56 protein-coding genes, 1 tRNA gene and 3 pseudogenes are annotated in these 57,671 nt (G+C 48.0%); 36 read left to right on the top strand and 24 right to left on the bottom strand.

Annotated elements, in window-relative coordinates; all coding sequences use genetic code 11:
- Positions 1-266 precede the first annotated feature (266 nt).
- From dnaA to ABGT74_RS09490, 9 genes are all read left to right on the top strand, one after another.
- Positions 267-1,547 (top strand): chromosomal replication initiator protein DnaA, encoded by a 1,281-nt coding sequence (dnaA, locus tag ABGT74_RS09530; RefSeq protein ID WP_297283411.1) that lies wholly within the window; start codon positions 267-269, stop codon positions 1,545-1,547.
- 230 nt (positions 1,548-1,777) lie between these two features.
- Positions 1,778-2,887 carry a DNA polymerase III subunit beta gene (dnaN, locus tag ABGT74_RS09525; protein ID WP_346705355.1) on the top strand — a complete coding sequence of 370 codons (1,110 nt, stop codon included), beginning with the start codon at positions 1,778-1,780 and terminating at the stop codon, positions 2,885-2,887.
- The gene (locus tag ABGT74_RS09520) at positions 2,880-3,086 is read left to right on the top strand and encodes an RNA-binding S4 domain-containing protein (RefSeq protein WP_346705354.1); all 207 of its coding nucleotides are present in this window, start codon (positions 2,880-2,882) and stop codon (positions 3,084-3,086) included. Before dnaN ends, ABGT74_RS09520 begins: the two co-directional genes overlap by 8 nt.
- On the top strand, positions 3,083-4,183 hold the full coding sequence (gene recF, locus ABGT74_RS09515) for a DNA replication/repair protein RecF (RefSeq protein ID WP_346705353.1): 1,101 nt from the start codon (positions 3,083-3,085) through the stop codon (positions 4,181-4,183). The genes ABGT74_RS09520 and recF overlap by 4 nt, the downstream gene beginning before the upstream one ends.
- 175 nt (positions 4,184-4,358) lie before the next feature.
- The gene (locus ABGT74_RS09510; RefSeq protein WP_297283415.1) at positions 4,359-4,619 is read left to right on the top strand and encodes an extracellular matrix/biofilm biosynthesis regulator RemA family protein; all 261 of its coding nucleotides are present in this window, start codon (positions 4,359-4,361) and stop codon (positions 4,617-4,619) included.
- Positions 4,620-4,668: 49 nt separating this feature from the next.
- On the top strand, positions 4,669-6,609 hold the full coding sequence (gene gyrB, locus ABGT74_RS09505) for a DNA topoisomerase (ATP-hydrolyzing) subunit B (RefSeq protein WP_346705352.1): 1,941 nt from the start codon (positions 4,669-4,671) through the stop codon (positions 6,607-6,609).
- Between the two features lie 47 nt (positions 6,610-6,656).
- Positions 6,657-9,221, top strand: a complete 2,565-nt coding sequence (gene gyrA, locus ABGT74_RS09500) for a DNA gyrase subunit A (protein WP_346705351.1) — start codon at positions 6,657-6,659, stop codon at positions 9,219-9,221.
- 164 nt (positions 9,222-9,385) lie between these two features.
- Positions 9,386-9,769 carry a hypothetical protein gene (locus ABGT74_RS09495; RefSeq protein ID WP_346705350.1) on the top strand — a complete coding sequence of 128 codons (384 nt, stop codon included), beginning with the start codon at positions 9,386-9,388 and terminating at the stop codon, positions 9,767-9,769.
- 5 nt (positions 9,770-9,774) lie between these two features.
- A complete protein-coding gene (locus tag ABGT74_RS09490) occupies positions 9,775-9,975 on the top strand; it encodes a helix-turn-helix transcriptional regulator (RefSeq protein WP_346705349.1) in 201 nt (66 codons plus the stop codon).
- A gap of 63 nt (positions 9,976-10,038) precedes the next feature.
- Here ABGT74_RS09490 and rpsR read toward each other — a convergent pair whose 3' ends face one another.
- Genes rpsR through rpsF form a run of 3 tightly spaced genes read right to left on the bottom strand, consistent with a single transcriptional unit; the run spans position 10,039 to position 11,136 of the window.
- Positions 10,039-10,311, bottom strand: coding sequence for a 30S ribosomal protein S18 (gene rpsR / locus ABGT74_RS09485; protein ID WP_346705348.1), 273 nt, complete (start codon positions 10,309-10,311; stop codon positions 10,039-10,041).
- Between the two features lie 21 nt (positions 10,312-10,332).
- Positions 10,333-10,824, bottom strand: coding sequence for a single-stranded DNA-binding protein (gene ssb / locus ABGT74_RS09480; protein ID WP_346705347.1), 492 nt, complete (start codon positions 10,822-10,824; stop codon positions 10,333-10,335).
- A 15-nt stretch (positions 10,825-10,839) separates the two neighbouring features.
- The gene (gene rpsF, locus ABGT74_RS09475; protein WP_297283422.1) at positions 10,840-11,136 is read right to left on the bottom strand and encodes a 30S ribosomal protein S6; all 297 of its coding nucleotides are present in this window, start codon (positions 11,134-11,136) and stop codon (positions 10,840-10,842) included.
- Positions 11,137-11,317: 181 nt separating this feature from the next.
- Here rpsF and ABGT74_RS09470 point away from each other — a divergent pair.
- Positions 11,318-11,393 (top strand) — tRNA-Thr (locus tag ABGT74_RS09470).
- A 225-nt stretch (positions 11,394-11,618) separates the two neighbouring features.
- Here the strand turns inward: ABGT74_RS09470 and ABGT74_RS09465 are convergent.
- The gene (locus ABGT74_RS09465) at positions 11,619-13,025 is read right to left on the bottom strand and encodes a tyrosine-type recombinase/integrase (protein WP_346705346.1); all 1,407 of its coding nucleotides are present in this window, start codon (positions 13,023-13,025) and stop codon (positions 11,619-11,621) included.
- Positions 13,026-13,033: 8 nt separating this feature from the next.
- Positions 13,034-14,305, bottom strand: a complete 1,272-nt coding sequence (locus ABGT74_RS09460; protein WP_346705345.1) for a DUF6076 domain-containing protein — start codon at positions 14,303-14,305, stop codon at positions 13,034-13,036.
- Positions 14,306-14,504: 199 nt separating this feature from the next.
- On the opposite strand from ABGT74_RS09460, the gene ABGT74_RS09455 reads away from it, so the two are divergent.
- Both ABGT74_RS09455 and ABGT74_RS09450 read left to right on the top strand, forming a co-directional pair.
- Positions 14,505-14,717, top strand: coding sequence for a hypothetical protein (locus ABGT74_RS09455; RefSeq protein WP_346705344.1), 213 nt, complete (start codon positions 14,505-14,507; stop codon positions 14,715-14,717).
- 58 nt (positions 14,718-14,775) lie between these two features.
- Complete coding sequence (locus ABGT74_RS09450) at positions 14,776-15,078, top strand: hypothetical protein (protein ID WP_302665129.1); 303 nt, start codon at positions 14,776-14,778, stop codon at positions 15,076-15,078.
- A 134-nt stretch (positions 15,079-15,212) separates the two neighbouring features.
- Here ABGT74_RS09450 and ABGT74_RS09445 read toward each other — a convergent pair whose 3' ends face one another.
- The 3 genes from ABGT74_RS09445 to ABGT74_RS09435 form a co-directional block, all read right to left on the bottom strand.
- A complete protein-coding gene (locus ABGT74_RS09445; protein WP_346705363.1) occupies positions 15,213-15,941 on the bottom strand; it encodes a transposase in 729 nt (242 codons plus the stop codon).
- Complete coding sequence (locus ABGT74_RS09440; protein WP_346705343.1) at positions 15,869-16,321, bottom strand: hypothetical protein; 453 nt, start codon at positions 16,319-16,321, stop codon at positions 15,869-15,871. The genes ABGT74_RS09445 and ABGT74_RS09440 overlap by 73 nt, the downstream gene beginning before the upstream one ends.
- A gap of 434 nt (positions 16,322-16,755) precedes the next feature.
- Positions 16,756-16,995 carry a type II toxin-antitoxin system antitoxin, RelB/DinJ family gene (locus ABGT74_RS09435; protein ID WP_346705342.1) on the bottom strand — a complete coding sequence of 80 codons (240 nt, stop codon included), beginning with the start codon at positions 16,993-16,995 and terminating at the stop codon, positions 16,756-16,758.
- A gap of 47 nt (positions 16,996-17,042) precedes the next feature.
- On the opposite strand from ABGT74_RS09435, the gene ABGT74_RS09430 reads away from it, so the two are divergent.
- On the top strand, positions 17,043-17,243 hold the full coding sequence (locus ABGT74_RS09430; protein WP_346705341.1) for a hypothetical protein: 201 nt from the start codon (positions 17,043-17,045) through the stop codon (positions 17,241-17,243).
- A gap of 216 nt (positions 17,244-17,459) precedes the next feature.
- Here ABGT74_RS09430 and ABGT74_RS09425 read toward each other — a convergent pair whose 3' ends face one another.
- Positions 17,460-18,332 carry a LysR family transcriptional regulator gene (locus ABGT74_RS09425; protein ID WP_346705340.1) on the bottom strand — a complete coding sequence of 291 codons (873 nt, stop codon included), beginning with the start codon at positions 18,330-18,332 and terminating at the stop codon, positions 17,460-17,462.
- A gap of 172 nt (positions 18,333-18,504) precedes the next feature.
- Here ABGT74_RS09425 and ABGT74_RS09420 point away from each other — a divergent pair, with 172 nt between their 5' ends.
- Entirely contained in the window at positions 18,505-19,356 is an 852-nt protein-coding gene (locus tag ABGT74_RS09420; RefSeq protein ID WP_346705339.1) for an aldo/keto reductase, read from the top strand.
- A 278-nt stretch (positions 19,357-19,634) separates the two neighbouring features.
- Positions 19,635-20,141, top strand: coding sequence for a hypothetical protein (locus ABGT74_RS09415; protein WP_346705338.1), 507 nt, complete (start codon positions 19,635-19,637; stop codon positions 20,139-20,141).
- 193 nt (positions 20,142-20,334) lie between these two features.
- On the opposite strand, the gene ABGT74_RS09410 is transcribed toward ABGT74_RS09415, so the two are convergent.
- Complete coding sequence (locus tag ABGT74_RS09410; protein ID WP_346705337.1) at positions 20,335-21,006, bottom strand: M15 family metallopeptidase; 672 nt, start codon at positions 21,004-21,006, stop codon at positions 20,335-20,337.
- 262 nt (positions 21,007-21,268) lie between these two features.
- Here ABGT74_RS09410 and ABGT74_RS09405 point away from each other — a divergent pair.
- The 12 genes and pseudogenes from ABGT74_RS09405 to ABGT74_RS09350 form a co-directional block, all read left to right on the top strand.
- A pseudogene (locus ABGT74_RS09405) lies at positions 21,269-21,424 on the top strand (zinc ribbon domain-containing protein); the annotation flags it as partial.
- Positions 21,425-21,520: 96 nt separating this feature from the next.
- A complete protein-coding gene (locus tag ABGT74_RS09400; RefSeq protein ID WP_346705362.1) occupies positions 21,521-22,372 on the top strand; it encodes a YARHG domain-containing protein in 852 nt (283 codons plus the stop codon).
- On the top strand, positions 22,341-23,909 hold the full coding sequence (locus ABGT74_RS09395) for an N-acetylmuramoyl-L-alanine amidase (protein WP_346705336.1): 1,569 nt from the start codon (positions 22,341-22,343) through the stop codon (positions 23,907-23,909). Before ABGT74_RS09400 ends, ABGT74_RS09395 begins: the two co-directional genes overlap by 32 nt.
- Positions 23,910-23,965: 56 nt before the next feature.
- Positions 23,966-24,598 (top strand): zinc ribbon domain-containing protein, encoded by a 633-nt coding sequence (locus ABGT74_RS09390; RefSeq protein WP_346705335.1) that lies wholly within the window; start codon positions 23,966-23,968, stop codon positions 24,596-24,598.
- 39 nt (positions 24,599-24,637) lie between these two features.
- On the top strand, positions 24,638-25,291 hold the full coding sequence (locus ABGT74_RS09385) for a zinc-ribbon domain-containing protein (protein WP_346705334.1): 654 nt from the start codon (positions 24,638-24,640) through the stop codon (positions 25,289-25,291).
- A gap of 249 nt (positions 25,292-25,540) precedes the next feature.
- A complete protein-coding gene (locus ABGT74_RS09380) occupies positions 25,541-26,131 on the top strand; it encodes a Crp/Fnr family transcriptional regulator (protein ID WP_346705333.1) in 591 nt (196 codons plus the stop codon).
- Between the two features lie 32 nt (positions 26,132-26,163).
- A complete protein-coding gene (locus tag ABGT74_RS09375) occupies positions 26,164-27,138 on the top strand; it encodes a hypothetical protein (RefSeq protein WP_346705332.1) in 975 nt (324 codons plus the stop codon).
- A 67-nt stretch (positions 27,139-27,205) separates the two neighbouring features.
- Complete coding sequence (locus tag ABGT74_RS09370; RefSeq protein WP_346705331.1) at positions 27,206-27,856, top strand: zinc-ribbon domain-containing protein; 651 nt, start codon at positions 27,206-27,208, stop codon at positions 27,854-27,856.
- A 35-nt stretch (positions 27,857-27,891) separates the two neighbouring features.
- A complete protein-coding gene (locus ABGT74_RS09365) occupies positions 27,892-28,482 on the top strand; it encodes a zinc-ribbon domain-containing protein (protein ID WP_346705330.1) in 591 nt (196 codons plus the stop codon).
- A gap of 340 nt (positions 28,483-28,822) precedes the next feature.
- A complete protein-coding gene (locus ABGT74_RS09360) occupies positions 28,823-32,821 on the top strand; it encodes a S8 family serine peptidase (RefSeq protein ID WP_346705329.1) in 3,999 nt (1,332 codons plus the stop codon).
- Between the two features lie 90 nt (positions 32,822-32,911).
- Positions 32,912-35,452: an S-layer homology domain-containing protein gene (locus ABGT74_RS09355; RefSeq protein ID WP_346705328.1), complete on the top strand. Its 2,541-nt coding sequence runs from the start codon at positions 32,912-32,914 to the stop codon at positions 35,450-35,452.
- Between the two features lie 88 nt (positions 35,453-35,540).
- Positions 35,541-36,788, top strand: a complete 1,248-nt coding sequence (locus tag ABGT74_RS09350; RefSeq protein ID WP_346705327.1) for a hypothetical protein — start codon at positions 35,541-35,543, stop codon at positions 36,786-36,788.
- Between the two features lie 220 nt (positions 36,789-37,008).
- On the opposite strand, the pseudogene ABGT74_RS09345 reads toward ABGT74_RS09350, so the two are convergent.
- From ABGT74_RS09345 to ABGT74_RS09320, 6 genes and pseudogenes are all read right to left on the bottom strand, one after another.
- Positions 37,009-38,055: pseudogene (locus tag ABGT74_RS09345) on the bottom strand (TRAP transporter large permease).
- A gap of 121 nt (positions 38,056-38,176) precedes the next feature.
- Positions 38,177-38,293 (bottom strand): annotated as a pseudogene (locus tag ABGT74_RS09340) (hypothetical protein); the annotation flags it as partial.
- Positions 38,290-38,772, bottom strand: a complete 483-nt coding sequence (locus tag ABGT74_RS09335) for a TRAP transporter small permease (protein ID WP_346705326.1) — start codon at positions 38,770-38,772, stop codon at positions 38,290-38,292. The gene ABGT74_RS09335 and the pseudogene ABGT74_RS09340, both read right to left, overlap by 4 nt.
- A 20-nt stretch (positions 38,773-38,792) precedes the next feature.
- On the bottom strand, positions 38,793-39,827 hold the full coding sequence (locus ABGT74_RS09330) for a C4-dicarboxylate TRAP transporter substrate-binding protein (RefSeq protein WP_346705325.1): 1,035 nt from the start codon (positions 39,825-39,827) through the stop codon (positions 38,793-38,795).
- Positions 39,828-39,871: 44 nt separating this feature from the next.
- Positions 39,872-40,534, bottom strand: coding sequence for an RraA family protein (locus ABGT74_RS09325; RefSeq protein WP_346705324.1), 663 nt, complete (start codon positions 40,532-40,534; stop codon positions 39,872-39,874).
- Between the two features lies 1 nt (position 40,535).
- Entirely contained in the window at positions 40,536-41,606 is a 1,071-nt protein-coding gene (locus ABGT74_RS09320) for a mannonate dehydratase (protein WP_346705323.1), read from the bottom strand.
- Between the two features lie 105 nt (positions 41,607-41,711).
- Here ABGT74_RS09320 and ABGT74_RS09315 point away from each other — a divergent pair, with 105 nt between their 5' ends.
- Together ABGT74_RS09315 and moaC are read left to right on the top strand one after the other, a co-directional pair.
- Positions 41,712-42,584, top strand: coding sequence for an AraC family transcriptional regulator (locus tag ABGT74_RS09315; RefSeq protein WP_346705322.1), 873 nt, complete (start codon positions 41,712-41,714; stop codon positions 42,582-42,584).
- A 96-nt stretch (positions 42,585-42,680) separates the two neighbouring features.
- Entirely contained in the window at positions 42,681-43,310 is a 630-nt protein-coding gene (gene moaC, locus ABGT74_RS09310) for a cyclic pyranopterin monophosphate synthase MoaC (RefSeq protein ID WP_346705321.1), read from the top strand.
- A 29-nt stretch (positions 43,311-43,339) separates the two neighbouring features.
- On the opposite strand, the gene ABGT74_RS09305 is transcribed toward moaC, so the two are convergent.
- Together ABGT74_RS09305 and ABGT74_RS09300 are read right to left on the bottom strand one after the other, a co-directional pair.
- Positions 43,340-43,852, bottom strand: coding sequence for a cyclophilin-like fold protein (locus tag ABGT74_RS09305; RefSeq protein WP_346705320.1), 513 nt, complete (start codon positions 43,850-43,852; stop codon positions 43,340-43,342).
- A gap of 39 nt (positions 43,853-43,891) precedes the next feature.
- A complete protein-coding gene (locus ABGT74_RS09300; RefSeq protein ID WP_346705319.1) occupies positions 43,892-44,863 on the bottom strand; it encodes an alpha/beta hydrolase in 972 nt (323 codons plus the stop codon).
- A gap of 110 nt (positions 44,864-44,973) precedes the next feature.
- Between ABGT74_RS09300 and ABGT74_RS09295 the strand changes: the two genes are divergently transcribed.
- The 6 genes from ABGT74_RS09295 (at position 44,974) to ABGT74_RS09270 (ending at position 48,100) form a co-directional block, all read left to right on the top strand.
- Positions 44,974-45,423 (top strand): MerR family transcriptional regulator, encoded by a 450-nt coding sequence (locus ABGT74_RS09295; RefSeq protein ID WP_346705318.1) that lies wholly within the window; start codon positions 44,974-44,976, stop codon positions 45,421-45,423.
- Between the two features lie 107 nt (positions 45,424-45,530).
- The gene (locus tag ABGT74_RS09290; protein ID WP_346705317.1) at positions 45,531-45,971 is read left to right on the top strand and encodes a MarR family transcriptional regulator; all 441 of its coding nucleotides are present in this window, start codon (positions 45,531-45,533) and stop codon (positions 45,969-45,971) included.
- Positions 45,972-46,088: 117 nt separating this feature from the next.
- On the top strand, positions 46,089-46,406 hold the full coding sequence (locus ABGT74_RS09285) for a hypothetical protein (RefSeq protein ID WP_346705315.1): 318 nt from the start codon (positions 46,089-46,091) through the stop codon (positions 46,404-46,406).
- Complete coding sequence (locus ABGT74_RS09280) at positions 46,382-47,068, top strand: MATE family efflux transporter (RefSeq protein ID WP_346705314.1); 687 nt, start codon at positions 46,382-46,384, stop codon at positions 47,066-47,068. The genes ABGT74_RS09285 and ABGT74_RS09280 overlap by 25 nt, the downstream gene beginning before the upstream one ends.
- Positions 46,992-47,471, top strand: a complete 480-nt coding sequence (locus tag ABGT74_RS09275) for an MATE family efflux transporter (protein ID WP_346705361.1) — start codon at positions 46,992-46,994, stop codon at positions 47,469-47,471. The genes ABGT74_RS09280 and ABGT74_RS09275 overlap by 77 nt, the downstream gene beginning before the upstream one ends.
- Positions 47,472-47,521: 50 nt before the next feature.
- Positions 47,522-48,100, top strand: a complete 579-nt coding sequence (locus ABGT74_RS09270; RefSeq protein ID WP_346705313.1) for a cytidylate kinase-like family protein — start codon at positions 47,522-47,524, stop codon at positions 48,098-48,100.
- Here ABGT74_RS09270 and ABGT74_RS09265 read toward each other — a convergent pair.
- Positions 48,094-49,272, bottom strand: a complete 1,179-nt coding sequence (locus ABGT74_RS09265; protein WP_346705312.1) for an MFS transporter — start codon at positions 49,270-49,272, stop codon at positions 48,094-48,096. The genes ABGT74_RS09270 and ABGT74_RS09265 overlap by 7 nt on opposite strands.
- A 152-nt stretch (positions 49,273-49,424) precedes the next feature.
- Between ABGT74_RS09265 and ABGT74_RS09260 the strand changes: the two genes are divergently transcribed.
- Positions 49,425-49,859, top strand: coding sequence for a MarR family transcriptional regulator (locus tag ABGT74_RS09260; RefSeq protein WP_346705311.1), 435 nt, complete (start codon positions 49,425-49,427; stop codon positions 49,857-49,859).
- A 131-nt stretch (positions 49,860-49,990) separates the two neighbouring features.
- Here the strand turns inward: ABGT74_RS09260 and nifJ are convergent, their stop codons facing one another.
- The 5 genes from nifJ to ABGT74_RS09235 all read right to left on the bottom strand — a co-directional run bounded on the left by nifJ (position 49,991) and on the right by ABGT74_RS09235 (position 57,592).
- Positions 49,991-53,521 (bottom strand): pyruvate:ferredoxin (flavodoxin) oxidoreductase, encoded by a 3,531-nt coding sequence (gene nifJ / locus ABGT74_RS09255; RefSeq protein WP_346705310.1) that lies wholly within the window; start codon positions 53,519-53,521, stop codon positions 49,991-49,993.
- Between the two features lie 50 nt (positions 53,522-53,571).
- On the bottom strand, positions 53,572-54,732 hold the full coding sequence (locus ABGT74_RS09250; protein ID WP_346705309.1) for a UxaA family hydrolase: 1,161 nt from the start codon (positions 54,730-54,732) through the stop codon (positions 53,572-53,574).
- Positions 54,733-54,742: 10 nt separating this feature from the next.
- Positions 54,743-55,180 (bottom strand): UxaA family hydrolase, encoded by a 438-nt coding sequence (locus ABGT74_RS09245; protein WP_346705308.1) that lies wholly within the window; start codon positions 55,178-55,180, stop codon positions 54,743-54,745.
- A gap of 288 nt (positions 55,181-55,468) precedes the next feature.
- Positions 55,469-56,230, bottom strand: coding sequence for an IclR family transcriptional regulator (locus ABGT74_RS09240; RefSeq protein ID WP_297284138.1), 762 nt, complete (start codon positions 56,228-56,230; stop codon positions 55,469-55,471).
- 234 nt (positions 56,231-56,464) lie between these two features.
- Positions 56,465-57,592, bottom strand: coding sequence for a PTS transporter subunit EIIC (locus tag ABGT74_RS09235; RefSeq protein WP_297284139.1), 1,128 nt, complete (start codon positions 57,590-57,592; stop codon positions 56,465-56,467).
- Positions 57,593-57,671 lie beyond the last annotated feature (79 nt).

The raw sequence follows: 57,671 nt of genomic DNA, 5'->3' as shown, positions 1-57,671 counted from the left end.
GCGGGCATATGCCGCTGCCTGTCCGCAGAATATGAGACAATAAATATTATCCTATAGAAGCACCAAAATGTCAAGGATTTTTTGTGTTTTCAACATCTTGGGGAAAAGTTTCAAAATCACACTATACATTGGGCTGCCAAACGAAAAAATACGAAATTTTATACACAAATTTCCGCACAGCTGTGTAAAACCCTTGCTGTTGAATCCGCCCGAGACTTGTGCTATTATATTAATATCTATGTACTTATATCGACAGGAGGCGCCCCATGGCTAATAATATATTGGAAATGGCGCTCGAACGCCTTGAACGCGATTTCCCGCCGTCCAGCCTTTCCGCCTGGTTCGACGATGCAACGGTTGTTTCTTTTACGGACAACCGTTTGATTTTGCATTCTCCGGTCCAGTTCAAAAAAGAATTTATCGACCAGAAATTCATCGAGCCGCTTCAAAACGCACTGTATGAGCTGACGGGCGACCCGACAACCGTCGTGGTCGTCACCGGCGAGTACACCGCGCCGAGCACCAGCTCTTCTCCGTATGATGACTATACCTTTGAGCGGTTCATCGTCGGTTCGAGCAACAAGTTTGCACATGCGGCAGCGCTTGCGGTTGCGCAGCGTCCGGCAGCGGAAAATAACCCGCTGTTTATCTACGGTAACTCCGGACTGGGCAAAACCCACTTGATGTACGCGATTGCGAACGTTTTGCGCCGCACGCATCCGGAATTCCGCATCATCTACGTCAAGGGCGAGGACTTCACCAACGAGCTGATCACCGCGATTCAGGAAGGTAACGTGCAAACCTTCCGCAACAAATACCGCATGGTGGACCTGCTGCTGTTGGACGACGTGCAGTTCATCGCAGGTAAAGAGCGCACGCAGGAAGAATTTTTCCATACGTTCAATGCGCTGTACGAGGCAAAAAAGCAGATCGTACTGACCTCCGACCGGCCGCCCAAGGAAATCAATACCTTGGAAGACCGCATGAAAACCCGTTTTGAATGGGGCTTGCTGGCGGATATCCAACCGCCGGATTTCGAAACCCGTATCGCCATCATCCGCGATAAAGCGGTCAAGATGGGGGTCGATCTGCCTGATGACGTTTCTACTTACATCGCAGAGAATATTCAGGCGAACATCCGTCAGCTGGAAGGCGCAGTCAAGAAGATCAAAGCTATGCATGAACTGATGGGCGAACGCATCACAGTCTCGCTGGCGGAAAACGCGATCGATGCCCTGCGTATCGAAAATCCCGGCCTCAATCCCACGCCGGAACGCATCATGGAGGCCGTCGCCAACTATTTCTATATCCCTGTCGAGCAGATGATCTCGCAAAACCGTTCCAAGGACGTTGCCTATCCGCGCCAGATGGCCATGTATATGATCCGTCAGGAACTCGAATACTCCTTCCCCGATATTGCAAAGATTTTCAAGCGCGACCATACCACGGTCATGCATGCGTGCAACAAAATCGAGGAGGAGCGCAAAAACTCCCGAGAGACCGAAGAGGTCATCAAAAAGCTGCATAATAACATCCGCGGGGAATAAAAAATCTATCCACATATCCCTGTGGATTCCACAAGAGTTGTCCTGTGGATAAAAAAACGAACTGTGGAAGCTGTGGAGCGCATAAAATTCATCCACATCCTCCTGTGTACGACATTTCCCGCACCACGTCTGGCTTTTCACCGTTTTTCCCCAATTTCCCCAGCCCCTACTACTACGATAAAATCCTATCCTGTTTTTTCTTACGATTTCCAAAGAAAGAGGAACCACCGATGAAATTCTCCTGTGAAAAAGAAACACTGCTCAGCCTGATCGGTACTGCCTCCCGTGCCGTTACCGGCAAAAGCGCTATGCCGCTGCTCGAAGGCCTGCTCATCACCGCAGAAACCGATTCGCTGACTATGACCGGCTACGATCTTTCCATGGGCATTCGAACCACAGCTGAAGCCGATATTGTTGAACCCGGCAGCATTGTGCTCAATGCAAAGTTGTTTTACGACATTGTACGCAAGCTACCGCAGGATGTTGTCTACTTGGAAACCGATGACAAACTGCTGACCACCATCAAATGCGGCCGCGCCGTATTCAACTTGGTCGCTACCGAAGCCGACGAATACCCGGCTTTGGCCGAGGTTTCCGCCGATACCGGCTTTTCCCTGCCGCAGTCTATCCTCAAAAGCATGATCGCAAAAACGATTTTCTCAGTATCCGACAACGAATCCAAACCCATCCACACTGGCTGCTTGTTTGAGCTGGAAGCCAACCGCCTGAACGTGGTTGCAGTCGACGGCTATCGTCTGTCCGTGCGCCGTGAAACCGTGGAAGGTATTTCCGGGGACATGAAATTTGTCGTGCCCGGCCCGTCTTTACGCGAAATCGAACGCATTTTAACCGAAGAGGACGGCGATGTAGAGATTTTCCCCGATCGAAAGAACATTTTGTTCCGCATCGGCGGTACAACGCTCATTACCCGTCTGATCGACGGTGAATTTCTCAATTACCGCGCGGCAATTCCGTCGGAATTTGAATATGTCGTCAAGGCGGATCGCCACGAACTGATCACCTGCATCGAACGTGTGTCGCTGATCGTGTCGGAAAAGCTGAAAAATCCCGTTCGTTTCCATTTTGACGGCTCTTATGTGCAGATGTCGTGCATCACGGCCGTTGGCAAGAGCTACGACGAATGCGCGTTTGACGGCACGATCAACGATCTGGAAATCGGTTTTAACAATCGCTATATTCTGGATGCGCTGCGCGCAGCCGGCGATGACACAGTGAAATTGCAGCTCAAGGGTTCGCTCAATCCGATCGTGATTTCGCCGCTGGAAGGCGATAAATACACTTATCTGGTGCTGCCGGTGAGGTTAAAGGCCAATGACTGAGATCAAAATAGAAACAGAATTCATTAAATTGGATGCATTGTTAAAATTTGCTAATTTTGTGATGTCCGGCGGAGAAGCCAAAATCCGCATTGCCGAAGGTGAAGTGCTGGTAAATGGCGAAAGCTGCACCATGCGCGGCAAAAAACTGCGCCCGGGCGATACTGTGACACTCGACGGTGAAACCGTCAAAATCGTATGAATATCCGTTCTTTGGAGCTGGAACAGTTCCGAAATTATGAGCAGGCGCGGTTTGTATTTGATCCGGCGGTCAACCTGATCTGCGGCGAAAACGGACAGGGAAAAACCAATCTGCTCGAAGCCGCTGCCGCCTGCTCCACCATGCGTTTGTTCCGCACAGCACAGAAAAAAGAGGGGCTGCGCTTTGGAGAAAATCACGCGCGTATTTTAGCAGATTTTCAGGCACAAGAGCGCGATTTTGCGTTGGAACTGCGCCTTTCGCGCACAAAATCTATGGAAATTTATAAAAACGGCGTGCGGCAGAAGCGGCAGGCCGATGTGCAGGGGCTTTTGAAAACCGTTCTGTTCTGTCCGGAGGATCTCATGCTGGTGCGGCAGGGCGCGGGTGCAAGACGGCGATTTCTGGATACCGCGCTGTGCCAGCTGCGGCCATACTATGCGCGCTATCTGGAGGAATATAACCGCCTGCATGAACACAAGACACGTATCCTGCGCGACAGCGAGGAAAAGCCCTCACTGCTCTCGATGTGGGAGGATTTTTCGCTGCGCATGGCGCATATCGGCGCGCAAATTATCCGTTATCGCGCCTATTACTGCAAAAAACTGCTCCAAGCGGCAGCTACTGTCTATGCCGATATTGCACCGCAGGAGGTGCTCTCGGGCGAGTATCAAACCGTCTCCTCGGTGACCGATCCCTTTGCGTCGGCAAAGCAGATCGAACAGGAGCTGATCGACCACGTTCTGCGCCACAAACAGGCTGAAATCGCGGCGCGCAGCTGTCTTTCCGGCCCGCATAAGGACGATTTGGTGCTGCTGCTTGATGGGCGCAGCGCCGCGTCTTACGGCTCGCAGGGGCAGGTGCGCACCTGTACGCTGTCCTTAAAGCTTGCTGAGCGTGAGCTGTTTTTCGGGGAGGACGGCGAGTATCCGGTTTTGCTGCTCGATGACGTGCTTTCCGAGCTGGATCGCCGGCGGCAGGATTTTGTGTTAAACCGCATTTCGGCCGGTCAGGTCATGATTACCTGCTGCGAGGACGGTATTTCGGATAAGCTGCGCGCTGGCGCGGTTTTCCAAATACAAAATGGTAAAATCATTTAAGTTTTTCCGTCTGTTTGGTACACAAAACCTGAAAAAAGTGGTATAATCAGAATAGAATACAGCCCGAGGGACAGACCGGCGGACGAGCCTCCGCGCGGCGGCTGAAAAAACCCGCGCGCGGTCGTTTTGCGGTCTGTTATTTTGTCCATTTTGTGGGAAAACAGGAGGATATTCCATGTATCTGCATCTGGGACAGGATTATATTGTGCCGCTGCAAAGCGTGGTCGCCGTGTTTGATATGGACACCGCCACCGCCTCTAAGCGCACCGCCCGCCTGATCGAGCGATTACAGGACGAAGGGCGTATCATCGAGCTGTATGAGGATCTGCCGCGCGCCGGCGTTTTATGCGAAAATGCGCTGGGCGAAACGCTGTATTTGACCAGCCTTTCATCACAGGCATTGCAGCGTCGCGCGGAAAAGGCATACGCAATATAAGCGCATCAAACCATCGTTACCGCAATTTCTGGAAAGGAAATTAAATCATATGAGTGAAGAAATGGAAATCAAGGACGAAGTGCTCGACCTGAAGGTCACCGACACCTATGACGAAAGCCAGATTCAGGTGCTCGAAGGCCTGGAAGCTGTGCGCAAACGTCCGGGCATGTATATCGGCTCGACCTCGGCGCGAGGCCTGCACCATCTGGTGTATGAGATCGTCGATAACTCGATCGACGAAGCGCTGGCGGGCTACTGCACCCATATTGAGGTGACGATCGAAAAGGGCGATATCATCCGCGTGGCGGATAACGGCCGCGGCATTCCCTGCGGCATCCACCCGCAGATGGGCATTCCGACGCTTGAGGTCGTTTTGACTGTGCTGCACGCAGGCGGCAAGTTCGACGGTTCGGGCTATAAGGTGTCCGGCGGTTTGCACGGAGTTGGTTCGTCGGTTGTAAACGCCTTGTCTGACTGGCTGGAAGCCGAAGTGCGCGACGGCCACAACAAGCATTATATGCGATTTGAGCGTGGCGTGACGCAGATCAAAATGCGCGACACGCCCTGCGAGAGCGAGACCGGCACGACCATTCGCTTCCATGCTGACCCGGAGATCTTCGAGACGACGGTTTATGAGTTCGACGTGCTGGAAAAGCGGCTGCGTGAGCAGGCGTTTTTGAACGCAGGTCTTAAAATCACGCTCCGCGACGAGCGCGACGATGAGCCGGTTGAAGAGGTCATGCACTATGAGGGCGGTATCCGTCAGTTTGTACAGCACCTCAACCGCACCAAGAATCCGCTGCATGAGCAGGTCATCTACATGGAGGGCAGTCGCGATACCTCGATGGCCGAGGTTGCCATGCAGTATACCGACAGCTACAGCGAGCTGCTGCTGTCCTTTGCCAACAACATCAATACGACCGAGGGCGGCACGCATGAGACCGGCTTTAAGGCCGCACTCACCCGCGTGCTGAACGAATACGGCCGCAAATATAAGCTGCTGAAAGACGACGAGTCCTTCAAAGGCGAGGACTCGCGCGAGGGTCTGACCGCGATCATTTCCGTCAAGTTGCAGGAAGCGCAGTTCGAGGGACAGACCAAGACCAAACTGGGCAACAGCGAAATGCGCACGCTGGTCGATGCGATGGTTTCCGAAAAGCTGATGACCTTCTTTGAGGAAAATCCGCAGGTCGCCCGCACGATCATCGACAAGGCGCAGACCGCTGCCCGCGCCCGCGAAGCCGCGAAAAAGGCGCGCGAGATGACGCGTCGCAAGTCCGCGCTTGATTCGGCCTCCCTGCCCGGTAAGCTGGCTGACTGCATTGAAAAAGACCCGACCTATACCGAAATCTACATCGTCGAGGGTGATTCCGCAGGCGGTTCGGCCAAGGAAGGCCGCGACCGGAGGCATCAGGCGATCCTGCCGCTGTGGGGCAAGATGCTCAACGTGGAAAAGGCGCGCCTTGACCGTGTATATGGCAACGATAAGCTGACCCCGATGATTACCGCATTCGGCGCGGGCTTTGGCGACGATTTTGATTTGTCCAAGCTGCGTTACGGTAAGATTATCCTGATGGCCGATGCTGACGTTGACGGCAGCCATATCCGTACCCTGCTGCTGACATTCTTCTTCCGCTTCATGCGGCCGCTCATTGAGCATGGACATGTGTTTATCGCGCAGCCGCCGCTTTTCAAGAACGAAAAGGGCAAGAATGTACGCTATACCTATACCGACGAGCAGCAGCGCGAATGCATCGCCGAGATGGGCGAGGGCGTGCGTGTGCAGCGATACAAAGGTCTGGGCGAGATGGATCCACAGCAGCTGTGGGAGACCACCATGGACCCGGCAAACCGCACGCTGCTTCAGGTAACGATGGAGGATGCGGCAGCGGCTGACGAGACCTTTGCGCTGCTGATGGGTGAAAAGGTTGAGCCGCGGCGCGAATTCATTGAGAAAAATGCCAAGTATGTTATGAATCTGGACGTTTGATGCGCGGACGGTATGCATAATAACGCCAACAATTCCGGAGGCAAAGAATGAGTCAAGAATACGAACAGCAAAAAATATTGCAGGTCGATCTCGAAAAAGAGATGAAAAAGAGCTACATCGACTATGCGATGAGCGTTATTGTAGGCCGTGCGCTGCCCGATGTGCGCGACGGCTTAAAGCCGGTACACCGCCGCATCCTGTATGCGATGTACGAGGACGGCCTGACCTCGGATAAGCCCTACCGTAAGTCTGCAACGACCGTCGGTAATGTGCTCGGCCGCTATCATCCGCACGGCGACGCGTCGGTTTATGATGCTTTGGTGCGTCTGGCGCAGCCCTTTTCGCTGCACTATCCGCTGATCGACGGCCACGGCAACTTCGGTTCGGTCGACGGCGACCCCCCGGCAGCTTACCGTTATACCGAGGCCCGTATGGCCAAGCTGGCAAATTACATGCTGGCCGATATCAAGAAAAACACGGTCGACTTTGAGCCGAACTTTGACGAAGAGCGGCAGGAGCCGGTCGTGCTGCCGTCGCGTTTCCCGAACCTGCTGGTCAATGGCTCGTCGGGTATTGCGGTCGGTATGGCAACCAACATCCCGCCGCACAACCTGACTGAGGTCGTGGATGGCATCTGCTATGTGATCGACCACCCGGAAGCCGAGATGGACGAGATCTGTCAGTTCATCAAGGGGCCGGACTTCCCGACCGGCGGCGTCATCATGGGCCGCAGCGGCATCCGCGCGGCGTATGCGACCGGCCGCGGCAAAATCAAAGTGCGTGCCAAGACCGAGATTGTGGATTTGCCGAACGGCAAGAGCCAGATTCTCATTACCGAGATTCCTTACATGGTCAACAAGGCGCGTCTGGTTGAATCCATGGCGAACCTCGTCAAGGATAAGCGCGTCGATGGCATCACCAACATTCAGGACCATTCCTCGCGCGAGGGCATGCAGATCGTGGTCGATATCCGCCGCGATGCCAACGCGCAGGTCATTTTGAACCAGCTGTTCACCTATACGCAGCTGGAGGACACCATTTCGATGATCCATATTGCGCTGGTGCCGGGTGCATCGGGCAAGCTGCAGCCGCGCGTGCTCACGCTGCGGCAGATCATCGACCAGTATGTTGCTTTCCAGAAGGACGTCGTCGAGCGCCGCACGCGCTTTGACCTCAAGAAAGCGCAGGATCGCGCGCACATTCTGGAAGGTCTCAAGGTGGCCACCGATAATATTGACCGCATCATTGCCATCATCCGCGCATCCAAAAACGAAGCGGAAGCCAAGGTAAACCTGATGGCAGAGCCGTTCTGGATCGACCAGATTGCGTTGCTCGGCATCGTGGATGGCTCGGAGCACTTCGAGTTCCACCTCGACGAGCCGCAGGCACAGGCGATCGTGGATATGCGTCTGGGCCGTCTGTCCGGTCTGGAGCAGGAGAAGATCAACGACGAATACAAGGAACTCGAGGGCAAAATCGCGGGCTTTGAGGATATTTTGTCGTGCGACGCGAATATTCTCGCAGTCGTTAAGGCAGAATTGCAGGAGATCAAGCAGAAATACGGCGATGAACGTCATACCGAGATCGCCAATGTCGCGGATGAGATCGACATTGAGGATTTGATCGAGGAGCAGACCTGCGCTTATACGCTGACCCACTTCGGCTATATCAAGCGTCAGCCGACCTCGGTTTACCGCGCGCAGCGGCGCGGCGGCCGCGGCGTGTCCGCGATGAGCACGCGCGAAGAGGACTTTGCCAAGGATATCTTCACCGCCTCGACGCATGACACCATTTTGTTCTTCTCCGACCGCGGCAAGGTTTATAAGCTCAAGGGCTATCAGATTCCCGAAACCGGCCGCTCCGCGAAGGGCATGAATATCGTCAACCTTCTCGAGTTGGAAAGCGACGAGAAAATCACTGCGATGTTTGCCATCAAGGAGTTTGCAGACGACAAATTCCTGTTCTTTGTCACCCGGCAGGGCGTTGCCAAGCGCGTGGTGCTGTCCGATTTGCAGAATATCCGCCGCGCAGGTCTACGCGCGCTCAACCTCAATGAGGACGACGCACTCGTCGATGTGCGCCTGACGGACGGCGAGCAGAACATTCTGATTGCAACGCATGAGGGCCGTGCGGTTTGCTTCGACGAGAACGAAGTGCGCGCAATGGGCCGTACAGCGACCGGTGTGCGCGGTATTCGCCTGAGCGAAGGCGATTATGTTGTTGGCGCAGCGCGGGCGCGCAAGGGCGCTTATGTGCTGTCGATCACCGAGAACGGCTACGGCAAGCGCACGCCTGTCGAGGAGTTCACCATCCATCATCGCGGCGGCGGCGGCATGATGCTGCATAACCTGACCGCAAAGACCGGTCTGGTCGCCGGCATTGCAGTCGTGGACAGCGAAAATGACGTGATGATTATTACGGATGACGGCGTTATCATCCGCACGGGCTGTGAGGAGATTCGCGAATGCGGCAGAGGCTCGCAGGGCGTTATCGTCATGCGCACGAACGAGGACGTAAAGGTCATTTCAATTGCCCGCACGGACAAGCAGGAAGAGGACGAAACTGCTGAGGACGGCGAATCGACTGAATCCACCGAGGCTACAGAAGAATAAGAAAAAAGGACGCACTTTTGTGCGTCCTTTTTCTGTCTCCCCTGCCCGGTGCAAAAAATATCCACAATATTGTGGATAAAGAAATGTATCTTGACAGTATGTATAAGAAGTGATATATTTATCACACAAAGATACAAATATATCACATGTGGGAGGGATATATTATGACACTAACTCGTGCAAAGCTGCTCCATGCCAGCGCTTGGGGCGTGCTTATCATCTTGCTGCTGTTCGCCAAGCAATATGGCCCAATCGATGCACAGCCATGGAGAGGTATCCTGATTGCAGTGAGTGTGGCGCTTTTGATTGGCCTGATTCTGCTGGAAACCGGTGTTGGGGTGGAAAAAGCAGATGAACGCGCGCATGCTAATGCTTATAAAGCCAATTCCCTGCTGTTCAATGTGCTCAACTTTGCACTTTTGCTGTACATCGCCTTCGGAGATAAGGCTCCGCTGACCATTCCCTATGAGTATGCGCTGTTGCTGATGGCGGCAATCAACGTTTTTCAGGATGTGGCGTTTCTATATTATGAACGCCGCTCAGCATAACCGCCATGCTGAAAACACGCATCAAGGAGCTGCGCGCCGCGCGCAGTATGGATCAGGCGCAGCTGGCAGAACTGGTCGGTGTGCGCCGAGAAACCATCGGGAGACTGGAAAATGGGCAGTATAATCCGTCGCTCAAGCTAGCAATGGATATTGCGAAGGTGTTCGGTCTGACCGTTGAAGATGTTTTCACTTTTACCGAGGAATAGAAAAGAAAAGACCGTTTTCGGATGAAAACGGTCTTTTTGTATCCTTTATGAATGAAAAACGAATTACTCTGCGGTATAGGGAAGCAGAGCGATGTGACGGGCGCGCTTGATTGCCTCGGTCAGCTGGCGCTGATGACGCGCGCAGGTACCGGTCATACGGCGGGGCAGGATCTTGCCGCGCTCAGACATATACTTGCGAAGCTTGCCAGCATCCTTGTAATCAACGTGCTCGACTTTATCAACACAGAAAGCGCAAACCTTGCGGCGGCGACGGCCGCGCTGCGGGCGCTCTGCACGCTCCGGACGGGGCGTGAATTCCTTCTTGTTTTCTTCCATTGTCGCGTAACCTCCTTCAGTTTAGAATGGGACATCGCCGTCGTCATCGGCCAGCTCCTGAAAATCCGAATCGCCCGCGGGCAGATCGAATGCGGGAGTTACCTGAGACGCGGCAGGCTCGGGCCGCATCTGCGATCCGTTATCATAGCCGCCATAACCGCCGCCTGCGTAACCGGTGTTTGCTTCGCGGGACTTTTTGGTCTCGCCGAAGGAAACTTCGTCGCAGTTTACCTCAATGGCTGTGCGGTTATTGCCGTTCTGATCCTGCCACTGGCGGGACTGAACGCGGCCGACTACGATCGCCATGACGCCCTTTGCAAACCACTGTGAAACAAACTCCGCCTGACGGCCCCATGCGACGCAGTCGATGAAGTCGGTCTGGCGTTCGCCGTTCGGGCCTTTGCGGTCGCGGTCGATCGCAAGGCGGAACGAGCACACAGCCATGTTGGATTGCGTGTGGCGCAGCTCGGGATCGCGGGTCAAACGACCCATCAGAATAGCCTTATTGAGCATTGGTCGTTCACCGCCTTAGTCGTCCAGGCAGACGATCAAAGAACGCATGATGCCGTCCGTAATCTTGTAGATACGGTCCAGCTCGGCCGGGAACTCCGGCTTGGACTCAAAGCGGATCAGGGTGTAAACGCCTTCCGTCTGGTCCTCGATCGGGTACGCCAGACGGCGCTTGCCCCAATCCTCAACTTCTACGTTCGTGCCGTTCGCCTCGACGAGAGACTTGAACTTGTCCACAACAGCGGTAGCCGCTGCCTCTTCCAGCGTGGGGTTGACAATGAAGATCGTCTCGTACTTGCCAGAAATCTTTGCCATTTTCTTAGCACCTCCTTTTGGACTTTTGGCCCACATCCTTTGATGTGAGCAAGGATACTTTACTATTATATCGAATCGATAGAAAAAGTCAAGGAAAATTTGAAAAAAAGATTGACGAAAGGAAAAAAACATGATATACTATCAAGGCTGACATACAGAAACGCTGTCAGCTTAGATTGTTGCTTGCGTGGCTCAGTTGGTAGAGCAGCGCATTCGTAATGCGCAGGTCGCCGGTTCGAGTCCGGCCGCAAGCTCCAAAAAAACCCGTTATTTCGAAAGAAATAACGGGTTTTTTGTACTTTTTAGGGCATTACAATTTTTCCAACCGGCGAGTTGGTGTTTATTTGGTGTTTACGTTGGTGTTTATAACTGCTGATAACAGTGCATAACTTGCACTATAATGCCGATATTTGTTGCGGCATTTACAATGGATAAACTATTTTACAGCTAACTGATGATCTCATTGAAAGCATGTCACTCATCTATGACATATTCTTTTTTCCATGTGTGGCTGTTTTCGGACGAAGAATGTTATCCAGATATTGAGAAGCTGCCTCTTCAGATGATTGGATCGCATGGGCATAGATTTTACTGGTTGTGCTGGAATTGGCATGTCCAGCGCGGGCTGCTACTGTAGTAAGTGGAATGCCGCCGGCAATTTGCAGCGTGATATTGGTGTGACGCATGCTATGCAAGTGGATGTCAGGTAAGTCGGAATTTAAAATAAATGTATGAAACCAATTTGTTGCTGTACTTGGATGGATCGGAGCACCATTCCATTGCACAAGAATACGTCCTGAATTCTGCCACCGATCTCCCAGTTTCAAGCGTTGCTCTTTTTGTTGCAGTCTGTATTTTTTAAGCAGTTGGATAACATGATCCGGTACTTTAATTGGTCGTATGAAAGAAGTGTTTTTTGTTTCATCTGTAAATATCCCCTTTCCCGGAAGGTATAAAGAGGAACGGCTGACGTTGATAATCGCATGTTTGAAGTTGATATCCTTCCACTCCAAACCGCAAATCTCACCGCGTCTCATACCTGTATATAAGGCCAGAACAACAATGACCTGATGCTGCAATGTATCAGACTGTACAAGATCCAACAAATGACTGGCCTGCTTTTCATCCAGATAGAGTACATCTTTATGGCTCAGTTTTGGCGGTTGAACACGTTCACACGGATTATACGGAATCAGTTGCCATTTAACAGCAGTGGATAAAATAGAAGAAAGGACAGCATGATGCTTACGGATCGTGGAAGAATCCAATTTTTGCTTCACATTTGGGACGATAAATATCTCTGTGAGCGTTTCATCTAATGCATGACAGATTTTTTCTGCAGATTGTATGGAAACAGGTCGATTATTACAGGCTTCACAAAGAGTTCGGATCGATATATTTGAAGATTTTGCAAAGGATTCCATTGTAAAACCATTGGATCGAAGCATCTGCTTTAAGTCAATGTGTTTATTTTTTGAAAGAGATATTGCACGCTGTGCCACGCCCTCTTCCGAGAGACTTTGATATAAGGAAATAATATGCTTTGGACGGAGCTTATCTAAACGAATATGGCCGATTGACTGATTTAATCGATCAATAATTTGGCGATAACTTCGAATGGTAGTTGGGCGAAGCTGTACCTCAGCATAATCACGAAGCCACTGCTCACAAAAGTCACAAAAACGAATATTTCCGTCTAATATTTGTCCTAATTCGACTTGCTCTTCAAATAGTACGGCCTGCCGATTGACTTCTTTCTCAATCTGTTTTGCAGTCATACCGATGGGCGGTGTCCATGTCATGGTATGGCGGATTTGATGGCCGTTCATATCATAGCCGTCAGAAACACTGATGCGATAACTTTGCCCCCGTTTCTCGATTGTTGCCATTTGGATGATCATCTCGCTTTCCAAATATCCAACGCAGACATCATCTCAGATTCGGATAATTCTCCAGCCCGGTAAGAATGTTCAAGCTGTTTGGACTTTTGTTTGAATTCTTCAAACTGTTTTGCATATTCTGGTTGTTCCGGATAACGCTCTTTTTGATTTCTCAATCTGTTATATATTCTCTTCAGTTCGTTTTTCACCTTTTCATTTTTTATTTTATTTTGTGAATGTTGTTTGGGGCCAATATCTCGACAAGTTTGTTTGCCTTCACGAATACGAGAACAGTATTCAATATTATTGTTTCCGATTGGTACAAAATACCGGCCGCAAAGTTTACATTTTTTAATTGTATAGCCATTTTCAATGATCATTTCGAGCATGTCTGCTAGAAAAGTGCTGAAATGATAAGCAACAATTGTTTTTTGCTTCAAAGTAGGAATATTTCTTGTAAACTGTTGAAAAGCAGTATGGAATCTGTCACTATCCTTGTTGAAATAAAATTGACACAATAGTTTCCTCTCTGCCTCAGCATCCTTATTCATATTGCAAACCACAGGACGGCAATCAAAAATTTGATATCGTTGACGGAAAGAAGCAAAATAACCTGGTGCACCATATAATGAAGGCTGATTTATATAAGCCTTACAATATTCCTGGAGCAAAATATAATCAAACCAATTGTTTTCATACGTTTGAATTAAAAAGGAGCGTGCTTCTTCACACGAAAATTCTTTATATTCCTTAGTCTTTTCCAATTGCAAATGAGATTCGATTTGATCATCCAGCATCATCATTTGAGAAAAAGGAGCATATTTTCTCTCCAAAAGCTTTTTATCGACTATCTCGTTTGTTTGATATAGTTCGGATGTGTTAAGCAGATAATTAACAAATTCAGAAATAAATTTTTGAACATCTATGGCTAAAAAATCACAGAATAAAGTAAAAGGTGCCTGAAGAACAGGAGAAAATTTTGGTCGATAGCCCTTTTCATTTCGATCCAATGGAAAAATTTCGTATTCCACATCATCTGGAAGGGCGAAATTAATGCCATGAATAGGAAATGAATAGTCACTCATTAATGAATGAAATAGAGCTGAATCAAGAAAATGATCCGAAGAAGCCATATCGTACATCCAAAGATGCTCACAATAATCATTACTGATATATTGATCGGATAGTACAACAATACACTCACCTTGTGTTTTAGAGCTCTTTTCTATATTAACACGTGCAGTATAATAATATTTTGGACATTCGTCAGGTAGATTTTTATATTCCATATAATCAACTCCTACGCCTAATTATACACAAAAAAAGTTTGTTGTCAAATTTTAATTTAATAATAAAAAAAGATACAAACAATAAATGATAAAATATACAAATAAAAAATGTAAATAGGTGAATTTTGCGAATATAAAATCTGCTTTTTGTGTAGTACAATGAATTTACAAAATAAAAGAACAGAAAGGAGTGAACAGCATGAAATTGCGATATGCAGATGAAGCTGTAAAGGAAATAAAACAGATTGATCCATCAAGTGCTGTAACAGCCAGAATGATACGCAGCTTAATAAAAAAACAAGTCATTCCATCAATTCCTGTCGGTAATGGTTGTCGCAAATTAATTGATTTAGACGTATTGATGGATTATCTGTCCGACCCAACGAAATATGGTGATAAATATGCCACGTAGTCCATATAGAAGAAATAAGGTTCCGTTTCCGCCTTGGTTTACAAAGATAGAAACTGGTATGGAACGAAAGTACATACGAATTGGCGAAACAATGATCAAATCGGAAGCATGGAACACATTGCCGTCATCTACAACAAAATTACTACTTTGCATGATGTATGTGGCGAACGGAAAACAACACTTTCAATTTCCTTGTCATCTTGCAGTTCAGTGCGGTTTTTCACGTAGCAGTTTCTGGCGCTACCGTGACGAACTGATTGCTTATGGTTTTATCGAAGTCGTTGCAAATAATAAGCTGCAGCGCCGCAATAATGTGTATGGCTTTTGCTCAAAGTGGAAGGAATTTTCCGATAAAAATTAAAAAAAAGAGTGGATACCCCGCGGCACGTCTGCCACGGGGTATTTTGCGAGCAGAAAACAATCTTCGTGACGCCATTCACGAGGCTCGCGCGCGTGCGTATCACACCCAGACGTCCGAGGGCGATCAACACGATCTTACTCTAGATGCCGGAAACCTTCGTCACGAATGTTGCGGGCTGCATTGTGGTCACGGCGGATGATCACACCACAGTGTGGACAGGTGATGGATTTTACACTGAGCGGCTGCTTACCCAGATATGCGCCACAGCAGGAGCAAATCTGGGATGATGGGTAATGTTGGTCCACGCTGATCAGTTTCTTGCCGTTCTGATGCAGGATCTGTTCGAGCTTACGGAAAAAAGCGGCACAGGCATTGTCATTGAGCTTGGACGTCAACGAGGGATTTGCCTGTTTCATGCCAGCGAGATCGAGTGACTCCACACAGACCGCATCATGTTCCTTGCAGAGTTTGTGTGCCTGCTGATACTGCCAGTTGCGGCGCTGATACACGATATGTCGTTCCAGCTTGGCGGCACGCTGTTTCTGTTTGTACCAACGACGACTACCCGGACGAAACCGAGCTGCTGCACGATGATACCGGCGAAGCTGTTCTTGTGCTATCCTGCGATAACCTGGATAACCAGCGTTTTCACCGGTATTGGTGACATACAGGCCGTTCTGCGTGTAATCCAGACCGACCACATTTTCATAACGCACCGGCTGCTCTTCTGCAATCGGGAGAGAGACCGCCAGCACCAGATCAACACGGTATTCGGCACCATAGCAGTCTATCAGAATCTTAGCATAACGAAGCTCTGCATGATCAGGAAACGGACGATAGCCGCGCATGGCAATCGTACCGATCGATGGAATAACCAGATAATGCTCGCTGATGCCAACCGTCTTATAGGTAAACGAGCGCTGCTGGCGGTCAGGCAGGCGAAAACGAATGCGCTCAATCTGGTGGTCACAGAGACGGCGTGCCGTGTCAACACATGGCTGCGAGTAACACTGAGCGCATAACGATCCTCCCGGCGTTCGGTGAGAATCTCATGGGATTCGATCTCATTCTGGATTGTTTCATAGCTTTTCCCCTGTGCTACACCGCGATTGGCAAAGTCGGCCCAGTCGTTGAACGCATGATCCTGCAAGTCAAACAGTGCTTTGAGTTCCAGCTGCTGCATTTTGGTCGGGTACAAGCGATAGGAATAGGTACGGAATACGGTTTCAAACTTGGTGTTCATGTTGCTTCCTCCTTTTGTCGGATGGTTAAAATACATCAAACAAAAAATACCATGCAGGGCTTGTGGCCTACACGGTACGGAGGTCTGAACCGAATGCGAAATACGCCCCGCAAAACAGTCCCCATCTTGTCAAAGAGGTCAAAAAAGGGTATACTGGTTTCACGGTGCGGAGTAATCCGTTGTGTAGGTGGACTAATCACCTGCGCAGGCGTGTGGGAGTTGCAGCTCCCATACGCTGCCGTATTTTTTATTTCTATAGATATTATATCATACGAACAAATGTTCTGCAATAACTTTTCTCAGTTTTTTCTCATTGTTTATATAATTAAAAAAACAGATCCTTCCAATTTAAAGATGGAGAGATCTGTTTTTATTTTTGATATCATGGGTCAGTTATTCATAAGGATTGTATCAGACGATAGAATTTTTTATGATTATTCACGTGCTTCCACTCTGTTAATTATGTCATCTATTTGAGCCAAAACTTCCATCGCTGGAATTCCTTTTACGCCTTGTTCACGGTTTCTTTTTGCTTCGAGGAGATGTTCACATAATGATTGCTCAGTACAAAGTGAATTCGACATTGGAACAGTTTCATCGAGTGCAGTTTGATCCAAAAACATATGAATAACCTCTGCTTCTTTCTTCAATTTTAAATTCATTTGAATGTTCAATTTAAGCGCTTTTCTGGTTTTTATTGAATTTATAGCAGGTTTAACACATGCTTTGCGCGGTCAAAGTTCTCATTCTGTACATAGACATCGTATGTGATTTGCTTATCAACGAGTTGTCCGAAGGTGCCGCCGCTCAAATTCGACTGTTTCTTTTTTACAAGAAAGGAAATGTCATTCGCTTTCAGTTTTTCTTTTACTCGCAGAACATCCTCGGCAGAAAAGCTGGAAAATACCAGCCGGTGCGTTAAAAAGTACGGTAATGACATTGAAAAGCCCCCTTACTGATAATAACCATGGAAAACAGGTCAAGCACAACTCCTTTTCTTAAAATTAGTATAGGATGCGAAGAAAATGATATCAATTGCATAATGCGACAAATATTTATCCTATTTTTATCTAAAACAACGGTACGAAAATTCGGCTAAATGGACACAGGCCTGACGGTTTTTTCTTACATAAGATATTTATAAGGGTTCCGTCCAAAATCTTTTTTCCCGAAGCCGTCCGATGAGCCTTTGAAATTTCTCCCGATCTTTCTCCAAGCACAGAAAATAATAGGCGGTTTGGAAGTCCTCGTCTTCAATGGGGATCACCACTTTATTTTCCACCGGACGTTCTGGGTCAAAGGCATCGGTGACAAAGGAAGGGAAAGCACCCAGTCCTACCAACTCGCCAAACGCATCCCACTCGTTCATAAAAAGAAAATGAGCATCAGGCAGCTTTTTCCGGCATACCTGCGTCCAGAATCCAATCTCTGAGTAAAGCAGGAGGTTTTGGTGTGCCAGATCATCGGCATGGATAATCGGAAGCTGCGCCAAGGGGTGATCTATGGGCACCAGCAGACTGAGGTGCTCCTCTCGATAGGCAAAGGAGAACAGTTCCGCGTCCTGAGGCGGTGCTTGATGGGTAACCACAATCTGATATCGCCCTTGTCGAAGGCCATCCAGCAGCGCTTCATCCGAATCGTTCAACTCTGCGGAAACCATCACACCATCATACAGTTCTCGAAACAGTGGCTTCAGATCCTGAATGGGAACCGGGGCGCAAGAGCCTAGGGAAATTCTCTGTCTGGACCTGTGTGCCAGTCGCACCCGTTCTGTCAGTTCTTCTGCCGCTGAGAGCACATGTCTGGCCTGCTCCACAGCTACCTCCCCTGTTTCATTCAGGGCAATGCGGTTTTTCTGCCGGGTAAAGAGGACTGCTTTCAGCTCCTCTTCCAACGCCTGCATGGTCCGGCTCAGGGAGGGCTGGGAAATGTGCAGGGCTTCCGCTGCCTTGGATAGAGTACCGTATTCGGCAAACGCCACCAGCTGCCGAAGCTGCTCGAGTTCTATCATAGGGACTCACCTCGTTTTATGTTCCCATTATAACAGGATAGAAAGTCTCCAACAAGTCAGTATGCATAATGTGAATAATACTATGTAAGATTGGTTCTGTACTTTTCTATATCATGCCATTAGAATAACTTCAGAATCAATAAGTATGCTGATGATGAATGGAGAATGCAAAATGGATTATGTGACTTTGAATAATGGCGTGAAGATGCCTATGGAGGGATTTGGCGTATTTCAAGTGCCGGACCCAGTTCAGTGTGAGCAGGCGGTGCTTGATGCCATTGACACCGGTTATCGCCTGATTGACACGGCGGCGGCTTACATGAATGAGCAGGCCGTGGGCGTGGCAATCGCCAAATGCGGTGTCCCACGGGAAGAGCTGTTCATCACCACCAAACTGTGGGTACAGGATGCAGGCTATGGGGCGGCGAAAAAGGCCCTCCAAACTTCTTTGGATAATCTGGGCTTAGATTATCTGGATTTATATTTGATTCACCAGCCGGTGGGAGATTATATGGGCGCTTGGCGGGCGATGGAGGAAGCTTATCGGGAGGGCAAGCTGCGGGCCATTGGTGTGTGCAACTTCAATGCCGCCCGGCTGCTGGACTTCTGTGAATCCGTGGAGATGAAACCGGCAGTGAATCAGGTGGAGATTCACCCCTTTTTCCACCAGAAGGAGGCCATGAAGATCATGTCGGACTACGGCGTGATTCCTGAGGCATGGGGTCCTTTTGCCGAAGGAAAGTTCGACATCTTCACCAACCCCGTTTTGACGGAGATGGGCCGCTCCCACGGTAAGACCGCGGCTCAGGTGGCTCTGCGGTGGAATATCCAGCGGGGCGTGGTAGTTATCCCCAAGACTGTGCATAAAGATCGCATGGAGCAGAATTTTGATATTTGGGACTTTTCGTTGACCCGGGACGAGATGGAAAAAATTAATGCTCTGGATATGGGGCACAGCAACATTGTGGATCATAATAACCCTGAGTTTATCAAGATGCTCCATAATCTTAAGGTTCATGCGTAAACGGGATTTAATATTTGGCAGATTAGAAGTCGATATCATGATAGTCATATGCCAACAATGCCCCCACACAATTTCTATCAGATTTTCGGTTACCGCAAAAACGAATAGGCGAATGAATTACAAAAGCAGCAGATCGTTGATATGCAGGTATCAACGATCTGCTTTATTTTGTGCCGCTTGCCTTTCAAGAGCCACCCCTATTATGATATACTACTCTTGAAATGATTTTTGAAACGTGACAGACCAAGTACAAAGCTGATCAAGGAGTTGAATGAGTCATGAATTGTGATCAAAAGATTAGCCAATGCTACGAAGGAATCATTGCTTGCCAGGCACAAGCCATTCTGGAGCGTTTAGAGAAAATATGTATTCGCGAGCTGCAAAAATGCAAACGCGACAGTGGCAAGATGACCAGCGAAGAGGATAGCGGTTTGGAAAATCTCTGGGATGAGATTTGTGTACAGGTTCAAGGTGAGAGCTCCGTCTTCTGGGATGCTTATGAGGAATATATAGCAAACCTGATTTTTACGTTACTGCTAAATCGTTGCAGCGAGAACGAGAGGAAAATGCTCTGGTTCCAGACAGATGAGTTCAATGATTGGTATACTGAGGTGTTCCAGGATGAGGAACGGCTCTCTCAGAGATTTTTCAAGGATGGCATGCCGGATGGATACTCGGAAGAAACCGTTACAGAATGGTGCTTATCACAAATATTGTCCGTAGCAGGAAACTACACCAATGCAAGGATCAATCGATATTTATCCGGAGGATATGAATTGGATTGATCAGTAAGGCTATGGGTATCTCGCCATTCAGATTTCGTAAACCGCAGGTTGTTGGTTCCAGTTCAACTGCAAAATACACAAAAAATCCCGCTATTTCTTCCGAAATAACGGTTTTTTTCATTTTTAATCAGTCGGTTCAAAGTCTGGAGCAGGCTGCGCGCGGTCATTGTCGCTGTAATGCCACCACTCTTTGTCATAGCCGGTAAAGCCGCAGGATTCCATCACGGATTCCAGCAGCGCCGCATGTTCCCCCTGCGGCTGCAGATACATCCTCGTAGCTTCGATCTGCCAACGCGGTAAAATCATCAAATTCGGAAGGCATCTCCACCGGCTCATCCTCCAGCGTGATCAGTGTGATGTCAACCGTATCACCGCGGGTATGTCCTGAATATCCGTTGGCTGGATTGGCAACATAGTTGCCATCCGGATAAGCCTCCCATAATTTCTGCTGTGACTTGGCCGAACGGAACGCATCCCAAATGCAAAGACGATATCCCTGTGCCTTGAGCTGTTCCTGTGCATCCGATAGCTTGTGGACAGTATCATAACGCAGCCATGCATCGTCATAGGCATAAATTACCGTGCCGGTAAAGTTATTTGTGGTTGCATATCGCAGATCAACTGCAATATCCGGAATATAATCCTGTACACGGACAAACGATTGTGTATCCTGCGGTGGCTCGGGTATCGTCACAATATCCGATTCCGCTTCCTCTGCCTCTTCCAGCGGTTTTGGATTCTCGCTATCTGTCACTTCAACGCTGTCCGCGTCGTTTATCAAAATCGTTTGATCTTCTGCGGGGGCTGTACAGCCTGTCAGTGATAGCAGCAACAGTACCGCTGCAATCCATTTAATTTTTTCCATTCTGCTTTCATCCTTTAGAATATCTGCAGCTCTATTCTCTTTCTGTTCTAATATTAAAGAAAATACAATTTCCAGTCAATAAAAATGTGAATAATTATGATTTGATATAGGCATCTTCGGCTTTAAAAATAGAAAAATTTTTTGAAATCGCAATAAAAAAGGTTTTATTGACTTTTTGCTTGCGCGATTTCCATTTAGTGCTATACTAAAATTGCATTCAATCATTTTAGGCAGATAAAATGTCAATGATAGGGGGAGAAAAATGAAGTGTATCAAATGCGATGCGGAAATAAAGGATGGCGCAAAATTTTGTCAGGCCTGCGGCGCAAAACAGGAAATGCCAAGAGAAGAAAAGCGGTTTTGTAAGGCTTGCGGGGCGCCTTTGAAGCCCGGTGCAGCATTTTGCACTGCCTGCGGTGCAAAGGCAGCTGCTGATTTACCGCAACAGTCAGGAGAAAGAGCGGACAACGCGCAGATAAATCCTGCATCGACTGCGCCGATGGAGCAAAGTGATGTGCCGCAGCAGACGACAGCGCAAAAACCGATTCAGAAGAAGAAAAGTGCGTTTCCGATCATCCTTGCAGTCGTTATTGTGCTGTGTATTGGTATTGCAGCAGCAATTATATTGGTGAACCTTTCTGCCAAACCGACAGATGTCAAAACGGCGGAGAGCACATCTGATACAACACAGCAGCAACAAGCAGAAGAAATCGAAGAGGTGAATCCCGAAAAGATCGACGACAGTGATGCAGATATGATTGCAGAGGATGAAGTCTCTTTGAGCGGAACGGTCAAAATTTCGACAGATAACCGGTTGTTCTTGGAGTGGAGCGAACCAATGTCCATTCTGCTTAAAGAGGATGATGGGGAATTTGTCAGACTGAGCGATGTCCGTTCGGCCTATTTGCAGAACGACAGTGTGGATATCGGCTTGTGGAGTGAACTTCCGCTGAAACAGGAAGTCCGTGTGACAGGAGAGTTGGAGCTGGATGGAAGCCAGCTGATTCTGAAAGCAGAACGGATGACCGATGTAAACGGGAATGCCATTGTGACCCAGGCGGAGGAAGCGGCATCCGAAGAGATCCTGCCGGAAAGCGATTCCCGTCTGCTGACGCAAAACGATGTGGATGGTTTGACGCTGCAGGAGATCAACTATGCTAAAAATGAAATCTATGCCCGTCACGGCAGAAAATTTGCTTCCAAGGAGCTGCAAAACTATTTTGATGCGCAGTCGTGGTATCATGGAACGGTCAACGCAGCGGACTTTAGTGAAAGTGTATTGAGCGATGTGGAGAAGAAAAATGCAGCATTTCTTGCAGAGGTTGAATTCAGTATTGCACCGAAGGGCTATCAGCTGGATCAGTAAAGCAGGACAGGTTTGCGTCGTGTCGCTGCTCGCGCTAATGGTTTTCAGCGGCTGCGCAGGAAAGGAACAGCAGCTATCCCGTCAGGAAACCGTTCCGGATATTCCGGAGGTAAAAGTCGACCAGCCGCAGGAAAAACAACAACCGGATAAAAAAGATATTCTGGTTGCGATCGATCCCGGACATCAATCCTGGGAAATTGATATGAGCGCACCCGAACCAAATGCGCCCGGCTCTTCCGTGATGAAAGCAAAAGCAACAACGGGGACGATGGGAACTTTTTCGGGAACGTATGAGTATGACCTCAATCTGGATATCTCGCTGCGGCTGCGGGAGTTGTTGGAGCAGGAGGGCTTTTCCACCCTGCTCACGCGGGAGGACAACCAAACGGCAATCAGCAATGCGGAGCGGGCGACCATGGCAAACGACGCCGGTGCAGATATACTGTTACGCATTCATGCCAACGGCAGCGAGAATGCCGGGGCAAACGGTGCGTTGGCATTGGTTCCTTCTGCGGATAATACCTATGTCGGCAGCCTATCGGCGGAAAGTGAAGATTTGGCGGAAACCATATTAAACGCTTACTGCGACGCCACGGGGATGAAAAACCTGGGGCTTCAGTATAATGACACCATGACCGGTATCAACTGGAGCGCGCAGCCGGTCGTCATTCTGGAAATGGGATTTATGACGAACGAACACGATGATCTGGCAATGGCGCAGGATGCGTTCCGGCAAACGATGGCAGAAGGGATCGCAGAGGGAGTAAAGGCATATTTTGAAGCGAAGGAAGCCGCAGCAGCTGTTCAGGATGAGGAATTATCCGCCATGCTGCAATCGCTTGCAAATGATACAGCACAGGCTGGTGGTGTGTGGGCAATGGCAGTGCAGCGTGCGGATGAAGAACAGTGCTGCGCGGTCAACAGCAAGCCGATGCAGTCTGCCAGCTTGATTAAGCTATTTGTCGCGGCGACGGTCGAAGAAAATCTGGATTCGGTCGCGGCGTGGGAGTCGTATAGCGGAGAAACCGCGGATTTGTTGTTCCATATGCTTTCGGAAAGCGACAATGAGGCAACCAATGCACTGGTTACGCGTTTGGGAAATGGGGATGCGGAAGCAGGCATGGCATTGGTCAATCAGTATTGCACAGAAAACGGCTATCCGGATACCTCTATGGGGCGTTTGATGCTGGACTTTGATGCAGATTCGGATAATTACACATCGGTGAAAGATTGCTGTGCATTCTTGCAGTCGCTGCTGGCTGGTCGGATTACTGGAGCAGACGTCATTCTGGATGCATTAAAGCAGCAGACAAGGACAGAAAAAATCCCTGCTGGTGTTCCTTCGGGGGTGGAAACTGCCAATAAAACCGGAGAACTCGACACCGTGGAAAATGATGCGGCAATCATTTGGAGCGGCAATTCTCCTTATATCCTTTGTGTGATGTCGGAAGATGTTACGGATGTAGGCGCAGCAAGAAATCATATTGTTGCGGTGTCGCAGCAGGTTTATCAATCTGTTGCGCATACACAAGAGTGAAAGAAAAATAGGAACAGAATAAAGGGAGATATCTAGCGGAAAAGGAGGGCTTTACATTGTATTGCGGAAATTGCGGAACAAAAAATGATGATACGGCTGCTTTTTGCCAGGCGTGCGGGTCACGACTGACAGCGCCGCAGACAAACGCAGGCACGGAAACATTGGTGCCAAAACAGCCGTACAAAAAAACGGGCATCATTGCGGCGGCGGTTATCGTAGTGGTGATTGCGTTTGTGGGCTGGCTGTTATTTGGAGGCCGAGGCTATAAGGCTACGGTCGAAGAGTTTTTTGACGCCAGTATGGATGGGGATGTAGAAAGCGTACTGGAGTTGATCCCGAAAGATGTGATTAAAAGCGCGATGGAATCCGAGGGATTTGATCAGGGAGACTTTGAAGCGTTTGCACAAGAAGCAGAGGATGAGTTAAGGGGCATGATGTCATTCGGCGGTTTCGTCGCTGATAAAATGAATCTGGCGATTGATATCACAGGAGATACCGATATCACAGGGACAGAATTGAAAGAATTACAAGAGGAGTATAAAGCGCAATACAATGTGAAAGTGAAGAAAGCAAAGGATGTGCATGTGACAGTCTCCATCGATGCTGGTATTTTATCAAGCGCAGAGGATGTGGATATTCCGGTGATAAAAGTCGGTCGTTCTTGGTATTTGGATATCGGCTCTTTTTGATGCAGGCAAAAAATAAAAATAATAAAGGGGATAATAAGAATGGCATTTTTTGATGATTTGGGCAAAAAGCTGACCTCAGTCAGCCAGACAGCGGTACAAAAGACAAAGGATGTTGCAGATATTGCAAAAATCAACGCAGAGATCTCTGAGTTGGAGCGCACGGCGAATCATCTGTATTTTCAAATCGGTAAATTATATGTTGCCAAGCATACAACGGATTATGAAAGCGATTTTGCCGGTATGATCGGCTCTGTGATCGAGTCGGAAAGAAAAATAGCGGAGTGCAGGCAGAGAATTCAGGATATCAAGGGTGTTGTCTGCTGCGAAAAATGCGGTGCAGAGATTTCTGCCGGTTCGGCATTTTGCAGCTTTTGCGGTGCGCCGTCTCCCAAAAGTGCAACATCGGCGAATGCGCAGAATCTGGAGAAATGCTCCAGCTGCGGCGCTATGATCCCCCACGGAACCCGTTTCTGTACTGCATGCGGAAAACCGATGCTGCGGGATGCGGTGCCGCCTGTTTCAGCAGAGCAAGCATCAGTAGAGCAGGTGCCGGAAGCGCAAACGCCGGCAGAACCCGTGCCAGCAGAACAAACACCGGTAGAACAAGCGCCGACCTCTAAAACCTGTTCAAGCTGCGGCGCAGTGAACGAACCGGATTGCATGTTCTGCACGGAATGCGGAAACAAGTTATGATGTATATCATATTTGGACATACAAGGGCGATGTGTCAGATATTAATAAACATATTAGGAATGGGATGGCGTTGAGCCATCCCATTTGCTAATAGAACGAAGTTAGAAACAAATGTGTGAGACATATTGTGTAAAGAATATTGATTTGAATTGAAAAAATGCAAGAAATTAACTTATGATAATGTCTCATTTTGCATTTGGATATATAATCTTATTGTAATTAATGTCATAATATGGGGGATTTGAAAAGATGGTCATTAAGACATTTTACAAAGATGTATTACATATATCAGATCAAACATTATTAGAAAATTTTGTTAATCATACAAAGTATCTACATTTGAAGAAAGGCGATTTGCTCATTCGCGAGGGCGAAATGCAGGACAATTTTATTTTTCTTTTGGATGGAATATTGCGAGGGTTCTTCTTCGATACAAACGGCCGTGATATTACAGACTGCTTTGGATTCAAGTGCGGTACACCGGCTATGTCCTGTTATATCGACAAAGAATCATCGCCTATCAATATTGAGGCTTTGACCGAATGCGATGTGATAGTTATCTCAAGCACGGCCCTACAAAATTTGATGCAGGCAAATCCCCAAATACTTTGGATATATAATAGCCTTTTAAGAAAAGCATTGAAGGATCACTGGACAACTAAAACGATGTTATGCCAACATAATGCGATGGAACGGTATCAATGGTTTCTTCAAGAATATCCAGGACTAATCGATAAAATAAGTAATAAGTATATTGCATCATTTCTCGGGATGACACCTGTTACATTAAGCCGCCTCAGAGGCCTTTTGCGCGCACAAGCTGAGAACTTGTGTCTTTAACAAAAGTATAAGTTAGATTGGGGGATGAAATAATGTTTTGCTGGAAATGTGGTAGGGAAGTTTGCCCTGGTTCCAAGTTTTGTGAATATTGCGGAAGCATATTGGATCAAGATCAAAAGGACAATGCGGCGGAAACTCAGCCAAAAAAAGAAAGGCATCATAAAAAAGGAATTGCCTATGTGATAGTGGCTTTCCTCGTCATAGCAATGGGTGTGGGAGGTTTTTGGGGGATCAAATATTTATTGAATAATCAAAATCAAGATGCGAATGTAATTTCCTCTTTTCAAGATGAAGGCTTTAATACACCCGAGGAACTTGCTGCTGCATTTACCACTGCTATCCAAACACAGAATTTTGAAAAAGCGCTGACCTATTTTGATATTGTCAATGCCTCGCAAAGCAATGTTGCTATTTCTATAGAGCGTTCGGGTATCTATTCGGCAATAAACGCAAGTACGTGGGGAATGCTTCCCACGGAGCATGAATCGTATGAATCATATATTCCGTTAAACATGGTTGGCCGATTAGCTTGTGGGCAAAGAGAGATGATTTCTTTCCTATTTGATCTCTTGATGGGGGACAGTAATTTTGCTGAATTACGGGATATAGCGGATTCGAAAATAGCAGCAATGTCTACCAGTGATAATCCATCAGGAGCAGCTACATATGCGGATCTTTTCACGGCACTCGATCCGTCACAGTTGTCGACACTGAACTTTGTAGAATTGATTTATGTAAATCCTGAAATTCAAGATGATGAGCATAATCAGCAAAATATTGCAAAGCAATGCGAACAGTATATGTGTGATGATATAGCCGATTATTACATCATTTATACATTGAATGATCAGTATTATTGTGGTAGTATGCGTCTGCATCATTATGATGATGGTTGGAAAATCTTTTCGCTGTCTGCTGCATTATCCGGCATGGGAAGCGGCGAAGCAATTCCCATATCCAGACAAGAGTATATGAACCTTGTACAGACTCATAAATTGGAGCAATAAATATCATTTCTATCTAAGGTAATTAATTGATGTAAAAAAATGATTTATTTTAGTGGGAGGTTTAAAAATGTTCTGTGGAAATTGTGGCGCAAAAAACGAAGACAATTCGGCGTTCTGTCATGCGTGCGGGGCTCCGCTGACGACAACAGCGGAAAAAATTGATGGATTAGGACATGCAACGATAGGACAAAAACAGACAAATATTAAGGCAATCTTCCCAATTGTTGCCGTGGTGGTTGTGGTTGCAGTCATAGGGTTCTGGCTATTTGGAGGAAGAAGCTATGAGAAAACCATTGATAAATATTTTGATGCAAGTATGAACGCAGATGTTAATGCAATTCTGGATCTTTTACCACCGGGCATGATGGAAAACGCCATGGAACAGCAAGGGTACAGCGATCAGGATATGGAAGAGTTTATTGCTCAGACCGAAAGCGAATTGCAAAGCCAAATATCTTCACTTAATACAATGATGGGTGAAAACTGGAAATTAGACTGTGAGGTTTTGTCGGATACGGATATCACTGGGGATGAACTGCTGGATATTCAGAATGTATACAATGAATACTCAGTTAAAGTGAAAGCTGCAAAAACAGTAGATGTTATTGTTTCTGTAAAATATGGAGAACAGGAAAGAACACAGGATATCGAAATGACGGTTGTGAAGGTGGGACGGTCGTGGTATTTGGATATAGATAGTTTGGGCAGTCTGCTTTAATTGCAAACATATAAATATGGGGGAGAATATAAAAAATGGCGTTTTTTGATGATTTAAGTAGAAAGCTGACCTCGGTCAGCCAAACGGCTGTACAAAAGACAAAAGATGTTGCGGATATAGCAAAGATCAATGCCGAAATTTCCGATCTGCAGCGCACAGCAAACAATCTGTATTACCAAATTGGAAAATTATATGTGGAAAAGCATGCAGCAAGCTGTGAAAGTGATTTTTTCGGAATGATTGGTTCGGTTTTAGACGCAGAAAATAAAATTTCAGAACGCAGGCAGCGAATTCAGGACATAAAAGGTGTAATTCGTTGTGAAAAATGCGGTGCGGAGATTCCTTCCGGTGCAGCATTTTGCAGCTCCTGCGGTGCATCGATTCCACAAAATACGGTTGCTGTTGATGATACGGACATGGAAAAGTGTACAAACTGTGGGGCTATGGTACGTAAAGGAATGCGATTTTGTACGGTATGCGGTAAACCGATGAATCAGCAAATGCCGTCCCAGAGCAAAGAACAAGGCGAAAGCCAAGTTGAAACCGCGGAGAGAACTTGTCCCAACTGTGGTGCAAAAATAGAGAGCAATGTTGCTTTTTGTACCGAGTGTGGAGCAAAATTATAATCTTTAACGGCGATTGCTATCAAGGTCTGTAACAGATACAGAAAGTATTCATATGAAAATATAAAAATTATAGTATAGATTGTTCAGTATGCGATACATGGAACGATGGGATACCGTAATTTTAAGCATAATATTTCTCTTGTCTTGAAAATTACCGCTAAATCGTGATACATGCCATATGTGTTGTTCTGTAATGGGCTGGTAGAAATAAGATGAGATCGTAGAAAGGGGCAGCGGATGAGTATGTTTATCCACTGCCTCTTGGCACTTAGTCAAGTATTTGAATGAATGCAATACAAAAGGTAAAATGGGTATTGTTTAATATGAAAAGGGGGAGCATATGGGAAAGTTTTGCGGAAAATGCGGTTCGAAGCTGGATGAAAAAACCGGATTATGTCCGAACTGCGATGCGGAAAAATTAAACAGCCAGCAAAACACGGCTGAAGATTCAGCTGAAAATGGAAGTCAGGAGCAGAAACAGCAAGAACCTTCTAGTACCCCGCCTGATACTTACCAAGATGATAAAAACAAAAAATCGGATAAAAAGACAAAGAAAAAGGTAAAGCCGGTACAGAAGGAAAACAGTCACAAGACAGGTGGACCTTTGCGCAGAATATTGGTAGTTTTGGTCCTTTTACTGGTTCTTGCTATTGGTACGACAGGGCTACTTGCCTATTGTGGAATGGTGAATATTCCAATATTTACTGATTTATTCGATCAAATGGGAGCAGGAAACAATTCGGCGGATATAGAAAAGGATATTCCTGAAACCGATACGAGCGGATTTGTATTTTATGATTCATCAAAAGAAAATGTTGTTACGGACGCAGGAATGACTTTTGTTAATAATGAGATTTTGGTCACGCTGCGCGATGAACAGTTTCGAGCCGATTTGGAGAAATATCTTTCCTCTGTAGGCGGTAAAATTGTAGGTGAAATTCCCGAACTGAGAGAGTATCAGATATTATTGGATCAGCCTATGTCATACAATGCGTTGACTGATTTGGTGCATGATCTGGAGAGTTTGGACTGGGTCTGGTCCGCAACACCCAATTATGTGATAGATTTAGACGCAGATTATATCCCAAACGATAAAAAATGGAAAAATCAATGGAGTGATATACCGGAAGGTCAAAATTGGGGAGTAGAGGCGATTGATGTCCCCGACGCATGGGAATATAAAGACCAGTTGGGCACAGTTAATATAGGAATATTTGATAATGTGTTTGACGTCTTCCATGAAGATTTAGATTTTTCGGAGCAGCCTTTGGGAAATACATTGGCTGTTAATGCCATAACAAACTGGAAGGAAAAATACAGTCACGGAACGCATACGGCTGGCACTGCTGCAGCTATTTTCGATAATAAGAAAGGTATAGCAGGAATTTCAGTAAAGACAAATTTGTATGGAGCCTCTTCCAACGGCATTGGAGAAAATGTTAAGGGTTCGCTTCAGAATATTCGGGTAGCCTTATATTATCTGATTGGAATGAAGGATTGCGCTGTCGTAAATATGAGCCTTGGTGCCGATGTGCTCACATTTAACGCCTCCCGTGAATGCTGTGCGGCAGAAAAGCAGTTAGACGAATTTGCAAGCGGTATTGCGGATTGTTTGCGCATATTAATCGACAGTGGGCACCAATTTGTAATATGTAAATCGGCAGGAAATCAAAATGCGGATGGCGGATATCAATATTTTCTAAAAGATACGGCTGATTCTGTCAATGCTTACGATTATCTGTCTTACAGCGAGTATTGTGATTATTTGAAGGGAGAAGGCACTGAATATCATGAAAAAGTCTTTTCGCGCTACAAAGATAGGAAGGCTGAAATCGAAGAACGATTGATAAGCGGAAATGTAGACGCGAAATATGACATTTTAGGTGCAATTACCGATGAAAAAGTACGGAATAGAATTCTTATTGTTGGCGCTGTAGAAAATTTGGGCAGCCACAAAGAGGGCGGGTTTCTGTTCTTTGGGGGAACCAAGGTACATGATGGATATGCGATAGCTGATTACAGCCAATGTGGTGAAGCAGTAGACATATTAGCGCCGGGAGGAAACTATAACGAAAAAGGAGAGGCTGTGGCGGGGATTGCAATCCACAGTACGTTTAAAAATGGTTATGGATATATGTGCGGAACCTCTATGGCAGCGCCGCATGTTGCCGGTGTCGCGGGGCTGGTTTTTGCAGCGAACCCCGATTTGAAGGGAGAAGATGTCAAAAGAATACTATGTGATTCAGCTGTTGGCTCATATGGAGAAGAAAAATACGGCTTACTCAATGCAAATAATGCTGTTCAGGCGGCGCTGCATTATACACCGCAAAATATAGAAGCCGGACAATTTGAATTATCCGAGGTTCCGGATGAAGCGGTTGAATTTAACGGCCATTACTATTATGCATATCCGGCCTCTGCCGCAGCCAACTGGGAATTGGCCCAGCAATACTGCAAGGAAAAGAATGGTTATCTGGCAACGATTACTTCGCAGGAGGAAAATGATTTTCTTTACTCTTATATCCATCAAAAAGGGTTTGACCAAGCGTATTTTGGTCTATCCGGCGGTCAGCAGGAGGACGGATGGAAATGGGCAAACGGAGAGGAGCTGGAATACACAAATTGGGAATCCGGCAATAGAAAAAGTGGAAACTATGCTTTACTGTACTCCGAGCGTGCGAAGGACATGGTAAAAAGTGCGCAGTCGTCCTCTGAGCTGACGGAAGAAACAACCACTTATTCCGTTGACCAGATAATGGATGGCGATTTCAGCACAGCATGGGCAGATGGTGTGGATGGACAGGGTATCGGTGAATCCATTTCCCTGATTTTTGACCAGACGTATTTGTTAAGCGGCTTTGAAATCAATGCCGGATTCCAAAAAAGCAATGACCTGTATTGGAAAAATTCGAGACCGGAAACAATTACGATAGAATATCCGAACGGTTCCAGTGAGCAGTGCACATTGCAGGATATCAACGATAAGCAGACAGTATATCTCCAGAATCCTGTCGAGACAGACCACCTTACCATTCGCATTGATTCGGTATATGAGGGCACGAAATATCAGGATACTGCGATATCAGAGCTGACGCCAATCGCATATAAACGGGATGGAGGCACCTGGGAAACTGGCAATTTTGCAGGCGCTGCGGAAAGTGACACAACCGCGTTCCTCTGCGAATGGGGAGAATATCAGTTGGACGCTGACAATACAGGGCGCACGACTTCCGAGGAACGCGACATTGTTCTCGTGCTTGACATATCCGGGAGTATGGCAGGAACGCCGCTCGAGGAAACCAAGAAAGCTGCCAGCAGTTTTATCGATACGGTTTTGGAAGAGGATGCCAGCATTGGTATTGTGACGTATGCGGCAGATGCAGAGATGGTGTCGGATTTCTCTGTTGAGAACAGTTATCTGCAGGGAATTGTTGAGGAGATTTCTTCTGGCGGAGGAACAAATATTGAAGCGGGATTGGCCAAAGCACAGTCCATGATTGACAGCAGCAACGCCAAACAAAAAATAGTAGTTCTGATGAGTGATGGAGAACCGAACGAAGGAAAAGTTGGCGAGGAGTTGATTGCCTATGCTGACCAAATCAAACAATCAGACATCACGATTTATACTTTGGGATTTTTCGAGAGTCTGGGAGATAAATCTGCCGCACAGGCCCTAATGGAGCAAATTGCAAGTGATGGCTGCCATTATGAAGTTGAAAATGCGGACAATCTGGTATTCTTCTTCGGAGATATTGCTGACCAGATTAACGGACAGAAGTATATTTATATCCGTATTGCCTGCCCGGTGGATGTATCCGTCAGCTATCAGGGAGAAACCCTAGATTCCAGTGAGGAAAACCTCCAGACAAGGACCACATTCGGTTCGCTGACGTTTGAAGAAAGCGAGGAAGATCAGGAAGATCAGTCGGATGCTCAAGAAGGTTCAGACAATCGAATCAAGACGCTGCGACTGAAAGACGGAGTGCAATATGATATCCGTATTCAAGGAACCGGCCTTGGAAAAATGAATTATACCATCGGTTTTATGGATGAAAATGGAGATTACAGCGATTTGAGAAATTTTGAGGATATCAGAATCAATCGCAGTACCATCATTGATACCATTGCGGCCAATACGGATACAACCGAACTCAAGATTGATGAGGATGGGGATGGAAAATATGACTTGAAATACCGTGCCAAGGCAAACGAAGACGGCGAAATCGTGGACTATACGCTTGTGATTTATAGCGCGCTTGCCGCTGTTGCAGTTATTCTGGTAGGAATAGGCGTATTTGTGCTGAAACGACGGACGAAAAAGAGGATGAACCGTCAGTAAGCCTATAGAATTGCATAACCATTCGATGATTGTTGGCTCCCGACGTAGTTAATTGGTAAACAATGATGCAAAAAGAAAGGAGAGAAAACCATGAAACGAAAAATTCTGTTGTCTCTATGTATGATGTTAGCTTTCTTCATTGGAACAGCGAGTGCGGCAGGCGTTTTCCCATTTACGGATGTTCCATCCAGTCACTGGTCCAGAGAGTCAGTGGAATACGTCTATGAAAATGGATTAATGAACGGGGAAAGCGATACTGCTTTCCGTCCTGACGGAAGCCTTACCCGCGCAATGTTTGTCACGATTTTGGGCCGAATGGCTGGAGTAGGACAGGATACCTACCCCGGAAGTTCGTTCAGTGATGTGCGGACCGGACAATGGTACAGCTCCTATGTGGCTTGGGCAGCACGGACAGGAGTAACAGACGGCACAGGCGATGGGAAATTCTCTCCGGATGATGCAGTCACCCGAGAACAAATGGCGGCTATGATCGCCCGGTATGTAAACAGCGCGGGTTTTTCTCTCCCAGAGTCCGGCAATCCAGCTGCATTTTTCACGGATAAAGCGGATATTTCCTCTTGGGCGCAAGAGGGTGTGGAACTGATGCGCCGGACAGGCATCCTGACTGGTTATGAGGACGGTTCTTTTCAGCCGCAGGAAACCGCAAATCGAGCCGAAGCGGCCACAATGTTTATGCGTCTGGATAAAGCGTTGGAACAGAAGTCAGGTTCTGAGCTTACCACAAAAAGTTTAATGGAATATTTCTCTACAACGGATGAGATAGAAAAGGCAGGACAACCATATCTGGACAGCAAAGGATATGTTTCTATTTCCAATATCGATGAGCTGCTGGATGCTGTTGAGGCTGAGGTTAAGCATCAACAAACTCTCGGTACTATTTCAGATTATGAAAGAGAGGAGCAGACCATATGGATACAGTTAGCCAGCGGAATCCAATATGTGTACTTAGCTCCGTTGGAAAACACCAGTAGTACCGGCCAGGAAGCACATATGTCGATCCTGACCTATGAACCGTTTAGCCGCTGGTGGGAAACAGAAAGACCAGGCAAAAATCAGGACGTGAATGGAGAGGCTGCAACAGACGGTGTGGCAAAAGAAATTACAGCGGCCTTTGATAATTATTCTTTCATCGAAAACTATGATGATGCCGCAGTGACTTTGGACAGTATAGAAAGCATGTCGGAAAATCAGGTAATTTTGTGGGATGGTCACGGTGATTTTACCAGCAAAACGCACGCATTTATTGCGCTAGGAGAGCAGCTGGATGAAGAAGCATTTCTTTTAAATCCGATTTACTATCTGCAAAATATGGAACATACTGCGGATTATCTGTCCGGAAGAATCATTTGCACCAATATGGAAGATCGGATTGCCATCGGCAGTAAGTACATAGAAAAATATGTATCAAGTCTGGATGGATCACTGATATATCTTGGCGCTTGCGCAACAGGAAAGGATTCTGTATTTGCCAATGCGTTTTTAAATAAAGGTGCCACTGCGGTTGTAGCAAATTCGGAGACCGTTTTAACAGACTATACACAGGCTATGCAGCGGGAAATCATGTCCTGTATGACCAAAATCAATGCGAAAACAAATCAATATTATACCTTAAGTGAAGCATTAAGCTATGCGCAGGATAAATTCGGGGAAAATGATGGTTATTTGGGCGCGCGTGTTGTAATTTTTGGCGGAAGTAAAGCACAAAATTACCGTTTAGGAGATAATCATACAGCGGCACTTGCAGATTTAGCAGGTACTTATGAGGGCTCCTATTATGCTACGCAAGGAGAAACCGGATTGACTTTAACCATCTATGAAGAAAACGGAGACTACCGTGCGCTGTTTGATTTTTATAATTTGCCTGGTCATACAAATGCCAAGGAAGGTTCCTATACCATGGATGTTTCACTGACGGATAGCGGTACTTTCCGTTTTGATGCGGATGAATGGATTGAGCATCCGTCCGGTTATAGCTTACTGGATCTGGAGGGCACTTTGCGCGGTGAGGTTTTATCAGGGGATTCACCTACTCCTTTTACAGTCACAAAAACTGATCAGCAAGAAACGGATATGGGATGGAAGCAGGCTTATCGGGACTATATTGTGCAGGATATCGAGAAAACAGCTGGTAACGGCAACGCAACAAGTCTTATAGATGAGGCACGCTATTTCCTGTTTGATGCTAACGGCGACAACACCCCGGAACTCTGGATTGACTATATGTTCACCTACGCGGGAAATCGGCTATGCACCTTTTCCAATGGAAAAGTACAGGAGTTGAGCAGCTATGTTGCCGGAATTTCATATTTGCCCGGTGAGGGACTGTTCTTAGCCTCTGGAGGGCATATGGGTTATTTTTACGATGTAGTTTACCGCTTGGAGGAAGGTAGCTTCCAGACAGTGGTTCGCGGGGATTATCAGATAGTAGATGACAATGGAGTGTCTGTTCCGGAAAATGAATATCGTTATACTTGGAACGGTCAGGCCGTAGCAAAGGAGGATTATGAGGAAAATCTCCGGAATGCTTTTGAAACCAGTCGCGCAGTCGCTCTTCATGACAGCCTTGAGGGACAAACGTATGCAGATATACTAAAACAACTGAATACTTGAAAAAGGATTTGAAATTGTCAACAAAGTAAATTATAGTAATAGTATCAGGCACCTTTTTCTGGATCAACATTGTGTAGAGGGGAAAATTATGTGGAGAAAAACATTTATCGCAGCGGCAATCAGTCTGTTAACCTTCATTTCTTTTGCAAGTGCAGTGGAAACAGCCGAACTTTCTCAAAATACGATTTTAGTAGATGGTAAAGCACAGAATGTTTCTGCATACATGATACAGGGAAATAATTATTTCAAGCTTCGGGATTTTGCTGCGCTTGTAAACGGAACAGAAAAACAGTTTCAGGTTGAGTGGGACAACGCAAGTCAAGCGATCCGCATGACATCGGAAATGCCATATACCATGGTTGGTGGCGAATTATCCAACAGCAATATTCAAAGCCAGAAGGCATATGAGGCTACAAGTGCGATTTATTTGGATGGCGAGCAAATTGCATTTACTGGCTACAGCATAGCAGGAAATAACTATTTTAAGCTCCGTGATATGGCAAAGCGTTTTAATATTGGCGTTGAATATGATAATCAAACCGGTCAGGTACAAATTTCAACAGATCAATCCTATACAAAAACAGCGGCGGAAAACGAAGCAAGCAAAAGAGCACAGGCGTATTTATCAGTAATAGATAAATTAACGGCTCAATATGGTGAAATGAGAGAACTCAGTGGAGGAAAAGCAGTAAGCGGTTTGGTGACTGCAATGCTGGTTGACTTCGATTCTGACGAGAATCCGGAGCTAGTGTGCGGTTATGCGGATGATGAACTCAATAAAATTGGTCGAAATTTGAATAGTTATCTATCTGTTTATCATTGGAACGGCTCATCGGCAGAAAAAATAACAAATCAACGGGCAGCATATTTGTATAGTGGAAATGGTGATCCAACTTATTTTTCTTATGGATCGATTGAACGGTACGAAGAAAATGGGAAAATTTACAGCTATACCAGCAGTATGGGTGACTGGGCGCTGATACAAGCCAATTTCGAAGACCGGCGCTGGTCAGAGAAATTGCAAACCGTACAGAATGGTAAATGGGTGGATGTTCTTAGCGTTGATTGTTCGATAGAATGGATGACCAATCCGATTAGCGAATTGTTTACCATGCAGGACAATATGACTGGAGCAACTTATCAATTCTCGGGACAAACCGTGGTGAGCGGAAATCGGGAGCAGGCCAATGCACTGGATAATCGATTGGAATATATCAAATCAAATTTGAAGACATATGCAATCGATCCTCCGATGCAGGAATTTAATTATTTACACTATGAAACCACACCATCGGTGAAAGAGGCTGTGCTTTTGCTTCAATCACAAGCCTTATAAAGCTTTGTTTTACAAATGCCAAGGGATAATTGTGGTTTAATCAGTAAAAATGTTCGAAAGATGATTGTAATAACAAATGCGCCCCGTCTTTTGCAGGTAAATCACTGCCTGCAAAAGACGGGGCGCATTTGTTTGTATTATAGTTGAGAAAGAGGAAAATCAGTTGTTTTGGCTGTTCTAATACGAAAAGATTATGCTGCATGCGAAAAATCGTTAGTGATTAGAACATCAGATCCACAATTCCGCAGGTGAAGGCCGGGACAAAGGTCAGCAAAAGCAGGCAGATCAGTAAAAGGATATAGAATGGGATCGCTTCCTGGAGAAATGCCTTGATCTTGCACTTTGTAATATCGCAGGTTACAAACATCAGAATGCCCATCGGAGGCGTCAGGCAGCCCAGAGCCAGATTGAAAATAACAACCATGGCAAACTGAATTTCATTAATCTGGAAGGCTGCTGCAACCGGCGCCAGCAGAGGAACCAGCACAACCATAGCTGCGCTTCCTTCAATGAACATACCCACCAGCAGCAGGAAGATATTGATCATAATGAGGAAGATGTACTTGTTGGCTGTGAGCCCGACGATAAATTCCGTCAACTGCTGTGGAATCTGCTCCTTTGTCAGAATCCATGCAAAGGCAGATGCAGATCCTACAATCAACATGATGGACGCCGTTGTGGTGATGGTTTCTTTGACTCACGACATAAAGGCGTCAACCGTCAGCTCTCTATAGAGTACACCCAGAAAAATCGAGTAGACAATGGCGACTACACCGGCTTCCGTTGGGGTGAAGATACCAAGGCGCACACCGCCGATGATGATAACAGGCAGGCATAGAGGCAGAATAGCCTGTTTCACGATAGACAATGCTTGTCCCGCAGAAATTCTTTCTTTGCTGGCCAGCTTGTATCCTCGTCTTTTACTAATGAAGGATACTAAAATCATGAGAGATAAGCACAGAAGCAGACTGGGGCCGATGCCTGCAATAAAGAGCTTTCCGATGGAGACATTGGCGATCGAGCCATAAAGGATCATGGCAATTCCAGGCGGAATCAGAGGGGTAATAATGGAAGATGTTGCAGTGATAACCGTAGAAAACTCTTTGCTGTATCCCTTGGCCTCCATTTCCGGAACCAGCATTTTTGCTTCCATGGCGGCGTCGGCTAAGTTCGAGCCGGAGAGTCCGCCCATCAAGGTGGACAGTAATACGTTGACTTGTGCCAGTCCGCCATTCATTCGGTGGGTCAGCAGCTGGCAGAAGGCCATGACTCGTTTGGTGACGCCGGAATAGTTCATAAAGACACCGGCACAGACAAAAAAAGGGAACTGCTAAAAGAGCCATATTGCTCATGCCAGCCAGCATGCGCTGTGCAAACAACTGCGTGGCAATTCCAGGGGTGAGCATAAAGTAAGTCATGGAACCGCAGAGCAGAGAGACAAAGACCGGTACCTTGAGAAAAATCAGCACCAGAATCACAATCGAAGCAATACCGATTACACTCATGCGTCACCCTCCCTTTTTTCAAAAAGATATACAAACTGGCTGATGATCATCAGGATGCAGCCAACCGGAAGGATACCGTATATGATTGCATAAGGAATCCCCAGGATGTTTGTTATTCTGGAACTTTGCAGCATCTGCATGGAATATGCCAGTCCCTTTTGAAACAGATACGCCAGTACAACGACATTGACCAGCGCTACAAGCCAGATAATCGCTCGCTGTATTGCCGGCGGCAGGCTGTCCACCAATACATCAATGCAAATATGACTGCCGTGCCGAAAAACCGCGCTGCCGCCCATGACAGCCATCCACAAAAAGCAGAGCAGCTGCGCTTCCTCCAGCCATATCAGAGGAGCGTGGACGAAATAGCGCATGATAACGCCTACAAATGTAATAATGACCAGAATGATAAATGCAATTCCAGCCACCATCCAATCAATGTTTATGGCATGGCGCAGTAACTTTTTTGTTGTGCTCATGGGTCACTCCTCCGGACACCTCAACTGTTAATGATTTCCTGCAGCGTATCATACAAGCCCTCAGACCAGACACTGGTGAATACATCCATCTCATAGAAGGACTTGGTGGCTTCTTTCAGCTCATCGTAATCCAGTTCGATGACCTGCACGCCTTCTTCTTTCATCTTTTCCAGTGCTTCCGCATGGGCTTTTTCAGAAATTTCGTTGTTCATAACGCCGGCTTCCTCAGCGGAGGATGACAAAATCTCCTTCTGCTCATCGGTCAGGCTGTCATAGAAAGTGGTGCCGCAGACCCAGGAGGTGAAGTCCTTGATGTGTCCGTCCAGAATCACATACTTCGCAACTTCCTGATACTTGCCCGCATACAGAGTGGACAGCGGATTTTCCAGTCCATCAATAACACCCTGCTGCAAAGAGGTGTATACATCACCCAGAGACATCGGAACAGGCGTAGCATTCAGCACTTTGAAGCCTTCAATTTGGATTTTATTATTGGGTACGCGAATCTTCAGTCCCTTGAAGTCTTCAACAGAGTTGACGGGCTTGGTGGTCATGGTATGGCGCTCACCGAAGTGCCACGAGGTCAGAACCTTCAGACCCTGTCCCTCTAGGATTCCACACTGGTCAGCCCACCAGTCGCTGGCCAGAACTTTATCCAGCTGCTCCCAGTTTTCAAACATATAAGGACCAAAGGTAATGCCCATATCAGGTGCGCCGCGGTCGGCAAAGTAGCCTGCGCTGCCTGTGGTGATCACTGCTTTACCGGCAATCATCTGATCCATCAGGTCGTCCTTGTTGCCCAACTGGCTGGAGGGAAACAGTTCTACCACCATAGAACCTCCGGATTTTTCCTCTACCAGACGTTTCCACTCCTTACAGGCAACATCCATCGGCTCGCCGGGATTCATTTCATAGCCAATCTGAATGCGAATTGGATTGGCTGCATCCCCATTGCTGCCTTCCCCTGTTCCAGCGGAAGAAGAGGTACCGCCGCCGCATGCTGTCATAGAGAGCACCATGGCTCCACTCAAAAGCGCACACAAGATCTTTTTCATTTCCACTTTCATTCCTTTCATTTTTTACATCAATGCTTTGTGTATCAAAGAATCCCGAATTTCGCAAACGCTTCGGTAGCGCTCATGCCGCCCTCAATTGCCTGCCGCACTACCTTTTCGCCTCGTGCTTTTTCCAGAGCTTTGGTAATTACCACCTCCTCTACCTTCTGAGGAATAATCAGCACGCCGTCCAAATCTCCAAATACCAGGTCGCCCGGATGTATTCCGACATCGCCAACTTCAATATAGCAGCGATAATCGATGACCTGAGTTCTTACACTGGAATCCTGTGCATAGCGGCCGCGCGAAAACACAGGAAAGTTCTGAGAAAGCATCTGAGGTGTATCTCGATGGAAGCCATTGATAACAGCACCCACTGCCCCGCGCTTCTTGGCAGTTGCAGTCAATAACTCGCCCCAATAAGCACAGCGCATCGCTCCGCCGGAGGCAATATAGATTTCGCCGGGCTGGAGTTGGTCTAATGCCTGTGTCAGCAGGCCGAAAGGCTTTTCCTGCTCCCCATAGACATCCACCATGACCGCAGGCATCGCCCGACCTGCCAGTTTCATTTCCAGTTTGGCGGGTGTAATTTCCTGAGGAAGAAACTGGTGATAATATCCCAATGTATCGAGGATATCACCTACTACCGGCGTATAGAGCTCCTGACAAATGAGCTGAAACAGTTCCTGATCGTTCTTCCATTCCATGTCAATTCTCCCTTCCCCATATCATCTGTTTGACTGCACGCATATAACCGAGGGCAAATGCCATGCCTGCATACCACGCATCCTTGCAGTTGAGCAGGGGAGTATGATCTGGAATCAGTACGCCTTGATAATCGTACTCCTTGAGAATTCTGGCAACCTCCAGCATATTGATATCGCCCTCATCCACAAAGACTTCCTTGTAGTGAGGGACTTTTCCCTTCACGTTTCGGAAATGGATGTACGCCGCTGCGTTGGATTCCAGTGCATATCGCAGCATATCATATGTATTGCCTTCTGTCATCTCTTGAATGCTGCCCAGGCAAAGTTCAAAGCAGTTGGAGGGGCTGTCGCTGATCTCGCGCACCTTTTCATAGAACCGAGGTTGGTAAACCAGTCGTGCGTGACCGCGCATCGTGGGCATCGGGGGATCGTCCGGATGGAGCGCCAGTTGCACTCCATACTCTTCAGCGACAGGCAGCAGTTCTCTGATAAAGCGGGTGTAGCGATCCCAGAGTTCTTCATGGGTAACGGGCTTCAAAAATCCCTTAGGGGCATTGGTGTCATAGGTCATATTCCATACCTCACCCAGTGGGATGGGACAGTCAGCTCCCGCCGTTTCATCATCAAAGCAGGCGCTTTCTGCACCGCCCCGGGCTGCGTTGCGTCTTGTGTGCCCCCAGACTCCTGCAATACTGAAATTATATCCGAATACTGGAATACCTGCTTCTCCTACATTCCGGATGATCTGCTTGAGGTTTTTCATCTGCTCGTCCCGCTTTTCTCCATCCAGCAGAACATCATACCAGTCAGAGGGAGCAAAGTTTTCAATCGCATAAAGATTCAAACCGTACTCCGCCATCTCTTCCTTTATTTTGATAATGCTTTCTTTTTCCCAAATGGGATCGTTTAGTTCACAGACACCGTAGTTTTCCTCTGCATTTGTTGTGGGAAGAATATTCCCCACATAGTAGTTGGCCAGATGGGCAACTACATCGGTGCATCCAGATTGCTGGGCAAAAATGCAGTGGTCCTTATTTAACATGTCTCTGTACAGGCCAATTCCGAGCCTCATAGAATACCTCCTTGTATATATGCCTGCAAATGTGTGTTGGGGCGATCAATGCATTCTGCAAGCAAATATTTACCAATTTTTTTTGTTAAAATATAACAAGTTTTATTGTTCTTTTGCTTGTTTTATTTATATCTTATCGTTATTATATCGTCGTGCCTATTTCACTTCTTGTCTGGCATTGACTTTTTTTGTGTTTTTTTAGCATTGCGCTATTATCATGATTTTTTTGAGGTATTTCTGCTTTTGGAGGGCGAACAGGAATATTCTACTTCCGAATGTCACAACATCCTTCAACCCGGCTCTTTGATGCTGGTGCGCCCAGGAGAGGTACATAGCCGCGCTTACACCAAACCGGGAAGGCATATTAACCTCGCTTTTTCCCACCAAATTGCCGAAAGCCTTTTTTCATATCTTGGTCCCGGCTTTCCGACCCATGAGCTGATGACTTCCACCAAACCTCCCTGTGTATTATTGACACCGGGAGAAAAAAATAAGGTAAAACAGATGTTGGAGGATATTGGCAGCACGGATATCAATAACGTTGACCTTATTAAAACGCAGATGCGTATTCTGGTTATGCGTATTTTCATCACATATTTTTCCAATAGCCTGTATTTTTCGGAAAATACAGATCAGGATTGGTTTGAGCATCTGCTTTATCAGATGGAGACGAATCGAAATTATATCCACGGTTTGGAGCGGATGATTCAACTGTCCGGCTGTTCTCACGAACATTTGTGCCGTGTATTTAAAGCCAAAATGAACTGTACCCCCATCCACTATATCAACAAGCTAAAGTTGAATTACGCCGCCAATCAGCTGATACATACGGATAGCAGTATTTTGGATATTTGTCTGGATGTTGGGTTTTCTAATTTGAGCTATTTTTATCGGATTTTTCAAGAGGAGTATGGCCTTTCACCAGCAAAATTCCGACACCAGTATCAAAGTACGAAAATAGATACGAAATTTGAATAAGGTGTTGCTCGGTTATGCGGATTTCGTATTTTGATATTTAGGAGAGAATTTTCTGATAAATCTTAGGCAGAGATAATAAAAAATAAATGGGATGGTATGATACCATCCCATTTTATTCGTGCAATTGTTGCCGATAAGGAATTCTTTGCTGATGGACATTGTTCGATAACAGAACCTCTGATACAATGGAGTACGAAAATGGTGCAAACACCATTGAGAAAAGCACAGGAGATGAGAAAATTGCAGCTTTCCCATTTGGATGACAAAGGAAACGCACATATGGTAAACATTGGTGAAAAAGCAATCACCGAGCGCATGGCCGTGGCGCAGGCGGAAATAAGGATGCAGCCCCAAACGCTGGCCATGATATGCGAGGGAACCATGCCGAAGGGAGACGTTTTCTCCTGCGCGCGTATTGCCGGCATTATGGCGGCAAAGCGGACGTTTGAATGGATCCCGATGTGCCATCCGCTGCCGATTGAATCGTTTTCCATTGACTTTGAAACCGAAGAACCGGCGTGTTTGCGAGTTAAAGCCACGCTGAAATGCCATTGGAAAACCGGTATTGAGATGGAAGCTCTGACCGCGGCCAGTGTTGCGGCTTTGACGGTTTATGATATGTGCAAAGCGGTTGACCGCGGCATGGAAATACAAAATATCTGCCTGTTAGAGAAAGCAGGGGGCAAATCCGGACATTATATCAGAAACAAAGAAGAGAAGTTATAACAGCCGGATAAATCAAGCAGTTCGATTTGTCATTCGGTCAGGGATAACGTGACTGTGACGGTGTCTGCGCTGAGCAGTTCTGTCAATGCTTCGTCAAAGTCTGTCATATGTCCCAGTTTGGTATAGCTCCAAGTGTTGGAGCCATAGAACAGCACGATAGAATTTCCGTTATACAAAACGATATCCCCCGGCTCGGTTGTGATTTGGGTATTGTCCGACGTGAGGGTTTGCGGCAATGCGCCGACTTGCTCAAAGCCGCCGTATGCGGTCATCTGTATGGTCAGTGCGCCATCCGCAAGCAGTGCTTTCAAATCCTCGACCGCGCGGTTTTCCTCCCACTGGACGGGAATCTCCGTGCCGTTGACTTCGAGCACGATGGTTTGGTCGGACGTACTCTCCCCTTCTGCCGTCTCTTCCGGCGGTTGTACGTCCGATGGATCGGAAACAGACGGCACGGTGGCCGTGTCCGTTGTGGCGGGCGGTGTTTCGCATCCGGTCATGCCCATGCAGACAAGCAGGGTCAGCATCAGTTTGGAAAGCATATGCTATGCACCTCCTATGCAATACGCAATTTCAAGGGCTTACTTGAGGTATTCGTTAAAAAACGCGGCCATTTTATCAAACGGAATGACATCCAGATTGTCATACAGATCGGTGTGGACAGCGCCGGGAATCAGCATCAGTTCCTTATTGTCGCCGGTCAGTTTAGCATAGGCGTCGCGGCTGAAATAGCAGGAATGCGCTTTGTCGCCGTGAATCAGCAGTACCGCGCTGCGGATTTCCTGACTGTATTGCAGAATCGGCATGTTGAGGAAGGACAGCGACGAGGTGACATTCCATCCATCGTTAGAGTTGAGCGAGCGGGGATGGTAGCCGCGCTCGGTTTTGTAGTACGCATAATAGTCCTTGACAAAATCGGGCGCATCCGCAGGCAGCGGGTCGACCACGCCGCCGGCGCGGGCATAACTTCCGTTTTTATAATCCTCCGTGCGCTGCGCACAGAGCGCCTTGCGCTTTTCGAAGCGCGCCTGTTCGCTGTCCTCTGCGTCAAAATATCCCTTTGCGGTGACGCGGGTCATGTCGTACATAGTGGAAGCGACGGTCGCTTTGATGCGGGGGTCGATCGCGGCGGCGTTGAGCGCCATGCCGCCCCAACCACAGATACCGATGATGCCGATGCGCTCAGGGTCTACGTTTTCCTGCACGGAGAGGAAATCTACCGCCGCCTGAAAATCCTCGGTATTGATATCCGGCGAGGCGACGTTGCGCGGGAAGCCGCCGCTTTCACCGGTGAAAGACGGGTCGAAAGCAATGGTCAGAAAGCCTTTTTCCGCCATTTTCTGTGCGTACAGACCGGAGGACTGTTCTTTGACTGCTCCAAACGGGCCGCTGACAGCCAGCGCAGGAAGTGGGCCGTCCACGCCGCGCGGCGCATACAGATCGGCTGCCAGCGTGACGCCGTAGCGATTGTGAAAGGTGACTTTCTTGTGCTCCACCTGTTCGCTGCGCGGGAAGGTTTTATCCCATTCTGTGCCCAATTGCAATTTTTCCATATTTGCTGCTCCTTTTCGTTTGACGGGGTTGTTATTCTATGATAAAATCATTGTAATACCTAAACCTGACTTTAGGTCAAGATGTTTTTTGCGAAAGGTGTGGAAAAGGAATGTACACAATTGGCGAGGTATCCAGAATGTTTGATATTCCGGTTTCGACGCTGCGATATTACGATAAAGAAGGATTATTTCCCGGGATGCGCCGGGATTCCGGTATCCGAAAGTTCAGTGAGCAGGAGATCGACGCGCTGCGCGTGATCGACTGTCTGAAAAAATCCGGTCTGGAGATCAAGGATATCAAACGGTTTATGGGGTGGTGCGTGGAGGGCAGCAGCACCTATCCGGAGCGGCTTGCGTTGTTTCGTCGGCAAAAGCAGTGCGTCGAGGAGGAGATGGAGCGTTTGCAGCAGGTGCAGGCAATGCTGCGGTTCAAGTGCTGGTACTATGAGCAGGCGTTGCAGGACGGAAGCGAGGAACGGCTGCGCCATATGAAACCGGAGGAAATGCCGAAGGACATCCGGAAAGCCTATGCGCAATCCCATCCGACATTGGGCGAATAGCGCGCAGAGGAAAGCGGGATGGATCAATTGCTTTTTACCATTGTCTTGACAAATGCGATAAAGCAGCCTATTATGTAATTAGTTACTTATTTGGATGAGGTGAACTTATGCCGGGCGTGATGCCGTTTGGATTGAAAATCGCCATTATTAACCGCGCGTTTCGCAAGAAGCTGGATGAAAAGGCTGGCACCATGGGATTGACCGCAGTGCAGCTGCGTGTGCTGGGGTCGGTCAGTCGCCTGGAGGCGGCAGGACAAACGGAAATCCATCAGGATGATTTGGAACGGATCGAGCATGTGACGCATCCGGCTATGACTAAGCTGCTGCAGCGACTGGAAAGCAAGGGATTTATCCGTTGTGTTCCCAGCGACATAGACCGAAGATATAAAAAAATCACCTGTACAGAGCAGTCACGCGGTATCCATCAGATGATTTTGGCGCAGGATGAAGAGGTCTTGTCGGAATTGTGCAGCAATTTTACACAGGAGCAAAAGCAAACGCTGCTGCAAATGGCAGATATGCTTTTGAAAAACATTGATTCGGAATAGCCCTTTCGATTGAGGAAAAAGCAATTCCTGGGCAGTGTGTCGAGATAACCCCTCCGGTGCGCTGCCTGCTTTTTCATCTTAATAAGTAACCAGTTACTTAATAAGGAGAGCATAAGAATGGAAAAAATTGTTTCAACAAGCAAAAGTCCTTTTGCAACCGAGCCAGTCGGCCGGTTGATCGTGAGATTTGCGGTTCCCTGTGTTATTTCCCTGCTGGTCAACTCGCTGTATAACATTGTTGACCAGATTTTTATTGGCTGGGGCGTTGGCTATCTGGGAAATGGCGCAACCAATGTTGTATTCCCTATCACGATCATTGCACTGGCGTTTGCGTCGATGATTGGCGACGGCGGCGCGGCATTTTTGAGTTTGAAACTCGGTGAAGGGGATATCGACAGCGCGAAAAAGGCGTGGGCAACGCTGTCATTATGGTGACAGTGGTCAGTATTGCTTTGATGGCTGTTTTTCTCATTTTCATCAATCCGATTTTGACGCTGTTTGGCGCAACCGATGCGCTGCGCTCTTATGCGTTGGAATATGGCTATATCATTGGCATGGGTCTGCCGTTTATGATGATTCCCACTGCACTCAATTCCATGATCCGTGCGGATGGAAGCCCGAAGTATGCTATGTTTTCCATGATTCTCGGCGCTGTCATCAATACGGTTCTTGACCCCATTTTCATCTTCGTATTTCATATGGGCGTGCAGGGCGCGGCAATCGCCACCGTCCTGGGACAGGTTGGTTCCTTTATCGTATCGGTCGCGTACCTTTTCCGCTTTAAAACCTTTCATGTCGATACTTCTGCTTTTCGTCTGCGTGCAAAAAACTGTAAAAATGTATTAAGTCTTGGCATCAGCAGCTTCATCACACAAATTGCCATTACGATCGTCATGGCGCTTTCGAATAATCTGCTGGCGTCGTATGGTGCGCAGTCGATTTATGGGGCGGAAATTCCGCTGACAGCCATGGGGATTGTGATGAAGGTCAATCAGATATTGATTTCGATTCTGGGTCGGTATCTCCACCGGTGCGCAGCCGATCATCGGCTTCAATTACGGATCAAAGAATTTCCTGCGCGTGCGCAAGGCATTTGATATTGCGCTGGTTGCCTCGGAAATCGTAGCCATCATCGCATTCCTGATCTTCCAGTTCGCTCCGATGAGCGTCGTTTCGCTGTTTGGTTCGGAGGAAGGCTTGTACAATGAATTTGCCGTATTGTCGTTCCGCATCTTTTTGCTGTTTTGTCCTCTGACCGGTTTTCAGACCGTGATGGCAATTTATTTGCAGGCCATCGGCAAGCCGGTGAAATCGGCAATTCTTTCGCTTTCCCGCCAAATAATTTTCTTTGTGCCGACGGCAATCATTTTGCCGATGTTCCTCGGCGTGGTCGGTGTGCTGTGGACGGGTCCGGTCGCAGACGGTCTGGCTTTTCTGTTTTCGCTGATTCTGCTCATTTATGAGAGAAAGCAGTTAAAAGAAGACCCGGCAGCGGCATAAGTGGGCAGAGCAAAGAAATATATATGTTGATTGGAAGGAGAGGTCCAAATATGAAAAACAGAGCGATTACCATCAGTCGTGAGTTTGGCAGCGGCGGCCGTACGATTGGCAAAAAAGTAGCGGAAGAGTTGGGAATCCCCTGCTATGACAGTGAGCTGCTTCAGAAAATTGCAGAGCAAAGCGGGTTCAGCGAAAATTATATCAAGGATGCGGGCGAATACTCGCCCGGTGGATACCTGTCCTCGGCTTTTTCACACCGGGCAGCCGGACCCAACAACGCGGATTATCTGTGGACGATTCAGTATAACATCATCACTGAGCTCGCGGAAAAGGGGCCGTGTGTCATTGTCGGCCGCTGCGCGGACTACATTTTGCGGGACAAGGCGGATTGCCTGCGGGTGTTCATCCATGCGGATATGAAATTCCGCGCAGAGCGTATCGTCAAGGTATACGGCGAGCGCGAAGCCGCTCCGGAGCAGCGTCTCAAGGAAAAGGATAAACGCCGCGCCATTTATCATCGGTTTTATACCAATATGAAGTGGGGGCATGCGCAGAATTATGATATCACGCTCAACAGCGGAACGCTGGGGATTGATACCTGTGTGTACATTATCAAAGGGCTTTACTGATGGTGCAGCTCATGCCGCAGCTTGTGGTAATACCCATCCACGTGGATGATATAAATGATACCGCCGATGACATAGGCAATGGCAGTCAGAGCAAAGCCAGTCGGCAAACCGATGGTTTCCTGCAGACAGCCCATCAGAAGAGAGCCGATACCGATGCCGACGTCATAAGATAGCATGTAGGTGGCGTTGGCGACGCCGCGCTTGGGGGCGGGGGTAGTACCGGTTACAAAGGACTGGAACAGCGGCTGCAAAATACCATAGCCAAGTCCGAAGAAATAGCCCGCGATCAGCATATGTACGCCGGTGGACAAAAACAGATAGCTCGCCATCGTGATAATCAGAATTACCAGACTGATATAAACCAAAACACGGTGTTTGGCGGCATCAATCATCTTTTGTGTGGATAATTTAGAGGTCAACATGCCGGCAACAAGGCAGATATAGAAGTATGGGAGAAAGGGCGTTAAGCCCTTTTCCTGTGCCAGAATGGAGGAATAAGCAATCACTGCGCCGTAGGGAATCATCAAAAACATCATGTTGAACATGAATGGAAGTGCGGAAACGTGGATGGTATCTTTAAACGAAAATTTTTTCCGCTCTACCTTGGGATAGCGGATGCGGCAACAGGCAACGCAAATCAGAGCGACCACGGTGATGCCGAAAATCGTCAGGAAGGAGGCTTTGCTGCTCATGTTGTTCTGTACCTGAATGCCGACATAGGGGCCGACCGCCATGCCGATGGACACCGTAAAAGCAAAGCGGCTGATGCCCTCGGTGATTTTGGTCACCGGCAGTACATCGCTGGCCAGCGTCATGGTGGCCGAGCCGCAGACCGAGTACACCGCGCCCATGTACAGGCGAATGACAATCAGTGCGCCGAATAGCGGGAACGCGATAAAACTGGGGAAGGACAGGCAGAATAGTGCCAGAAACAGTAGATAGACGTGATAACGGTTGAAATTATCCAGCAAATAGCCTGCAATCGGACGAAACAGAATGGTTGCCACGGACATGGCAGTCAGCACGATACCGATTTTCGACCAGGTGATGCCGATTTCCTGACAATAGATGGGGATAATAGGGATAGAGGCATAAAACGCTGCTAATACCAACAGGTTGGTGATAAAGAGAAGGATGAATTTTCGGTTCCAGATTTTTTCTGTTTGTTCCATGTGCGTAAAGCTCCTTTATAGGTGTGAGTAAAAAAATATAGTGGCAAATGCCACTATATTAGAATAACATGGGAACATGGCCGCGTCATTATCCGGTTGCAACTGCAACTAAAATAGCTTATAATAACAACCAGCAGAAGGGAGGCTTGTGCATGCCTTACATCATGGACAGTCCGTTCAAGGCCATATCTATTTTATACCGAAAATCGCATATTTGGCTCAATAATGGTTGTGTCCCCTACCATTTGACGGCGGCACAGGCCGTAGTCATTCTGATTGTCTGCGATTTTGACGGTTTGACACAGGATGAAATCACCAAGCGGCTGTCATTGGACAAAAGTGTGATTGCAAAGACGGTTACCAAACTGGAGGAAATCGGCTTTCTCATTCGTTCCACCAACGCAAAGGATAAGCGCACCTATGATATCCGCCCCACGGAAAAGGCGTGGGAGGTGTATCCATTCATCAAAGAGCAGATTGAAGCGTGCTTCGGACAAATCACGCAGCACATGACAGGCGACGAGCGCAAGGAATTCCAGCGGCTGCTGCTTATGGCTGCGGAAGCGGCCCTCGCACTGGAGGATTGAGTTTTTTGACGATTCGGGAAATTGATGCAGAGGTTTAAAAAAGACAAAACCCGTTCAGTCAGTAAAAGATTACCGGCTGAACGGGTTTTTCTGTCATAGGCTATCAGAAAAGCATTTTGGGAAATTGGAAATTATACGTTGGCATCGTCCGCCATTTTGCGGTATTTTTCATAGCGAGCCTTGATATCGCAAATTGCCTTTTCATAAAGGGCATCTGCACGATCGGGAAAATTGTTTTTGAGCGATGCAAAGCGATTTTCGCCCATCAGGTAATCCATCAGTTTGCTCGTATCCGGCTCGGGAGAATCCAACTGGAAGGGATTGAGCCCCTGCGCCGTACGGCGCGGATCGTAGCGATACAGCTGCCAGTATCCGCATTCAACCGCTTTTTTCATTTCAGTCTGCGTGCAGCTCATGCCTGCCTTGATATGCTGTTCGAGGCACGGGCAGTAGCAGATAATCAGCGACGGGCCTGGATACGCTTCTGCTTCGCGGATGGCCTTGAGTGTTTGCGCCTGATCGTAACCGATGGCTACCTGTGCGACATATACATAGCCGTAGTTCATAAAGATGGCGCCGAGATCCTTCTTAGCGATTTGCTTGCCGCCCGAGGCGAATTTTGCAACCGCAGCGGTCGGTGTTGCCTTGGAGGATTGACCGCCCGTGTTGGAATAGACTTCGGTATCCAATACCATCAGGTTCACATCCTGATTCTGCGCAAGTACATGATCGATGCCACCGAAACCGATATCGTAAGCCCAGCCGTCGCCGCCGATTGCCCAAACGGATTTTTTCGACAGATATTCCTTGTTTTCCAGCACAAAGGTGACATCAGGCGTGTTTTCGACATCGTCTAGTGCTGCAATCAGCGCATCTGACACTGAGCGGGATTTTTCGTGGTCATTCCAGTTAGCCAGATAAGCATCGATTGCATTTACTGCGACGCCTGCTTTGCGCAGGGATTCCAGATGCAGGATGATTTCTTTGCGGATAGCATCCTGTGCGTGGAAGAAACCGTAGGCAAATTCCGCATTATCTTCAAACAGAGAATGTTCCCAAGCCGGGCCAAAGCCGCGGTTATCCTTGCAATACGGTAGGATGGGAGCGCCACCGCTGTATGCAGAGGAGCAGCCTGCCGCGTTACCAATGTACATATGGTCGCCCACCAGCTGGCTGACCAGTTTAATATAAGTGGTTTCGGCACAGCCGGCACAGGCAGCGGAGAACTGGAAATAGGGCTTTGCAAATTGGATGGACTTCATGTTCTTATCGCTGATGACATCCGGCTTGAGATAGCGTTCGTTCATAGCGACTGCGTCAAAGTTGCTCTGTTCTTTCTTCATTTCTTCAAATGGCGTCATGGTCAATGCGCCCTCTACCGGGCAGGCTGTCAGGCAGACGCCGCAGCCAAGACAGTCATAGGGGGAAACCTGTATCCGATAGGAGTACGACGGCGCATCCTTGCCCAGGCCCTTGGCCGGTACAGTCGTGAAGGATGCTGGCACACCTGCCTGCTCCTCTTCGGTCAGCAAAACCGGGCGGATGGCTGCGTGCGGACAGGTAGCTACACAGCGGTTGCACTGTGCACACTTGCTGCCGTCCCACTTGGGCACCTTGGTGGCAACGCCGCGCTTGGCATAGGCCGAAGTGCCGTTTTCCCAGGTGCCGTCTAGCACACCGTGCTTCTGGAATACCGAAACCGGTAGTTTATCACCTTGCTGACGATCCATCGGCAGCACGATATCCTTGACAAATGGAGTCGCATCGACCTCCGTCGTCGGGGTGTCTGTCGCATCTGCCCAATCAGCTGGAATATCCACCTTGACGGCGGCGCTGATGCCGACATCAACCGCCTGATTGTTCATATCAACGATCTTTTGACCGGCCTTCTTGAAGTAAGAATTATAGTTATTCTTTTTCATATCTTCGACCGCAATATCCAGTGGTATGACCTTGGTCAGTGCAAAGAAGGCTGCTTGCAGAATGCTGTTGGTGCGCTTGCCTAGACCGATTTCAGCGGCTAGCTTGGCCGCGTCGATGATGTAGAACTGAGCATGTTTACGGCACAGATCGCGTTTGACCTTGGCAGGCAGGCGTGTTTCCAGATCTTCCACACTCCACGGGCAGTTGAGCAGGTAGATACCGCCATCCTTGAGATCTTCGGTGGTGTCATACTTGCTGACATAGGTCGGCGCGTGTACCGCTACAAAATCTGCAGCCGAAACAAGGTAGGTTGAGAGGATTGGTTCGTCACCAAAGCGCAGGTGCGACTGGGTCAAGCCGCCAGATTTCATCGAGTCATAGGAGAAATAAGCCTGTGCATATTTATCTGCCGTCAGTCCGATGGTCGTGATCGCATTTTTGTTTGCGCCGACCGTACCATCGCCGCCCAGACCCCACAACTTGCAGGAAACCTGCCCCGGATGCGGCATCTCGACTTCCTTGTAGTCGAGCGAAGTGTAAGTAACGTCATCGTTGATGCCAATGGTGAAGTTGTTTTTCGGGGTATCCTGTGCGAGGTTGTCATAGACTGCAATCAGCTGGCCAGGAGTGGTATCTTTGGAGGACAAGCCGTAACGACCGCCGATGATCTGAATATCGCCGCGTCCTGCCTGGTGCAGCGCAGTGCAGACGTCCAGATAGACCGGCTCACCAACCGAACCGACTTCCTTGGAGCGGTCGAGTACTGCAATCTTTTTGCAGGTTGCCGGAATGGCTGCCGAAAAATGCGGAACTGAGAATGGGCGGTACAGGTGGATCTGCACCATGCCGACCTTGCGGCCGTGTGCGTTGAGGTAGTTTACGGTTTCCTTGAGTGCTTCCGAGGCTGAGCACATGACAACAACAACTTCCTCTGCGTCCTCTGCGCCATAGTAATTGAACAGCTGGTAGTTGCGGCCAGTGATCTTGTTGATCTCATGCATATAGTGCTCAACCGTCTCAGGCACGATTGCGCTCTTGACGTTTGCGCCTTCCTTGCACTGGAAATAAATATCGGGGTTTACATTGTTGCCACGGTTGGTAGGATGCTCCGGATTGAGCGCGTTACGGCGGAAGTCGCGCAATGCGTCGTAGTCAACTAAGCCGCGCAGTTCTTCATAATCGAGCGCCTCAATACGTTGCATCTCGTGTGAGGTACGGAAACCGTCAAAGCAATGCATAAACGCATACTTTGCACGGATAGCGGACAGGTGCGCGACCGCGCCCAAATCCATCGCTTCCTGCGGTGAGGAGGACATCAGCATGGCATAGCCGGTGGTGCGGCAGGTCATAAAGTCGGTGTGATCGCCGAAGATAGAATGGTGGTTGGAGGTGACCACACGGGAAGCAATGTGCATGACGTTGGGAAGAAACTGACCACCCATCGCATACATGGCGGGAATCATGAGCATCAGACCCTGCGATGAAGTAAACGTCGTGGTCAGTGCGCCGGCCTGCAAAGCACCGTGGCAGGTGCCCGCGGCGCCTGCTTCCGACTGCATCTGAATCACATCTACGGTCGAACCAAACAGATTTTTTCTGCCCTTTGCAGACCATTCATCCACCTTTTCCGCCATCGGAGAGGATGGCGTGATCGGATAGATTGCCGCCACCTCGGTAAAGGCATAGGCAACATGGGCTGCAGCCGTGTTTCCATCCATCACGGCGTAATTTTTCTTCATTGGACTTTCATCTCCTATATCGACAGATACTTATTTTGGCATATAAAGACTCAAACAAAGTTGCATACACGGGCAATCGACATTTCAGTAAAGCCAAGCGCTTCGGCTTTGGTCTGACGACCGCTGGCCACCTCGGACACCAATTGCATCAGGTCGTCCCCTAACTGCTGGAGGCTGCCGCCATAAATCAGGGAAGAAGCATCTACGTCGATGTTATCTTCCATTTTGGCAAAGGTCATACGGTTGCCGGTGATTTTGATAACCGGAGCGATGGGATTGCCGGTCGGCGTGCCGCGTCCAGTGGAGAATACGACCACCTGTGCACCGCCTGCGACCATAGCGGAAACCGAAGCCGGGTCATTGCCCGGGGTATCCATAATGACCAGACCACTTTTGGGTTTGATTTGTTTGGCATAGTCATAAACCGCCATAATGGGGCTGTTGCCACCCTTGTGGATGCAGCCGAGGGATTTTTCCTCCAGCGTAGTAATGCCGCCAGCCTTGTTGCCTGGTGCGGGATTGCCTTCGCGGATTTTCTCTCCGACCAGATGCATCGCCCGTTCATACCGGTGGACAATTTCGAAAATCCGGTCATGTACCTCTTTATTTGCTGCACGGCGGGCAAGAATATGTTCGGCACCAATAAATTCCGTGGTTTCGGACAGAATGGAGGTGCCTCCTGCCGCCACAATGCGGTCGCTCATTTCCCCGATCAGCACATTGGCTGCTAAGCCGCTGGTAGGGTCGGAGCCACCGCATTCGGTTCCGATGATCAGTTCGGACATAGGGAAGGGCATTTTTTGCAGCAGGGAGGCCTGCGTTGTCAGCTCTTTGGCATATCGTACGCCGATATCGACCGCTTTGAGCGTGCCGCCGACTTCTTGAATGATGACCTGACGGATCGGCTTGTTGGTACGCTCCTGAATGGCCTTAACCACTAGATCCATCTGGCAGTTTTCACATCCGAGCGAGACGACGACTGTTCCATAAATATTCGGATTGGCGGCATAACCCGCCATTACATCCATAACATACTGCTGGTCGGAAGCGACTTGCGAACAGCCGAGTTGGTTGTTGAAAGTGACCGCGCCTTCGACTTGCTGGGCAATGATGCGGGCGGTATCCGAAGCACAGACGCTGGCGGGAAGGATCAGCACCTTGTTGCGCACACCTACGCGGCCGTCAGGCCGCTGATATCCATAAAAAGTCATGTCTGTCCTCCTATTCTTTTTCTTCGGGGTTTTCCCGGCGGCCTTCTACATTGTGCACATGGACGTGTTCGCCGGTTGTTATGTCACAGGTCGCAAAGCCGATATGTTCTCCATATTTGACAACCGGTTCTTCGCAGCCAATAACCCGGATGGCAAGCTTATGATAAATGGGAATATCATTCCGCGCCGTCAGGGTATGTTCCACACCGTCGCAAAGGTAGGTGACAGTATCGCCTTGGAAAATCGGCTCAATGGCTACCGCAACATTATCTTTGCTGTCAATAATCATGGCATTACACATGCACTCCACTCCTTTTTCACTGCTGTGATGTTTTGCTTGTAAAAAACTCCGGGCATCTGCCGGCCTTGTGTCAGATCTCAAAGGATACACAGGGATCTGTATTTTCAAAGTTTTATTTTCCTTGCAGCAATCATGCTGCTCTCTCAATTGTATTGCCACTTCAGTTGTTCGTAATTAGGAATTACATTCCTAATTACGAATCCGTGTTCTGATTATAACACCATAGCACCAATCTGTCAAACAGATTTTGGGAAGGATTTTGACATATTTCACAAAAAGAATCCCAGTATTTTCTTGTTTAGTCACTAGGAAATGAGGTGAAATGGCAGTTCTATTTTGGGGAACAGCGTCCGATGCATAAAAAAACAGATCCTGCCGTTTGGGGGCATGGATCTGTCTGCTGCGCATTGCGCGCAATCGGTATTTTCGATTTGGTCAGAAAAAATTGATGATTTCGCCTAACTGTTCAATTGCGGTCTGTGCATCCTTCAGACACCGACAGACCTGCGCTATCTTTTCCTCCTGACAGCGGAACAACGGCATCGAAACGCTCAGGGCGGCGAAAACCTTGCCCTGTCGATGCAGTGGAACCGCCCAGCACGCCATCTGTGCAGTGGATTCTTCCTGCTCGGTTGCGATTTCTCCGTTGCGAATCGCATCCAACTGTGCGATCAGACAATCCGGGTCGGTAATCGTATGTTCGGTCAAACGAGGCATTCCGTCAGCATAAAGCGCCCTGACTTCCTCATTGGTTAGTCCACTGAGCAGCGCTTTGCCAATGGCCGTTGCATTGGCAGGCAAACGATTTCCCACCCAGGAAATCATACGGATCGCCTGTGTAGAGTCCTCTTTTCCTACATATAGCACATTGCCGTGATCCAAAATACCGAATTGGCAGGTCTCCTGACAGGCGGCGACCACCTGCTTCATGATTTTGGTGACAGGTTCCATCCCGCCGTCGGCTGAGAAAGCTGCGCCGAGTACCAATCCGCTTGGGCCAATGGTATACCGCCCGGTTTCATGATTTTGCTGCAAATAACGCCGTTCTTCCAACGTGTGAACGATGGGAAACAGACTGCTTTTGGGCGCATTTAATGTCTGTGCCAATTCTGTCAGGGTCATTCCCGCTTTCACAGCGGACACATGCTCCAGAATGTCTAATATGCGTGTGGTTGTGCGATGTTGGTCTTGTGCCATCCAAGTAGTCCCCTTTCCATATAGAAAGCTGCCGGATGCGGGAGTGATTTATGGCCGGATGCTTCCTATTTCCATTATAACAAGTTCCTCTTTTTTTGCAAGTAATGTCAAAGCGCAGCAAAAAAATACGAGGAATGACCGGAATAGTCATTCCTCGTATGAAGGGGATACCGGCCAGGAAAGGGAAAACCGGTTTGAGATAGTATCTAAATATGTTTTTGGAAGGCAGTGGTATCAGCCTTCGCTCTCGGTTACAGCATTTTCGATTGCGGAATCATCAAAGCCGACTACAAGCGTCAGGATGAAGCCAGCAACAAAGCTGACGGCCAGAGAAATAAGGAATGGGATAAATGCTACCGTCCAGAACACGGGCAGCGTAGTCAGCGCCGGGAAAGCAAACGCAGATGCTTGACAGCGGAACCAGCCGGCGATTGCACCGCCGATGCCGCCGGCAATGCAGGCGCAAACCATAGGCTTTTTCAGACGAATGTTGACACCGAACAGCGCAGGCTCCGTGATGCCGAAGAGAGCGGCAATCGCTGCCGACACTGCGGTGGAGCGCAGCTGCTTGTTGCGGGTGCGGATGCCGACCGCAAGCGCCGCGCCGCTCTGCGAGAAAATCGAACCACCAATCAGGGCCAGAATGGTGTCATACCCGTTGACCGCAATATTGTTCAGGATGATTGGGAACAGTCCCCAGTTGAAGCCGAAGATGACCATCACCTGGAAAAGAGCACCCAATACAAAACCGGCGACCAAGGGACTGAGACCGTATAGCCACTGATATCCTGCTGCTACCCAGTTGCCGATATATAGGCCGATTGGGCCAAAGACAACCAATGTGACCGGGATGACCAGAATCAGGCACACCGGCGGAGTCAGGATGGCGCGTACTGTTTCCGGAATCACCTTTTTACAAAGGATTTCCACCCACTTGAGCATGTAAACTGCCAACAGGATAGGGATAACCGTAGAAGAGTAAGTCATCGCCTTTGCGGGGAGGCCGAGAATGGAGAAGTCCTCTCCGGCCTCCATGAGGGCGACAAAGGTCGGATGTACCAAAACACAGGCAACCAACACCGCACAGAACGGCTCGGTTCCAAAGCGTTTTGCCGCAGTAAATGCCAAGAACACGGGGATAAAGTAGAAGAATGCATCGCCCATTGCGTAAAATACGCTGTAAAGCGGATCGCCTTCTACAATGACATTCGCAGCAATCAAAAGTGCAACGATACCTTTCAGAATACCGGCCGCAACCATCAATGTGATGAAGGGGAGGAAAACGGAAGAGATCAGGTCAATGACACGATCTAATAGGTTCTTTTTCTTCGGCTCAGCGGCAGTGTTCTCTTGATTAGCCACAGGCTCAACTCCTTTCTCTTTTGCGCGTGATATGCCGGATATCGGAATTATTCAACCAGAGCAATGACACGCGTCGGTG

This window comes from uncultured Agathobaculum sp. (genome assembly GCF_963927765.1).
Classification (GTDB): Bacteria; Bacillota; Clostridia; order Oscillospirales; family Butyricicoccaceae; genus Agathobaculum.
Note: the sequence above shows the minus strand (reverse complement) of the source record. Positions and strands in the feature narration are given on the sequence as shown.

Bases quoted from the DNA above. Each gene is read 5' to 3' on its own strand.
- dnaA (WP_297283411.1), top strand. From the start codon at position 267: ATGGCTAATAATATATTGGAAATGGCGCTCGAACGCCTTGAACGCGAT.
- dnaN (WP_346705355.1), top strand. From the start codon at position 1,778: ATGAAATTCTCCTGTGAAAAAGAAACACTGCTCAGCCTGATCGGTACT.
- ABGT74_RS09520 (WP_346705354.1), top strand. From the start codon at position 2,880: ATGACTGAGATCAAAATAGAAACAGAATTCATTAAATTGGATGCATTG.
- recF (WP_346705353.1), top strand. From the start codon at position 3,083: ATGAATATCCGTTCTTTGGAGCTGGAACAGTTCCGAAATTATGAGCAG.
- ABGT74_RS09510 (WP_297283415.1), top strand. From the start codon at position 4,359: ATGTATCTGCATCTGGGACAGGATTATATTGTGCCGCTGCAAAGCGTG.
- gyrB (WP_346705352.1), top strand. From the start codon at position 4,669: ATGAGTGAAGAAATGGAAATCAAGGACGAAGTGCTCGACCTGAAGGTC.
- gyrA (WP_346705351.1), top strand. From the start codon at position 6,657: ATGAGTCAAGAATACGAACAGCAAAAAATATTGCAGGTCGATCTCGAA.
- ABGT74_RS09495 (WP_346705350.1), top strand. From the start codon at position 9,386: ATGACACTAACTCGTGCAAAGCTGCTCCATGCCAGCGCTTGGGGCGTG.
- ABGT74_RS09490 (WP_346705349.1), top strand. From the start codon at position 9,775: ATGCTGAAAACACGCATCAAGGAGCTGCGCGCCGCGCGCAGTATGGAT.
- rpsR (WP_346705348.1), bottom strand. From the start codon at position 10,311: ATGGAAGAAAACAAGAAGGAATTCACGCCCCGTCCGGAGCGTGCAGAG.
- ssb (WP_346705347.1), bottom strand. From the start codon at position 10,824: ATGCTCAATAAGGCTATTCTGATGGGTCGTTTGACCCGCGATCCCGAG.
- rpsF (WP_297283422.1), bottom strand. From the start codon at position 11,136: ATGGCAAAGATTTCTGGCAAGTACGAGACGATCTTCATTGTCAACCCC.
- ABGT74_RS09465 (WP_346705346.1), bottom strand. From the start codon at position 13,025: ATGGCAACAATCGAGAAACGGGGGCAAAGTTATCGCATCAGTGTTTCT.
- ABGT74_RS09460 (WP_346705345.1), bottom strand. From the start codon at position 14,305: ATGGAATATAAAAATCTACCTGACGAATGTCCAAAATATTATTATACT.
- ABGT74_RS09455 (WP_346705344.1), top strand. From the start codon at position 14,505: ATGAAATTGCGATATGCAGATGAAGCTGTAAAGGAAATAAAACAGATT.
- ABGT74_RS09450 (WP_302665129.1), top strand. From the start codon at position 14,776: ATGGAACGAAAGTACATACGAATTGGCGAAACAATGATCAAATCGGAA.
- ABGT74_RS09440 (WP_346705343.1), bottom strand. From the start codon at position 16,321: ATGAACACCAAGTTTGAAACCGTATTCCGTACCTATTCCTATCGCTTG.
- ABGT74_RS09430 (WP_346705341.1), top strand. From the start codon at position 17,043: ATGCTTTGCGCGGTCAAAGTTCTCATTCTGTACATAGACATCGTATGT.
- ABGT74_RS09425 (WP_346705340.1), bottom strand. From the start codon at position 18,332: ATGATAGAACTCGAGCAGCTTCGGCAGCTGGTGGCGTTTGCCGAATAC.
- ABGT74_RS09420 (WP_346705339.1), top strand. From the start codon at position 18,505: ATGGATTATGTGACTTTGAATAATGGCGTGAAGATGCCTATGGAGGGA.
- ABGT74_RS09415 (WP_346705338.1), top strand. From the start codon at position 19,635: ATGAATTGTGATCAAAAGATTAGCCAATGCTACGAAGGAATCATTGCT.
- ABGT74_RS09410 (WP_346705337.1), bottom strand. From the start codon at position 21,006: ATGGAAAAAATTAAATGGATTGCAGCGGTACTGTTGCTGCTATCACTG.
- ABGT74_RS09385 (WP_346705334.1), top strand. From the start codon at position 24,638: ATGGCATTTTTTGATGATTTGGGCAAAAAGCTGACCTCAGTCAGCCAG.
- ABGT74_RS09380 (WP_346705333.1), top strand. From the start codon at position 25,541: ATGGTCATTAAGACATTTTACAAAGATGTATTACATATATCAGATCAA.
- ABGT74_RS09375 (WP_346705332.1), top strand. From the start codon at position 26,164: ATGTTTTGCTGGAAATGTGGTAGGGAAGTTTGCCCTGGTTCCAAGTTT.
- ABGT74_RS09370 (WP_346705331.1), top strand. From the start codon at position 27,206: ATGTTCTGTGGAAATTGTGGCGCAAAAAACGAAGACAATTCGGCGTTC.
- ABGT74_RS09365 (WP_346705330.1), top strand. From the start codon at position 27,892: ATGGCGTTTTTTGATGATTTAAGTAGAAAGCTGACCTCGGTCAGCCAA.
- ABGT74_RS09360 (WP_346705329.1), top strand. From the start codon at position 28,823: ATGGGAAAGTTTTGCGGAAAATGCGGTTCGAAGCTGGATGAAAAAACC.
- ABGT74_RS09355 (WP_346705328.1), top strand. From the start codon at position 32,912: ATGAAACGAAAAATTCTGTTGTCTCTATGTATGATGTTAGCTTTCTTC.
- ABGT74_RS09350 (WP_346705327.1), top strand. From the start codon at position 35,541: ATGTGGAGAAAAACATTTATCGCAGCGGCAATCAGTCTGTTAACCTTC.
- ABGT74_RS09335 (WP_346705326.1), bottom strand. From the start codon at position 38,772: ATGAGCACAACAAAAAAGTTACTGCGCCATGCCATAAACATTGATTGG.
- ABGT74_RS09330 (WP_346705325.1), bottom strand. From the start codon at position 39,827: ATGAAAAAGATCTTGTGTGCGCTTTTGAGTGGAGCCATGGTGCTCTCT.
- ABGT74_RS09325 (WP_346705324.1), bottom strand. From the start codon at position 40,534: ATGGAATGGAAGAACGATCAGGAACTGTTTCAGCTCATTTGTCAGGAG.
- ABGT74_RS09320 (WP_346705323.1), bottom strand. From the start codon at position 41,606: ATGAGGCTCGGAATTGGCCTGTACAGAGACATGTTAAATAAGGACCAC.
- moaC (WP_346705321.1), top strand. From the start codon at position 42,681: ATGATACCATCCCATTTTATTCGTGCAATTGTTGCCGATAAGGAATTC.
- ABGT74_RS09305 (WP_346705320.1), bottom strand. From the start codon at position 43,852: ATGCTTTCCAAACTGATGCTGACCCTGCTTGTCTGCATGGGCATGACC.
- ABGT74_RS09300 (WP_346705319.1), bottom strand. From the start codon at position 44,863: ATGGAAAAATTGCAATTGGGCACAGAATGGGATAAAACCTTCCCGCGC.
- ABGT74_RS09295 (WP_346705318.1), top strand. From the start codon at position 44,974: ATGTACACAATTGGCGAGGTATCCAGAATGTTTGATATTCCGGTTTCG.
- ABGT74_RS09290 (WP_346705317.1), top strand. From the start codon at position 45,531: ATGCCGGGCGTGATGCCGTTTGGATTGAAAATCGCCATTATTAACCGC.
- ABGT74_RS09285 (WP_346705315.1), top strand. From the start codon at position 46,089: ATGGAAAAAATTGTTTCAACAAGCAAAAGTCCTTTTGCAACCGAGCCA.
- ABGT74_RS09270 (WP_346705313.1), top strand. From the start codon at position 47,522: ATGAAAAACAGAGCGATTACCATCAGTCGTGAGTTTGGCAGCGGCGGC.
- ABGT74_RS09265 (WP_346705312.1), bottom strand. From the start codon at position 49,272: ATGGAACAAACAGAAAAAATCTGGAACCGAAAATTCATCCTTCTCTTT.
- ABGT74_RS09260 (WP_346705311.1), top strand. From the start codon at position 49,425: ATGCCTTACATCATGGACAGTCCGTTCAAGGCCATATCTATTTTATAC.
- nifJ (WP_346705310.1), bottom strand. From the start codon at position 53,521: ATGAAGAAAAATTACGCCGTGATGGATGGAAACACGGCTGCAGCCCAT.
- ABGT74_RS09250 (WP_346705309.1), bottom strand. From the start codon at position 54,732: ATGACTTTTTATGGATATCAGCGGCCTGACGGCCGCGTAGGTGTGCGC.
- ABGT74_RS09240 (WP_297284138.1), bottom strand. From the start codon at position 56,230: ATGGCACAAGACCAACATCGCACAACCACACGCATATTAGACATTCTG.